This is a genomic window from Acinetobacter sp. F9, assembly GCF_019195275.1.
Classification (GTDB): domain Bacteria; phylum Pseudomonadota; class Gammaproteobacteria; order Pseudomonadales; family Moraxellaceae; genus Acinetobacter; species Acinetobacter pseudolwoffii.
On sequence record NZ_CP078068.1, the window covers coordinates 941,915 to 999,585 of the forward strand.

The 57,671-nt window shown below is 42.6% G+C and carries 53 protein-coding genes and 2 tRNA genes (2 of these 55 running past the window's edge); 24 read left to right on the forward strand and 31 right to left on the reverse strand.

Annotation, left to right across the window (positions count from 1 at the left end):
• From rlmH to KT990_RS04610, 3 genes are all read left to right on the forward strand, one after another.
• Positions 1-436, forward strand: the 3' portion of a protein-coding gene (rlmH, locus tag KT990_RS04600; protein ID WP_005096341.1) for a 23S rRNA (pseudouridine(1915)-N(3))-methyltransferase RlmH. 47 nt of this gene lie to the left of the window's left edge; 436 of the gene's 483 nt are visible here — the last part of the coding sequence; its start codon lies beyond the left edge, outside the window; it ends in the stop codon at positions 434-436.
• A 110-nt stretch (positions 437-546) separates the two neighbouring features.
• Positions 547-1,323: a DODA-type extradiol aromatic ring-opening family dioxygenase gene (locus KT990_RS04605; protein ID WP_005096339.1), complete on the forward strand. Its 777-nt coding sequence runs from the start codon at positions 547-549 to the stop codon at positions 1,321-1,323.
• 132 nt (positions 1,324-1,455) lie between these two features.
• Positions 1,456-2,229, forward strand: coding sequence for an META and DUF4377 domain-containing protein (locus KT990_RS04610; RefSeq protein ID WP_034609074.1), 774 nt, complete (start codon positions 1,456-1,458; stop codon positions 2,227-2,229).
• Positions 2,230-2,294: 65 nt separating this feature from the next.
• On the opposite strand, the gene gdhA is transcribed toward KT990_RS04610, so the two are convergent.
• Complete coding sequence (gene gdhA / locus KT990_RS04615; protein ID WP_074383062.1) at positions 2,295-3,638, reverse strand: NADP-specific glutamate dehydrogenase; 1,344 nt, start codon at positions 3,636-3,638, stop codon at positions 2,295-2,297.
• Between the two features lie 347 nt (positions 3,639-3,985).
• On the opposite strand from gdhA, the gene KT990_RS04620 reads away from it, so the two are divergent.
• Together KT990_RS04620 and nth are read left to right on the forward strand one after the other, a co-directional pair.
• Positions 3,986-4,777, forward strand: coding sequence for an RnfABCDGE type electron transport complex subunit B (locus KT990_RS04620; RefSeq protein WP_218209235.1), 792 nt, complete (start codon positions 3,986-3,988; stop codon positions 4,775-4,777).
• A gap of 4 nt (positions 4,778-4,781) precedes the next feature.
• Positions 4,782-5,495, forward strand: a complete 714-nt coding sequence (gene nth / locus KT990_RS04625; protein WP_100328794.1) for an endonuclease III — start codon at positions 4,782-4,784, stop codon at positions 5,493-5,495.
• Between the two features lie 117 nt (positions 5,496-5,612).
• On the opposite strand, the gene KT990_RS04630 is transcribed toward nth, so the two are convergent.
• From KT990_RS04630 to KT990_RS04645, 4 genes are all read right to left on the reverse strand, one after another.
• Positions 5,613-5,828 (reverse strand): hypothetical protein, encoded by a 216-nt coding sequence (locus KT990_RS04630; protein WP_100534398.1) that lies wholly within the window; start codon positions 5,826-5,828, stop codon positions 5,613-5,615.
• 86 nt (positions 5,829-5,914) lie between these two features.
• The gene (gene adk / locus KT990_RS04635; RefSeq protein WP_005096329.1) at positions 5,915-6,574 is read right to left on the reverse strand and encodes an adenylate kinase; all 660 of its coding nucleotides are present in this window, start codon (positions 6,572-6,574) and stop codon (positions 5,915-5,917) included.
• A gap of 75 nt (positions 6,575-6,649) precedes the next feature.
• Positions 6,650-7,966 (reverse strand): hypothetical protein, encoded by a 1,317-nt coding sequence (locus KT990_RS04640; protein ID WP_005096327.1) that lies wholly within the window; start codon positions 7,964-7,966, stop codon positions 6,650-6,652.
• Positions 7,967-8,031: 65 nt separating this feature from the next.
• Positions 8,032-8,550 carry a hypothetical protein gene (locus KT990_RS04645; RefSeq protein WP_005096326.1) on the reverse strand — a complete coding sequence of 173 codons (519 nt, stop codon included), beginning with the start codon at positions 8,548-8,550 and terminating at the stop codon, positions 8,032-8,034.
• A gap of 238 nt (positions 8,551-8,788) precedes the next feature.
• Between KT990_RS04645 and mrdA the strand changes: the two genes are divergently transcribed.
• On the forward strand, positions 8,789-10,840 hold the full coding sequence (mrdA, locus tag KT990_RS04650) for a penicillin-binding protein 2 (RefSeq protein WP_005171906.1): 2,052 nt from the start codon (positions 8,789-8,791) through the stop codon (positions 10,838-10,840).
• A gap of 1 nt (position 10,841) precedes the next feature.
• The gene (gene rsmD, locus KT990_RS04655) at positions 10,842-11,399 is read left to right on the forward strand and encodes a 16S rRNA (guanine(966)-N(2))-methyltransferase RsmD (RefSeq protein ID WP_005096323.1); all 558 of its coding nucleotides are present in this window, start codon (positions 10,842-10,844) and stop codon (positions 11,397-11,399) included.
• A gap of 92 nt (positions 11,400-11,491) precedes the next feature.
• Here rsmD and KT990_RS04660 read toward each other — a convergent pair whose 3' ends face one another.
• Positions 11,492-11,710: a hypothetical protein gene (locus KT990_RS04660; protein ID WP_005171910.1), complete on the reverse strand. Its 219-nt coding sequence runs from the start codon at positions 11,708-11,710 to the stop codon at positions 11,492-11,494.
• A 246-nt stretch (positions 11,711-11,956) separates the two neighbouring features.
• On the opposite strand from KT990_RS04660, the gene KT990_RS04665 reads away from it, so the two are divergent.
• From KT990_RS04665 to KT990_RS04675, 3 genes are all read left to right on the forward strand, one after another.
• Positions 11,957-12,691 carry a sulfite exporter TauE/SafE family protein gene (locus KT990_RS04665; RefSeq protein WP_100328797.1) on the forward strand — a complete coding sequence of 245 codons (735 nt, stop codon included), beginning with the start codon at positions 11,957-11,959 and terminating at the stop codon, positions 12,689-12,691.
• A gap of 105 nt (positions 12,692-12,796) precedes the next feature.
• The gene (locus KT990_RS04670) at positions 12,797-13,552 is read left to right on the forward strand and encodes a 3-oxoacyl-ACP reductase (RefSeq protein WP_416378414.1); all 756 of its coding nucleotides are present in this window, start codon (positions 12,797-12,799) and stop codon (positions 13,550-13,552) included.
• Between the two features lie 134 nt (positions 13,553-13,686).
• The gene (locus tag KT990_RS04675) at positions 13,687-14,007 is read left to right on the forward strand and encodes a hypothetical protein (protein WP_159516441.1); all 321 of its coding nucleotides are present in this window, start codon (positions 13,687-13,689) and stop codon (positions 14,005-14,007) included.
• 78 nt (positions 14,008-14,085) lie between these two features.
• Here KT990_RS04675 and KT990_RS04680 read toward each other — a convergent pair whose 3' ends face one another.
• Positions 14,086-14,634, reverse strand: a complete 549-nt coding sequence (locus KT990_RS04680; protein WP_171063359.1) for a 1-acyl-sn-glycerol-3-phosphate acyltransferase — start codon at positions 14,632-14,634, stop codon at positions 14,086-14,088.
• A gap of 362 nt (positions 14,635-14,996) precedes the next feature.
• Between KT990_RS04680 and KT990_RS04685 the strand changes: the two genes are divergently transcribed.
• A complete protein-coding gene (locus tag KT990_RS04685) occupies positions 14,997-16,163 on the forward strand; it encodes a hypothetical protein (protein WP_218209237.1) in 1,167 nt (388 codons plus the stop codon).
• 38 nt (positions 16,164-16,201) lie between these two features.
• Here the strand turns inward: KT990_RS04685 and KT990_RS04690 are convergent, their stop codons facing one another.
• On the reverse strand, positions 16,202-17,356 hold the full coding sequence (locus KT990_RS04690) for a LuxR C-terminal-related transcriptional regulator (protein ID WP_218209238.1): 1,155 nt from the start codon (positions 17,354-17,356) through the stop codon (positions 16,202-16,204).
• Positions 17,357-17,584: 228 nt separating this feature from the next.
• Here KT990_RS04690 and KT990_RS04695 point away from each other — a divergent pair, with 228 nt between their 5' ends.
• On the forward strand, positions 17,585-18,079 hold the full coding sequence (locus tag KT990_RS04695) for a copper resistance protein NlpE (protein WP_218209239.1): 495 nt from the start codon (positions 17,585-17,587) through the stop codon (positions 18,077-18,079).
• Between the two features lie 68 nt (positions 18,080-18,147).
• On the opposite strand, the gene KT990_RS04700 is transcribed toward KT990_RS04695, so the two are convergent.
• Entirely contained in the window at positions 18,148-20,340 is a 2,193-nt protein-coding gene (locus KT990_RS04700) for a YadA-like family protein (RefSeq protein ID WP_218209240.1), read from the reverse strand.
• Positions 20,341-20,862: 522 nt separating this feature from the next.
• Here KT990_RS04700 and KT990_RS04705 point away from each other — a divergent pair.
• Entirely contained in the window at positions 20,863-21,240 is a 378-nt protein-coding gene (locus KT990_RS04705) for a hypothetical protein (RefSeq protein WP_180077226.1), read from the forward strand.
• Between the two features lie 430 nt (positions 21,241-21,670).
• Here the strand turns inward: KT990_RS04705 and groL are convergent, their stop codons facing one another.
• The 4 genes from groL to KT990_RS04725 all read right to left on the reverse strand — a co-directional run bounded on the left by groL (position 21,671) and on the right by KT990_RS04725 (position 25,523).
• A complete protein-coding gene (groL, locus tag KT990_RS04710) occupies positions 21,671-23,305 on the reverse strand; it encodes a chaperonin GroEL (protein WP_005096312.1) in 1,635 nt (544 codons plus the stop codon).
• 66 nt (positions 23,306-23,371) lie between these two features.
• Complete coding sequence (locus KT990_RS04715) at positions 23,372-23,659, reverse strand: co-chaperone GroES (RefSeq protein WP_005096311.1); 288 nt, start codon at positions 23,657-23,659, stop codon at positions 23,372-23,374.
• Between the two features lie 168 nt (positions 23,660-23,827).
• Positions 23,828-24,604: a metallophosphoesterase family protein gene (locus KT990_RS04720; protein ID WP_005096310.1), complete on the reverse strand. Its 777-nt coding sequence runs from the start codon at positions 24,602-24,604 to the stop codon at positions 23,828-23,830.
• Complete coding sequence (locus KT990_RS04725) at positions 24,585-25,523, reverse strand: diacylglycerol/lipid kinase family protein (protein ID WP_159138047.1); 939 nt, start codon at positions 25,521-25,523, stop codon at positions 24,585-24,587. Before KT990_RS04725 ends, KT990_RS04720 begins: the two co-directional genes overlap by 20 nt.
• Positions 25,524-25,938: 415 nt before the next feature.
• On the opposite strand from KT990_RS04725, the gene KT990_RS04730 reads away from it, so the two are divergent.
• Both KT990_RS04730 and KT990_RS04735 read left to right on the forward strand, forming a co-directional pair.
• The gene (locus tag KT990_RS04730) at positions 25,939-27,768 is read left to right on the forward strand and encodes a phosphoenolpyruvate carboxykinase (GTP) (protein WP_005096308.1); all 1,830 of its coding nucleotides are present in this window, start codon (positions 25,939-25,941) and stop codon (positions 27,766-27,768) included.
• A 135-nt stretch (positions 27,769-27,903) separates the two neighbouring features.
• Complete coding sequence (locus KT990_RS04735) at positions 27,904-28,326, forward strand: hypothetical protein (protein WP_159138049.1); 423 nt, start codon at positions 27,904-27,906, stop codon at positions 28,324-28,326.
• Positions 28,327-28,387: 61 nt separating this feature from the next.
• On the opposite strand, the gene KT990_RS04740 is transcribed toward KT990_RS04735, so the two are convergent.
• Together KT990_RS04740 and folD are read right to left on the reverse strand one after the other, a co-directional pair.
• Complete coding sequence (locus KT990_RS04740) at positions 28,388-29,056, reverse strand: class I SAM-dependent methyltransferase (RefSeq protein ID WP_218209241.1); 669 nt, start codon at positions 29,054-29,056, stop codon at positions 28,388-28,390.
• Between the two features lie 135 nt (positions 29,057-29,191).
• Positions 29,192-30,040: a bifunctional methylenetetrahydrofolate dehydrogenase/methenyltetrahydrofolate cyclohydrolase FolD gene (gene folD / locus KT990_RS04745; protein ID WP_004646309.1), complete on the reverse strand. Its 849-nt coding sequence runs from the start codon at positions 30,038-30,040 to the stop codon at positions 29,192-29,194.
• A 153-nt stretch (positions 30,041-30,193) separates the two neighbouring features.
• On the opposite strand from folD, the gene KT990_RS04750 reads away from it, so the two are divergent.
• A tRNA-Cys gene (locus KT990_RS04750) sits at positions 30,194-30,267 on the forward strand.
• A gap of 10 nt (positions 30,268-30,277) precedes the next feature.
• Positions 30,278-30,363 (forward strand) — tRNA-Leu (locus KT990_RS04755).
• Positions 30,364-30,514: 151 nt separating this feature from the next.
• Here the strand turns inward: KT990_RS04755 and KT990_RS04760 are convergent.
• The 3 genes from KT990_RS04760 to KT990_RS04770 form a co-directional block, all read right to left on the reverse strand.
• On the reverse strand, positions 30,515-31,417 hold the full coding sequence (locus KT990_RS04760) for a helix-turn-helix transcriptional regulator (protein ID WP_071850596.1): 903 nt from the start codon (positions 31,415-31,417) through the stop codon (positions 30,515-30,517).
• A gap of 153 nt (positions 31,418-31,570) precedes the next feature.
• Entirely contained in the window at positions 31,571-31,774 is a 204-nt protein-coding gene (locus KT990_RS04765) for a hypothetical protein (protein ID WP_004646307.1), read from the reverse strand.
• A 215-nt stretch (positions 31,775-31,989) separates the two neighbouring features.
• Positions 31,990-32,982 carry an NAD(P)H-quinone oxidoreductase gene (locus KT990_RS04770; protein WP_218209242.1) on the reverse strand — a complete coding sequence of 331 codons (993 nt, stop codon included), beginning with the start codon at positions 32,980-32,982 and terminating at the stop codon, positions 31,990-31,992.
• A gap of 130 nt (positions 32,983-33,112) precedes the next feature.
• Between KT990_RS04770 and KT990_RS04775 the strand changes: the two genes are divergently transcribed.
• A complete protein-coding gene (locus KT990_RS04775) occupies positions 33,113-33,457 on the forward strand; it encodes a thioredoxin family protein (RefSeq protein ID WP_004646305.1) in 345 nt (114 codons plus the stop codon).
• A gap of 69 nt (positions 33,458-33,526) precedes the next feature.
• Here KT990_RS04775 and KT990_RS04780 read toward each other — a convergent pair whose 3' ends face one another.
• From KT990_RS04780 to cysD, 3 genes are all read right to left on the reverse strand, one after another.
• Positions 33,527-33,799, reverse strand: coding sequence for a hypothetical protein (locus KT990_RS04780; protein ID WP_004279462.1), 273 nt, complete (start codon positions 33,797-33,799; stop codon positions 33,527-33,529).
• Positions 33,800-33,944: 145 nt separating this feature from the next.
• A complete protein-coding gene (gene cysN, locus KT990_RS04785; protein ID WP_218209243.1) occupies positions 33,945-35,558 on the reverse strand; it encodes a sulfate adenylyltransferase subunit CysN in 1,614 nt (537 codons plus the stop codon).
• Positions 35,559-35,696: 138 nt separating this feature from the next.
• A complete protein-coding gene (gene cysD / locus KT990_RS04790) occupies positions 35,697-36,611 on the reverse strand; it encodes a sulfate adenylyltransferase subunit CysD (protein WP_005096294.1) in 915 nt (304 codons plus the stop codon).
• A gap of 311 nt (positions 36,612-36,922) precedes the next feature.
• On the opposite strand from cysD, the gene KT990_RS04795 reads away from it, so the two are divergent.
• The 3 genes from KT990_RS04795 (at position 36,923) to KT990_RS04805 (ending at position 40,153) form a co-directional block, all read left to right on the forward strand.
• Complete coding sequence (locus KT990_RS04795) at positions 36,923-37,465, forward strand: hypothetical protein (RefSeq protein WP_100357254.1); 543 nt, start codon at positions 36,923-36,925, stop codon at positions 37,463-37,465.
• A gap of 308 nt (positions 37,466-37,773) precedes the next feature.
• Complete coding sequence (locus tag KT990_RS04800) at positions 37,774-38,409, forward strand: YqiJ family protein (RefSeq protein ID WP_005096292.1); 636 nt, start codon at positions 37,774-37,776, stop codon at positions 38,407-38,409.
• Between the two features lie 37 nt (positions 38,410-38,446).
• Positions 38,447-40,153, forward strand: a complete 1,707-nt coding sequence (locus KT990_RS04805) for a flotillin family protein (protein WP_005096291.1) — start codon at positions 38,447-38,449, stop codon at positions 40,151-40,153.
• Between the two features lie 64 nt (positions 40,154-40,217).
• Here KT990_RS04805 and sucD read toward each other — a convergent pair whose 3' ends face one another.
• From sucD to sdhC, 9 genes are all read right to left on the reverse strand, one after another.
• A complete protein-coding gene (gene sucD / locus KT990_RS04810) occupies positions 40,218-41,108 on the reverse strand; it encodes a succinate--CoA ligase subunit alpha (protein ID WP_005096290.1) in 891 nt (296 codons plus the stop codon).
• Positions 41,109-41,120: 12 nt separating this feature from the next.
• On the reverse strand, positions 41,121-42,287 hold the full coding sequence (sucC, locus tag KT990_RS04815) for an ADP-forming succinate--CoA ligase subunit beta (RefSeq protein WP_218209244.1): 1,167 nt from the start codon (positions 42,285-42,287) through the stop codon (positions 41,121-41,123).
• A 172-nt stretch (positions 42,288-42,459) separates the two neighbouring features.
• Positions 42,460-43,890 (reverse strand): dihydrolipoyl dehydrogenase, encoded by a 1,431-nt coding sequence (lpdA, locus tag KT990_RS04820; protein ID WP_005096288.1) that lies wholly within the window; start codon positions 43,888-43,890, stop codon positions 42,460-42,462.
• Between the two features lie 95 nt (positions 43,891-43,985).
• Positions 43,986-45,200 carry a 2-oxoglutarate dehydrogenase complex dihydrolipoyllysine-residue succinyltransferase gene (odhB, locus tag KT990_RS04825; protein WP_005171964.1) on the reverse strand — a complete coding sequence of 405 codons (1,215 nt, stop codon included), beginning with the start codon at positions 45,198-45,200 and terminating at the stop codon, positions 43,986-43,988.
• A gap of 18 nt (positions 45,201-45,218) precedes the next feature.
• Positions 45,219-48,041 (reverse strand): 2-oxoglutarate dehydrogenase E1 component, encoded by a 2,823-nt coding sequence (locus tag KT990_RS04830; protein WP_005096285.1) that lies wholly within the window; start codon positions 48,039-48,041, stop codon positions 45,219-45,221.
• Between the two features lie 821 nt (positions 48,042-48,862).
• On the reverse strand, positions 48,863-49,573 hold the full coding sequence (locus tag KT990_RS04835; protein ID WP_005171970.1) for a succinate dehydrogenase iron-sulfur subunit: 711 nt from the start codon (positions 49,571-49,573) through the stop codon (positions 48,863-48,865).
• A gap of 14 nt (positions 49,574-49,587) precedes the next feature.
• Complete coding sequence (gene sdhA, locus KT990_RS04840) at positions 49,588-51,486, reverse strand: succinate dehydrogenase flavoprotein subunit (protein ID WP_005171973.1); 1,899 nt, start codon at positions 51,484-51,486, stop codon at positions 49,588-49,590.
• Positions 51,487-51,498: 12 nt separating this feature from the next.
• Positions 51,499-51,864 carry a succinate dehydrogenase, hydrophobic membrane anchor protein gene (gene sdhD / locus KT990_RS04845; RefSeq protein WP_005096282.1) on the reverse strand — a complete coding sequence of 122 codons (366 nt, stop codon included), beginning with the start codon at positions 51,862-51,864 and terminating at the stop codon, positions 51,499-51,501.
• Complete coding sequence (gene sdhC, locus KT990_RS04850; RefSeq protein WP_074383085.1) at positions 51,864-52,262, reverse strand: succinate dehydrogenase, cytochrome b556 subunit; 399 nt, start codon at positions 52,260-52,262, stop codon at positions 51,864-51,866. Before sdhC ends, sdhD begins: the two co-directional genes overlap by 1 nt.
• A gap of 1,008 nt (positions 52,263-53,270) precedes the next feature.
• Between sdhC and gltA the strand changes: the two genes are divergently transcribed.
• The 3 genes from gltA to KT990_RS04865 all read left to right on the forward strand — a co-directional run bounded on the left by gltA (position 53,271) and on the right by KT990_RS04865 (position 57,197).
• On the forward strand, positions 53,271-54,545 hold the full coding sequence (gene gltA, locus KT990_RS04855; protein WP_218209245.1) for a citrate synthase: 1,275 nt from the start codon (positions 53,271-53,273) through the stop codon (positions 54,543-54,545).
• A 150-nt stretch (positions 54,546-54,695) separates the two neighbouring features.
• Positions 54,696-55,199, forward strand: coding sequence for a hypothetical protein (locus tag KT990_RS04860; protein WP_218209246.1), 504 nt, complete (start codon positions 54,696-54,698; stop codon positions 55,197-55,199).
• 372 nt (positions 55,200-55,571) lie between these two features.
• The gene (locus KT990_RS04865; RefSeq protein ID WP_218209247.1) at positions 55,572-57,197 is read left to right on the forward strand and encodes an NAD+ synthase; all 1,626 of its coding nucleotides are present in this window, start codon (positions 55,572-55,574) and stop codon (positions 57,195-57,197) included.
• 184 nt (positions 57,198-57,381) lie between these two features.
• Here the strand turns inward: KT990_RS04865 and KT990_RS04870 are convergent, their stop codons facing one another.
• Positions 57,382-57,671: the final stretch of an IS30 family transposase gene (locus tag KT990_RS04870; protein ID WP_005095842.1), read on the reverse strand. Its footprint extends 673 nt past the window's final position; 290 of the gene's 963 nt are visible here — the last part of the coding sequence; its start codon lies off the right edge, out of view; the stop codon is at positions 57,382-57,384.

Sequence of the window (57,671 nt, forward strand, 5' to 3'; positions counted from 1 at the left end):
GCTGACTGGTTTTGAAGATTATTTCAAACGTATTCAGCCCTTTGTACAGACCCAGATTATTGAACTGCCCATGGCCAAGCGCGGCAAAAATGATTCTGAAGCGGATATCCTGAAATATCGAAATATTGAGGGTGACAGCATTTTAAATGCACTCAAGCAGAACGAAATCCTGATTGCGCTAGAAGTGGGTGGACGTGAGTTCAGTACCGAAAAACTGGCTGAAACCATGAAAGGCTGGATGCTGGAAGGCAATGATGTGGTACTGGCGATTGGCGGGCCAGATGGTCATTCGGAAGCAGTACGTAAAGCTGCTGCATGGCATTGGTCCCTGTCTAAGCTCACACTCCCCCATCCCATGGTTCGGGTGATGCTGATTGAACAACTGTACCGTGCAATGACCATTAACCATAATCATCCCTACCATCGTGCAGGTTAATGACGTTGCTGAAGCGTTCTGTTTATGCAACGTTTTGTTGAATAATTCCTCCTGCTTTTTTCGCTATTTTTAATGCATTATTGAGACATCTTCTAGATGTGGTTTGACTTATGAACTTACAAACGTTGCCCGGCTTATTTATTTCTCATGGCTCTCCTATGCTGGCGCTGAATCCTGAGCAAGTGGGTCCTGCCTTGCATCGTTTAAGCGAAAACCTGCCACGCCCGGAAGCGATTATTATCATGTCAGCGCACTGGGAAAGTGAGGCACTGGAAGTCAGTAGCGGTATTCGACCAGAGACCTGGCATGATTTCCGTGGTTTTCCGCCAGAGCTGTATCAATTACGCTATCCTGCACCAGGAAATCCTGAACTGGCCGAGCAGATCTTGGGTTTGCTGGCCAATGCCGGTTTTGCTGCACATGCCAATAGTACTCGTCCACGTGATCATGGCGTATGGATGCCGCTGCTGCATATGTATCCGGATGCGGATATTCCAGTGGTTGAAATTTCCTTGCCCATGTCGATGAGTGCCGATGAAATCTATAAAATTGGTCAAAGTCTGGCACCGCTACGTGAGCAGCAAATCTTGCTGATTGGTTCAGGCAGTATCACGCATAACCTACGTGAACTGTCTTGGGATGGAACGGCGGCTGATGTACCGGTATGGGCATCAGATTTCCGCAATTTTGTCGTCCATAAACTGGCCCATAGCGATTATGATGCGATACTGGACTGGTCCAATATTCCACACATGGCGCGTAATCATCCAACACTGGAGCATTTTGCCCCGATCTTCTTTGCGATGGGGACCGGAAGCCGCTTTAGTCTGGTGCATAGCAGTTTTAGCATGGGTTCTCTCGGCATGGATGTCTACCGCTTCGATTAATCTTGATTGAAAACTCAAAATTTTAACTTTTAAATTTGGATACATTTTGCAACCAAAATCTGCGATATGTATCCATATCTTTTAGAAATGCATCCGTTATCATTTCAATTCTTTGTTCTTTATTATAAATCCATGAAATTAAAATTTATTGTACTGGCATTATTACCTTTAACTTTTGCAGCCTGTCAGTCGGGTGATATCCAGCAGGCTGGAGATCGTACAGTGGCTACCCTACAACAAAAAAGTGCAAATCAGCTTCTTTCTGCCTACCACTGGCAACTAGATCGCGGGCTGGAACGGCCAATCGTGCTCAGTTTCGATGCTCAAGGCCGCCTGAGTGCCGTGACGGGCTGTAATGGACTCAGTACAAACTGGTCAGTGAAAGATAATATTATCAGCACCAGCGAAGTCATAGGAACCGAAATGGCCTGCGATACCGCACTGATGCAACAGGAACGCTTTGTCAGCCAGCTTTTACAAAAACGTGCAATTCCTTTTGCGCTCAATACCACGAACCTTGACCAGCCGACCCTAACGCTTTCCGCTGCCGATGGTCAAAAATATGAATTTACCGGGAAAATGACTCCGGAAACCAGATATCAGGGGCAAGCTGAAACAATTTTTCTGGAAATTTCCCCAGATACAAAATCATGTACCGGTGTGGCTCAGCAAAGCTGCTTGCAAGTTAAACAGGTTAAATATGATCAAAACGGTCTGAAGACCCAGGTCGATAAGGACTGGACATTATTCTATGACCAGATTGAAGGTTTTCAGCATTCACCGAATGAACGCCAGATTATTCGGCTAAAACGTTTTGAAATTAAGAACCCTGCGGCAGATCAATCTAAATATGCTTATATTTATGACATGGCAGTCGAGCGCGAAGCCGTGAAAGGTTCATTATAAAATATCTATCCATAAAAAAACCGAGGCTATGGCCTCGGTTTTTTTAAAGCGACACTCAATCAGACTTAGAATACGCCTTGAGCAAGCATTGCATCAGCCACTTTTACGAAGCCTGCAATGTTGGCACCGTCTACATAGTTCACAGTACCGTCTTCTTTGGTACCGAATTTTACGCAGTTACGGTGAATTTCTTTCATGATCGCATGTAAACGCTCATCAACTTCCTCAAAGGTCCAGCCTAAACGCAATGCATTTTGCGACATTTCCAAACCAGAAGTGGCAACACCACCTGCATTTGATGCTTTACCTGGCGCATAAAGCGTTTTCGCTTCAATGAATTTCTCTACAGCAGCCAAGGTTGAAGGCATGTTTGCACCTTCAGCGACACAGATCACGCCATTTGCGAGAAGCTTTTCAGCATCCTCCGCATCCAGTTCGTTTTGAGTCGCGCATGGCAGTGCGATATCACATGGAATACCCCAAGGACGTTGTCCTTCCAGATATTCAAAACCATGTTTAGAGGCAAATTCTGAAATACGACCCCGTTTTACGTTTTTAAGTTCCATCACTTCAGCAAGCAATGCTTCAGTGAAACCGTCTTTGACGTGAACCGTACCCGCAGAGTCAGAAAGTGAAACCACTTTCGCGCCCAGATACAACGCTTTGTCAGCAGCATATTGCGCAACGTTACCAGAACCTGAAATTGCGACAACTTTGTCTTTGAAGCTTTCGCCACGAGACTTGAGCATTTCCTCAGCGAAATACACAGTACCGTAACCCGTTGCTTCCGGACGCGCCAATGAACCACCGAAGGTTAAACCTTTACCGGTGAATACACATGCAGTGTCGTTACTTAATTTTTTCATCATGCCGGCCATATAGCCCACTTCACGACCGCCCACACCAATATCACCTGCAGGGATATCTGTGTTCGCACCCAGGTGACGATATAGCTCGATCATTAAAGCTTGGCAGAAACGCATGATTTCGCCTTCTGATTTGCCTTTAGGGTCAAAATCAGAACCGCCTTTACCACCACCCATAGGAAGTGTGGTTAAAGCATTTTTAAATGTTTGCTCAAAGCCTAAGAATTTTAGGATTGAAAGATTCACTGAAGGGTGGAAACGCATACCACCTTTAAATGGACCGATCGCTGAGTTGTATTGTACGCGGAACGCACGGTTTACCTGAGTTTGACCTTGGTCATCTACCCAAGAAACTCGGAACTGGATCGCACGTTCTGGCTCAACTAGACGTTCTAGCAAACCATGTGCTGCGTATTGTGGATTCTTTTGAATGAATGGCCACAAACTGGTCATCACTTCTTCGACAGCTTGAAGAAATTCTGGTTGGTGTGCATCACGTGATTTTACGTAATCTAGGAACTCATTAAGTGTGTTGTATTTCAACGCTTAATCCTCAGCAGAAAATGGATCAAAATTGGTCAAATTTACAATCAATGTTAAATTTTGGCGCAAAATATTAAATATCTTTTGTAACTAATCTACAATACTTTTTTTGAAAATACTTTAAAATTAATTTGATAACAAATATTTATATTGATTATGAATATTTTTTCTATGTCAGGAAATGCCAATTGAATCAAGGCTTAGATTCAGATTTATGCCTAGTAATAAGGCATAACTTGACCCTTAATTGCGCACGACTTAGGAGTTTAAAAATATGTTAAAATGCATAACTCGACATATTTTGTTTCACTTACTGCAAAGCTCAGCATGAGCAGCTCTGGTTATTCATGAATTCGCCAATTTCTCTGGTCCAATCGATTGATGCTTTACTCCCTCAAACCCAATGTGGACTCTGTGGTCATCGTGACGGATGTTTACCTTATGCCCAGTCGATTGCTGAGGGTGAAAATGCCAATAAATGTGTGCCAGGCGGACAGCCTGTTGCCGATGCTTTGGCTGCATTATTAAATCGTCCTGAACTTAGGGCTGAAAAAAGTGTCTGGCCAGTTCAAGCCGACGGTCGCCCGCAGCGCATCAAAGCCGTAATTCGTGAAGATGAATGTATAGGCTGTACCAAATGTATTAGCGCCTGCCCGGTCGATGCGATTATTGGCGCCGGCAAACTGATGCATACAATTCTGACCGATCTGTGTACTGGCTGCGAACTGTGCATTCCACCGTGTCCGGTTGACTGTATCGATCTGGTCGAAGACCCACAGCCTTTACCGACTGAAGCACAGCGTATTGCCGAACAGGACGATTTACGTCAGCGCTATTATGCGCATATCCAGCGTGAAGAAAAACGCCGTACTGACCGTAAGGGCCCAGTCGTCCGTGCAGAAATCAATACTGCCCTGTTTGCCCAGTTCTCTGCTTTAAATGAGCAGCTTCCTGTGATTGAAGTCGTGAATAAGCCAGCGGATACTCCGATTACGCTAGATTCTAAAACCACGATTGAACTGGCAAAACTACGCACCCAAATTAAAAAGCTGGAAAAACAGCTTTCGGTTCGTGAAGATGCCAGCAAACGCCTGCAACTGACAGAATTAGCTGAAAAATTACAGACCTTACAGGGATAAGTACATGACCACTGCGAGCACAAAACCTGTAAAAAACATGACCAAAAAACAGATTCAGACCTTTTTTGAACGCCTGCGTGAACAGCGCCCCAATCCGAAAACCGAGCTGAATTATGCCAATCCCTTTGAATTACTGGTCGCCGTGACTCTGTCTGCCCAAGCCACCGATGTCAGCGTGAATAAGGCCACGGACAAACTGTTTCCAGTCGCCAATACACCGGAAACGATTTATGCGCTTGGTGTGGATGGCTTGAAGGAATATATCAAGACCATTGGTTTATATAACTCAAAAGCAGTTAACGTAATTAAAGCCTGTGAGATGCTGATTCAGAAGCACAACAGCGTGGTACCGGATAATCGTGCGGATCTGGAAGCCTTGCCGGGTGTGGGACGGAAAACGGCCAATGTGGTGCTGAATACTGCCTTTGGTCAACCGACCATGGCGGTGGATACACATATTTTCCGGGTTGGTAACCGTACCGGATTGGCTACAGGTAAAAATGTGCTTGAAGTTGAGCATCGACTGGTCAAAGTGATTCCGAAAGAATTTATCATTGATTCTCATCACTGGCTGATTTTACATGGCCGTTATTGCTGTATTGCCCGTAAACCGAAATGTCATGAATGTGTGGTCGCCGATGTGTGTAACTGGCCTGATCGTTTTGAATTTGGTGCAGCGCGCGCAATTGCAGTGAAGAATATCGCTATTTCTGAATAGAATTGCAGAACTAAACTAAGACCGAAAAAAAGGTGATCAATACCTCACCTTTTCTACAATTTTCAACATACCGCTTTTATTTAAAACTGGACTCAGCTTCCACTAAAGCATGCCGAATTATTTATTCTGATCGTGTTCAGCCTGTTCCTGTTCTTTTTTGCGCTGTTCAAGCTCCGCCTGCAATTTCGGGTGCAACTGGCGTTGTGGATGCTTGGCTGCATTTTCTGCACGTTCTTCCTGACGTACTTTATTCAGTATTTTAAAACTCATATAGAACAGACCCACCAACACTGCCAGAAATATAATCATTAACACCAACACGCCAAATTTCATAGCCACAGCACCTGTTCAAATACGCAATAAAAAAGAGCCCTAATATGACTTAGGGCTCTTCGATTGTCAAAATCATCGTTAGCCGATTATTTTGCTTGATCCAGAATCGCGAAAAGCTCAGTCTGAACCTGATCGATTGGACGCAGACCGTTTAACTTGTTGTAAGTCGGTGCATTTTCACCTGATGCTGCACGGCCCTGATAGAAGCCCACCAGTTGCTCAGTTTCAGTATGGTAAGAACCTAAACGCTTACGAATTGTCGCTTCCAGATCATCTGGACGCTGAACCAGATCTTCACCCGTTTCGTCATCTTTACCTTCCACTTTTGGCGGGTTATAAACGATGTGATACACACGGCCAGATGCCGGGTGCTGACGACGGCCAGAAAGACGTTGTACGATCTCTTCATCTGGAACATCGATTTCAATCACGTGATCGATGTTGATACCTTCGTTTTCTAAAGCCTCTGCTTGAGGAATGGTACGCGGGAAACCATCAAAAATACAGCCATTTACACAATCAGGTTGCGCAATACGCTCTTTGACCAGACCAATGATCAACTCATCAGAAACCAAACCGCCATTGTCCATGACACTTTTAGCTTGTAGACCTAATTCAGTTCCTTCACGAATTGCAGCACGGAGCATATCACCGGTTGAAATTTGTGGGATATTGTAGCGCTTACAGATCAACTGAGCTTGTGTACCTTTACCTGCTCCAGGTGGTCCGAGTAAGATAATGCGCATATATAAACATCCTCATTTAAACAATATGTATGACGCCACGACCACAATCGCCCGATTGTGTCCCCCGGCATCTCATTATAAGAAAGCCACAAACAAATGGATTAAACCCGCGACAAAACCGGTTACCCCACCCAATAAAATCAGAATCCATTCATCTTCCTGAAATGCAGGACGTAACAGATTCTGAAACTCCTTCGGAGTCAACTCGCGTATGCGGTCTCTAAACATTTGATAGATTTTCTGTGCACGGCTCGCATTAAATGCTGGGTCGCATACAGGCACCATCGTAATTTCAATCGAGCGATCGATCAAGTCCGTCTTGAGTTTTGCATACTCTTTTGGCCCTAAAGACAGCTGTAAAGAGGTCCGAACCAGGGGTGTTTCCATAATTTCATTAATATGACGTTTGACAATGCGGCGGGTTTTGTCTTTTTTCCCGCCATACATCATCTCGGTCATGATCGATTTTAACGTAATCAGATCTTCTGTGACTACACTTGCGAAAACATCAGAGACTTCATCCTGACGTTTCATAAATGCGCCTTGTATGTTATAGGTGCCAATACGCGGAATTACAGGTTTAATCCATGGAAACTTGCGACTTGTGGTACGGCTAAAGAATTGCGGGTACTTTACCGGGTGCGGATAGAGCGGGTTGAATACCATCCAGATTGCAATCCAGTTGGTCAAAAAGCCCCAGATGGCAGCCCAGAACGGAACAGTCCAGTGCCAAGGCACCACGAACCAGACAATCATCTGGAAAATACCAAAGAACATGCCGATGAGTGCACTGATATGCCAAATAAAATTGATTTCTTTTTGGCCCACTTTCAGAAACATGCGCACCATTAACCGACGGTCACCTTCCATCTGGCTGACCACCATTTCACGCATATCGACAAGTGACTCGACGTTCATGGTCAGCTCGGTCACCAATTCACGCAAAATTGCCGGCATTTGTTTTTGTGCCTGTGCATAAATTCTGCGTTTGATGGCAAAAGGCAGGTTTTCCCAAAGGACTGCATTACGATCCATCATCACTTCATCAATCAGATGTTCCAGTTCGAAACCGACCTGTTCACCAATGATCCGTGCCATATCATCTGGATCCATGGCCTCTAAAAATTCGCGGATGGAACCTAGTTTAGACAAAGTGTTATCGGTAATAATGCCTGAAATACGGCCAGCTTTGCGTGGCACGATCCCCTGCCAGCCGACAGGTACAGGACCGAGATGGACACCCCAAAAATTGATCGGATAAAACACCATTTTCAGTGCCATCCAGACGTGAGCCCACGTTACAAATGCGGTCACCGGAATAATGCTGAGCACGGCCCAAAAATCCGGGCGATTCACAAAGGTTTGCCACAATTCGTTGACGTACTCAAGCATGCATAAGTTCCATATTTAATTTTTTGTTCACAGAATACACATATTTATAAGGTCAAATATTTTGTCTATAAACCGATACTTAAAGTATAGGAAAATTGTAGTCGCGGTTCAGTTTCGGCCACCACACGACCATTTCGATCTTCAAATTTCTCTCCGGCACCAATGCCGACACTAAAACTGCTGATTCGCTCTGAACTCAACAAAACATAGGCCAAATCAATTCCAGCACCTAAGCGAGCCTTGTATTCATTGTCGACGCGTTTGCTTTCAATATGACCCGCATAGCCTCCGACATAATACCCATTTTTATCCTTGCCGGTCAGATGCGCAGGATAACGAAAGCCTACTTGCCCCCCTATCGTTCGATCATCATCCAGAAAAACCCCACCTTTCACATAAGCAATCCCATAAGGATTAACCCATTCAGTATTTAAATGTACCAGCTTCCGGGTAAAACCAGCCCCAACATTAAAGGCTTTTGCCTGAGTCGCTTCTACTTTATCTGCAGTATTATTGATTTGATCATGTGCATAGGCCCCGTTCGCCCACAATGCAAACGCCAACAAAGGGTAAACCTTGTTCATTCCTTCACCATCTTCCTTAATTATAGTTTTTGGTATAGTCCTATTTTTATTCGATTTTACTGTATCAGAATTATCACAACTCTTATATACAGCACTTTACAATTTTCATGTCTGCAAAGTCAAAGCTTAAAGGAACTGATCGTAATGGCAGTTTTTCATTATCAAATCAAGTCCAGTTGCGTTAGAATATTCCACTTTGATTCTTTCCTCCTTTCCTCAGGTCTCAAGTCGATCGCGTATGAAGCAGCACTTTCCTTTAAAAAATGCACAACAAGAAAAGCGCATCTATCGTAGTCGAGTATGGATTTCTGTTGGAATCGTCATCTTTTTTATGCTGCTGCTGGTCAGCCGCTATGCTTATTTACAACTCTTTAATTTCGAGACCTTCAGTACCGCTTCTGACCAAAACCGGATTCGTCTGCAACCTCTGCCTCCAGCGCGCGGTTATATTTATGACCGTAACGGCGTATTGCTGGCCGATAACTACCCGGTTTTTACCGCAACTTTAAGCCGCGCCGATGTGCAGGATATTGACCAGACTTTGGAACGTCTGAAGCCTATTCTGGAGCTGACCGAAGAAGATATTGAACGCTTCCAAAGCCGGATCAAAACAGCACGTAGAACCGAACGGGTTTCGATCAAGCTCAACCTGAATGAAAATGATATTGCCCGTTTTAGCGAGGTCAAATATCAGTTTCCGGGCGTGAATATTGAAACCCAGATGACCCGCTATTATCCGCATGGCGACCTGTTTGCCCATGTGATTGGTTATGTGGGCCGGATTAATGACAAAGAACTCAAAGCCATTGACAAGGATCTTTATGCCGGGACTAACCTGATCGGGAAAATCGGGGTAGAAAAATCCTATGAAGAACTTCTGCATGGGGTGCCAGGAAATGAATCGGTAGAAGCGGATGCTTTTGGTAATGTGCTACGGCATTTGGGCCGTAAGGATCCGGTGCGCGGTAATGATCTGTTCTTGTCACTGGATTATGGTTTGCAGGTGGTGGCTTCAGAGCAACTGGCTGGACGCCGTGGTGCGATTGTGGCGATGAATCCGAAAACTGGGGAAATTCTGGCGCTGGTTTCCAGCCCAAGTTTCAATCCAAATCTGTTTGTGACCGGTATCAGTCATAAAGATTATAGTGATCTGCGTGATAATCTGGATCAACCTTTATATAACCGCGCCGTACAAGGGGTTTATCCTCCTGGTTCGACCATTAAACCGATGTTTGCATTGGGCGGCCTGCATTATGGTCTGGTGGACTGGGATACCACTATTTCTGATCCGGGTTATTTCAGTCTGCCGGGCGATAGTCACCGCTTCCGTGACCATAAAAAATCCGGGCATGGCGCAGTCAACATGCACAAAGCTCAGGTCGTTTCTTGTGATACTTATTTCTATGTCATGTCCTACCGCATGGGCATTGAGAAAATGAACACCTGGATGCGTCAGTTTGGCTTTGGTGAAAAAACCGGCGTGGACTTACCAAGTGAAAGCTCAGGACTGTACCCGAACCCGGAATGGAAGATGCGTACCCGTAACGCCAAATGGTTACGAGGTGAAACTATTTCGGTGAGTATCGGTCAGGGGGCTTTCACTTCAACGCCGTTACAACTGGCCATGGCAACGGCCATTACCGCCAACCATGGCAATAAAGTCATTCCGCATGTGTTACGTGAAAGTCGCGGTGCCAAAACGTTCAAGGTACATAATGGTACCCACGGCAAAATCGATTTTAATGGTCAGGAAGAAGACTGGATCAAGATGCGTGATGCCATGGTCGACGTGATTCAATCTGGTACAGGCCGAGGCATCAAAAGTGGCTTACAATATTCCATTGCAGGTAAAACTGGTACAGCTCAGGTGAAGAGTATTGCTCAAGGCAAGCGTTATAATGAATCCTTATTGACCGACCGTCAGCTGGATCATGGCCTGTTTGTCGGTTTTGCACCTGCTGAAAATCCTGAAATTGCGATTGCGGTCATTCTGGAAAATGGTCGTGGCGGTAGTGCAGCCACTGTGCTGGCTCGTCCGATTTTTGATTACTGGTTGCTGCATAAAGATAAGAAGCCGGTACGCCCGCAAGGTCATCAGCTCAGTGGTGGTCTGATGACAGCCGGAATCAAGCCTGCTGAATTGCCAAGTGGTGCAGGCATGTTGAGTCAAGATGCAGCAACTGTAGCTCCAGCCAATATTCAGCCACCAGATCCTGCCACCAATCCATCTGCAAATGCAGCTGCTCCAGCTGTAGCGCCTCCTGCTCCCACACCGGTAGAACGAGACTAAAATGAAAAACCAACTTCGAATTATTGGGGGTGACTGGAAACGTCGTCAACTACCTTTTGCCAGCATTGAGGGTTTACGCCCGACGCCTGATCGAGTACGCGAAACCCTGTTTAACTGGCTTATGTGGGACGTACAAAATGCACAGGTTTTGGACATTTGTGCAGGATCTGGTGCCTTGGCTTTTGAAGCCTTATCGCGTGGTGCGGCCTCAGTCGTCATGATTGAACCGGATCGTACTCAGGCACAATTCCTGACCCAGAATCTTGAACTATTACAAGTCACCAAAGCACGCGCCCAATTGAAAATAGCAACGGCGCAGCAAGCTTTAACCAGCCTGCAAACACAATTTGATCTGGTTTTTCTCGATCCACCGTATAGCCTGAACTTATGGGAAGAGCTGGCATTACAGGCGGATCATCTGGTGAAAAATAATGCTTATATTTATGTGGAAGCAGACCGTGATCTACAGTTGCTTAAATTACCAGCGTCATGGCGACTCATTAAAAATACCAAAGCCGGCACAGTGCGTGCAGGGCTTTATCAAAAAAGTGTTTCTTAAATAAAGTTACAATTAAGACCCATTAAAAAAGGATTCCGCGGTGGAATCCTTTTTTGTCAATAATAGTCAAACTGAAAGATGCGAGAATCATTTTAGTCACGATCACGGCGCCAATCACGGTTATCACCTCTGTCACGCTTCCAATCCCGATGATCTCTATGCTCCCGATTTTTCCAGTCACGATCCTTGTGGTCTCGATCATAATGTCCGTTGCGATCCCGGTGATCACGAGAACCATCATCCCATGGATCAACCACACAACCAGTTAATGACACTGCCAATACAGAAAGTAAAATCGCTTTTTTAATCATGTCCCTAATCTCTTTACTGCACCCTATCAGTATCAGGCGAGTTCATGGAGACTAAACGAACTCATTGTTGCTCTGTTGTAGTGATTTATGCATTTTTTATGCAGGAATAAAAAACTCATTCCTTATTTTCGTTTTAATATTTTACGCACATTTGAACTTTAATTTGCATAAATACAGCTAACTAAAAAGCTTGGCTTTTGCCCTGATCTTTAGAATACTGCTGCCTTTCCTTCTGACTTTACCTTTATGACCTGGCTGTTATTTATTCTTGGTGCAATGGTCGCTGGTTTCGTACAGGGGCTGACCGGTTTTGCCTTTGCCCTGATTGCCATGTCATTCTGGGTCTGGGTATTGGCTCCGCAACTGGCAGCGCCCTTGCTGGTATTTGCTTCCATCTGGAGTCATTTAATTTCACTGACGCAGGAACAGAAACCACCCATATTATCTAAACAGTGGCTACTGCCTTATTTAGTAGCGGGTCTGATTGGCGTACCGCTCGGCACTTACCTGCTGCACATCATCCAAGCTGATACATTTAAACTGGTTTTGGGCATTTTTCTGGTGCTCTGGTCTCCGCTGATGCTGCTCAATCCACACATCAAAACCATTCAGCGCTCGGGAAAGATAGCCGACAGTAGTATCGGATTGATGGGTGGAATATTAGGCGGACTTGGTGGTTTTTGTGGAGCCGTCCCTTCAGCATGGGTGATGTTGAAACAACTCCCGAAAGCCCAGCAACGCTATATCTTGAGGCATTTTAATTTTGCAGTTCAGGTCTTCGCACTCGGTACCTATCTATGGCAAGGTATGATCGATCAAAGTCATTTACCCTATATGGCAGTGTTAATAGTTTTTGTCAGTATTCCGGCCATTTTAGGGGCAAAACTCTTCTATAAAATTTCTGAACTGCTGTTTAAACGTATTATCCTAAGTTTGCTGTTCAGCGCCGGCTGTTTTCTTATAGCGTCCCAATTCATTTAAGCCCAATCTCATGCAGAGTTGGTTTACTTTGCCTCAGGCTTGAATCCGCTGACATAACTGCTATGTTAGGGCCAATATTTCGTAATATAGATCATCATTATGCAGATTCGTGATCAGATTGTTCTCGTTACCGGCGGAGCACGTGGCTTGGGTTTGGCGATTACTCAAGCCCTATTGGCAGAAGGTGCTCGCGTCGTCGTCAATTATCATAGCAGTCAGCAAACCGCCGAACAGCTTGCGCAGCAGTATCCCGAGCAGGTCTTTATTTATCAGGCCGATGTCACTCAGGCTGATCAGGTACGGACTTTATTTGCTGCTGCAAAAAAGCATTTCGGGGAAGCGATTCATACGGTCGTCAATAATGCGCTGATTCAGTTTGAATTTAATGGGGATGATCGTCCTAAGGTTGAAGATTTAACTTGGGAGACCATGTCGCGTCAATTCAGTGGTGCAGTACAGGCCGCCCTCAATACCACGCAAGCCGCACTGGACGATATGAAGCACACGGGTTTTGGCAGGATCATCAATATCGGCACAAACTTAGTGCAAAATCCGGTGGTTCCTTATCATGACTATACCGCAGCAAAAGCGGCTTTACTGGCCTTTACTCGCACTACGGCGCAGGATTTGGGACAATATGGTATTAATGTCAATATGCTCTCTGGCGGCCTGTTACAAACCACAGATGCCAGTAAAGCCACACCAGACTTTGTTTTTGATCTGATTGCTCAATCAACTCCTTTACGCCGCGTGATAACACCGGAGGAGTTTTCTGCTGCAATCCTGATGTTTTTATCGCCTTATTCACGTGCAGTAACCGGACAAAACCTGATTGTGGATGGTGGCCTGGTTAAAGGTTAACTGACCAGAGAATAGACCGGGATTTTTAGATTCTATTGTTCTATTTTTTGACCATCTGGTAGATTAAAAAGGTTTTGTGACCGGGTTTTACTTCTACAATACGGTGTTCCCATAAAACCTTTTGTCTATTTTCTATGAAATTTATCACGACATTGCTCAGTACCTTATTGCTGGCAAGTTGTATGTCTAGCGATCTGAAAAAATCGGAACAGCTGCTGCAAAATTTCCAGTGCTCCCAGATCGAGATGTCACAGATGTCGCATACCAGCATGACCGATTATTATCAGCATTCGCTCTATAGCACAAAATCCAAGGCCGAAGCGTATATCGAGCATTATCACCAAGGTGAAAAGTTATTTGATATTCCCTTATCGGAAGTTGTGCAACAGCAATATGAGCTGTATAAAAGTGCCTGTCAAAGCCTCGGTGGAATTTTACCCGCTTCTGAAAACTAAGTAGTATTTGTCTGATATTCTTAATTCTTAGGCAATAAAAAAGCAGGGAAAATACCCTGCTTTTTTTACAATGCAATTTTAATTCTGATAATAACGCTGATCGACACTGAAACATTTAGGGAATTTTGGCTGAATATCTGCATAAAATGCCATGATTTCCGCCATATCTTTTTCATAATCCCCTGTCGGATAAACAATTTTACCTACGCCAGTTTTTTTCTTGGCATAGTCCATATAAGCCAAAGCAATCGGCACACCCGCATTGATCGCAACATGATAAAAACCGGTTTTCCACTGTTCCTGTTTGGCACGTGTTGCTTCTGGTGTGACCAGCATGACCAGTTTGGGATGGGTCTTAAATAAATCCGTCATCACCTGCACCATGCTCGGACGAGGCTCACCCGGCTGTTTAGGACGGCGGTCAATCCCGATTCCGCCCATCGCCCGTACAAAAGGCCCCAATGGAAATTTCATATAACTGTCTTTAATGGTTAAGCGAACATTCACACCTAACGCTTTCAAAGCCAGACGCGCATAGAGTGCATCCCAGTTACTGGTATGAGGAGCAGCAATCATGACACATTGCTCTAAATCTAGTGGCCAGTGATTATCAATTTCCCAACCCATCAGGTTCAGGCTTTGTTCTGCTAACTTCTCAAACACGTCACGCACCAATTCTATTCAAAATTGCGCGAATTTTAGCAACCTCGGCAAATATAGATAGTGCTCCATGAGCAAAAAATAAACAGTTAATCTATATTTGTATAATTAGAATTTTTAAATGAATAGTTGATTATTTTTGACACCTTCAACTTATCTCATACATCAATTTACGGATAGTTCAGATTGCTCCCCAATATAAATAGGAATTCCTTTCTGATTTAAAGGATTCATGCATTAAAAAGCTCTTAACCTCCTAATTTTGGGATATGGCAAATATGAGGGTCTTTTTATACTGAATCCACATTATAAATTTCAGGAAGATTCTAATGAAAAAAACTTTACTTTGTATTGCTTTAGCGGGGTTACTTAGTGCCTGCGGCGGTTCGGATGATAACTCAAGTACACCTCCTGCAAGTAATATTGGAACCCAGACAGGGGTGCTGACGGATGCTGTGATTTCTGGAGTACGCTATGTCACAAGTAGTGGTGCTACAGGTTTTACCAATGACAATGGTGAATTCAACTTCAATGAAGGAGAAACCGTTAAATTTTATATTGGTGATGTTCAACTCGGTGATGAAATTGAAGCCAAAGAACGTGTTACCCCTTTGGATTTAGCTGAGACTGAAAATGCGCGTATCAACCTTATGGTTTTTTTACAATCCTTAGATGGAGAAGGTGATCATAGCGATGGCATTCAGATTAGTGATGACACTAAAACAGCCTTCACTGCTGTAAAGCTTAATTTTAACCAAAGTACCACCGACTTCGTAAATGAAGCTATTGTCAAAACAGTAATTCCTGAAGAAAAGTTAGTGAATGAAGAGGATGCTAAAGCACACTTTCAAGCGACCTTCTACAAAGATATTGCCGGTACGTGGGAGATTAACCGTACCGATAACACTGCTGTGTTGATTCACATTCTGGAAGATGGACGCTATGCACTAGGTGAAGCAGAAGCCAAAGATGAGAGTGGTCAAGCAGGCATTGAAATGGGCCGCTTAAAATGGAATGCAACAACAACCGTGATTGAACCGGAAATCCTGCATGACACCAATGGTGAATGGGGACTTTCACATCCTGCCGAGAATAAACCTTATTCTTTAAACTTTAATGGAACTCAATTAATTCTTACTGAACCAGGCGTTAATACTGAATACCGTTTAAATCGAGTTAAGCAGTCTAATAGTCTCGTCGGCACGTGGCGACTCAATGAAACGCACCTATTTGCTTTCTTTGATAATAACTATTATTTCTTCCTAGACACTGAAGGCGGAGATGATTGTGGTTGGCCAGGGATTGAATATGGCAAATATACATTGTCAGCAAATACTCTCACCACAACCGAGGTATTATTCGATACCAACGAGTGTGGTGGATTACAAGATAGTTCAAATGGCAGCAAGACAATTGCAAGCATCAATATATCTAACAACAATCTTATCTTACATCCGCAAGGTGAAGATCCTGTAACTTTACAACGTGTTAAATAACCCACATAAACCGGCTTGAATATGAAATTCAGGCCGGTTTAATCAATATGTTCAAATTGAATGGTACAGCCCATCAATAAATGCATCAGTTCGATTTGCGAACAACATTGGGTTTTTTCATAAATATTTTTAAAATACGTCCGTACCGAACTCAGCGTAATGCCACACTGTTCTGCAATATCTTCTATTTTATAACCATTAATTAACAACTCGCATAAATCAAACTCTCGTTTGGAAAGCTGGTAACACTGTTGTAGGTAAGCTCTTGACAGGGAATAATGCTGGTTTTTATCTGTCATAAATAAGGCAATCTGATGCTGAGCAGACTGTAAATGTTGCATATTTCTTAATTTTTTAAATGGCACCACCGTCAGCATGAATTGTGAGCCTGCCCCATCACTCAACGCCAAGACTCCACCCACTTCAGTCTGAATGGTCGTATCTTCCAGCAAAGCACTTTCTAATAGCTGATCAAAACGTATCTGCTGAGCATAATTGGTTTTTAGACGGTTATGTATATCCAGATCCAGACATGAACTTTGATCAAGCATCTTTTGCGCAACAGGATTGGAATAACTTAAACACAGGTTTTGATCGAGCAGTACAATCCCGGTTTTTAAACTATCCAATACGGTATACAAGCTTAAATTATCTTGTTGAATCAAGTTGATTTGCCGATGAATTTGCAAAGCCCGGCGTAAATGAATACTGATGCGTCGGAGAAAATCCAGCTCTGCCTGTTCAAAAGGCTGCACCTCAGGCGCACGATGGATACCGAGTACAGCCCAGCGATAATGACCTCGATCGAGCAACACGCCTGCCAGATAGCAGACACCTGTTGGCTTTAAACATTTTTCATAAAATACATAATGATCCGTACCGGGCCGCTCTGCATAATGCTGACAATTCTGATTTAGCGCATCCCCCATCTCAATATCATTCCATAAGGGCATATGAAGTTTCATATCAATCACTCTGATACGTTCATCCTGATAGGCAGCCAAACTTTCATTCGGGATATTATACGTGTGAACAAAATCATAGCCTGGATTAAGCTGATCCAGACCGGTAAAAATGGCGCTCTTACTTTGGGTATAGCTTACGATATCTTGAATCACCTCAAGCCACAGAGCCGGTAATAATGCAGCATCATAAATTTTTGCAATAAGATTATTTTCTTGTTCTAATTTCATTACTGCCTCATTTTTTATCATTCTTTCTGCATCATAGCGCCAAGCACAGTCCGCTGAAACGACATAAAATGACTTTAATATTTTACAAAAACTCTTTAAGCCTACTGATTGATGAATAAATTTGGTCTGATTCACCTAATGAATCAAACTTTAACAAGACTGCCCTATTTATCCATACAGACTACTTTTAATGTAATGTCTAATAAAGAAATCTACAGGGTCAGAACAATGAAGAAAGTGATACTCTCTGCTGCAATGGCAGTTGCTCTTGCAGCAACGTTGACAGCATGTTCGAAACAGAATGACAATGAGCCAATGAATAATAATGCACAATCCAGTCCGGCAATGATGGAGCAAAATAATGCAAACAGCAGCCTGACTGGTGCTGACAACGCAGAAACCTCACTAGATTGGGCGGGTGAATATGAAGGTGTGTTTCCTTGTGCGGACTGTGAAGGCATCAAAGTCGAGTTACAGCTTCATTCAGATAAAACCTATGAGCTGAACGAAGAATATTTGGGGAAAGCCAATAACAATGAATCTGAGCTCAAGGGCAGTTTTAGTTTTGACCCGCAAGATCCGTCAATTATCACATTAGATAACAAAGCTGAAAACCGTAAATTCTTTGTTGGCGAAAATTTTATTGAAGCGCGTGATGTAGAGTCAGGTAAGAAAATCGAGAGTAATTTAAATTACAAATTAGTTAAAAAGTCTTCATCATAATTTTGTAAAGACATAAAAAATCCCCGCATATTGCGGGGATTTTTTTTATAGGTCAGTATAAGGAGTAATTATTTACCGCCAAATACGTATGATACACCTACACGGCCACCAACTTCGTTACCGCCAGCGAAACCAAGAGCAGCACTTACAGAAGTACGGCCATCAGCAAACACGCTTGCAACACCTAGGGCACCAGCAGACTCACCTTCATAGTGACCTACACCGCCAAATACAGCGAATTGACCAGCACCGATGTTAGGAATTTGTTGTTGAGCCGCTAATGCAATAGCGATACCACGGTAAGCAGTTTTTTCTACGTCATCAACACGTGAATTCAACTGGTTCATACGTGAATTTACGTTAGCTACTTGTGTATTTGTATAAGCATTTGCAGATGCTAAAGTCGCAGCATCACCGTCAACAATTGCTGTATTTACACGAGCAGATTCAGCAGCAGCTTCAGTACGTAAAGTTTGTGCAGTTGAAGCAGTAGTTGCATTTGCAGCAGCTAAGGTAACCGCATCACCATCAACGATTGCTGTATTTACACGAGCAGATTCAGCAGCAGCTTCACCACGTAAAGTTGCAGCAGTTGAAGCAGTAGTTGCATTTGCAGCAGCTAAGGTAGCCGTATCACCATCAACAATTGCTGTATTTACACGAGCAGATTCAGCAGCAGCTTCGTCACGTAAAGTTGCAGCAGTTGTATCTGTGTAATCGTTAGCATCTGTTACACCAGCAACGATTGCAGTATCTAAACGAGCAGATTCAGTAGCAGCTTCGTCACGTAAAGTTTGTGCAGTTGAATCTGTATATGCAGTTGCAGCAGCATTTGCATTTGCAATATCGCTATCTAAACGAGCTACTTCTGTATCAACTTTTGAATCCAGTGCTGTTACAGATGATTCAACTGTATCTACACGACCGTCTAAACGATTAACTTCTGTGTCAACTTTTGAGTCAAGTGCTGTTACAGATGCTTCTACTGTATCTACACGACCATCTAGACGTGCAACTTCTGTGTCAACTTTTGAATCAAGTGCTGTTACAGATGCTTCTACTGTATCTACACGACTATCTAGACGTGCAACTTCTGTGTCAACTTTTGAATCAAGTGCTGTTACAGATGATTCAACTGCATCAACACGATCATCTAAACGAGCAGATTCTGTAGCAGCTTGATCACGTAAAGTCGCAGCAGTTGTATCTGTGTAATCTTTAGCGTCAGCAACACCATCAACGATTGCTTGATCTAAACGAGCAGATTCATCAGCAAGAGTAGTTGCTAAATCTTCACCAGCAAGTGTAATGGCATCTGTTGAAATACCTGTTGCTGTTACTTTAGTCTCAGTAGTCTGCGGTTGATTATTAGCATCTAGAGTTGTTGAGCGAATCGTTAAGGCATTGAGATCTCCAGCATTTTCACGACCTACAATGATTTTATCTTGAGATAGAAGTTTACCTTCATCTACATTTTGATAACCTGTATCATCTTCAGTAGTGACATTATTAACACCGACAAATTCACCATTTTCATCATAAACTGCTTGAGCAGTTTTATTAACCTTACGTTCTTGATCAACACGTATAGTTTGTGAGTTAAATTCTAGTTTTTCAGAAGTGTAAACTTGTGTAGTTTCAGATTGTTCAACCCCACGTGTATAACTATCTGTATAAGCAATTGGTAATGTACTATCTGGTTCACCTAAAGTATCAACTTGGAAAGTGGAACCTTGTTGTGTTGGTGTAACTTGTAATTCTTCACTGTTAACAGCATTAACATTAAAGTTGCCATTAACAATATTAAAATTAACATCACTTTCAGTTGTATTAACATTTACTGGACCATTTACTTCTAGTGAACCTGTTGTTATACCCGCCGCAATTTCATCACGGATAGCGGTGTCACCATCTTCACGAGCTGAAATTTCATCATTAAGTGCAGCTGTAATAGCGTTGTCACCCTGTGTACGAGCCAAAATTTCATTATTAAGTGCAGCTGTACTAGCTTTAGCAACAATTGCATCAATTACATTTGTACCACTAACCGTCAAACTACCAGTAACATTAGTATTACCATTAACATTAGTATTACCATTCAATGTAATTCCACTGCTGCCAAAATTTGTGGTAACTGCTGCACCAGGACCACCACCACCAGATGTAGCATTACCATTAATCTGTACTGCGGCCATTACAGGTACTGAAACACTTAGCGCAGCTGCTAAAGCCGAAAGTTTAAATGCTGTTTGAAGCTTCATACGAGTTTCCTTCAATTTTTATAAAAAGACTGGTTTACCCTAGGATTGATGTAAACCAGCAAAACTGAGTTGAATGTCTGGTTGTTCTGGAGATTGCCATCCACCCCCTACCGCTGCTAGAGCGGTCCTGAGGCAATAATATACAAAACGAAACAAATATATCAATCAATATTTGATTTATTTTTAAATTTAAAATTGATTTTAGTTCAAAAAAGTTAGAAAAAAAAGCTTAAACTTATGTTTTAAATAGAGATTTAAAAATAAAAAAGTGATAAAGTAACCTTGATTAATTAACAGATTGATTACCTGATATTTGTATTAAGCTAAACTCAACATAAAATATAGAAACAAATAATAATTACAAATAATTACAACAAGATAGGCTAAAAAACTTTGTTACAATTGAAATATGAGTCGAGTTTTCTTAAAATTATGCTCTTAAAATCATTGTAGTATTTTAAATACATTTTTAAGATAAAACTTATAAAGTGTATGATGAGATAGAAAGAGAGAACTTAATTTATGAGCAATCAACAAGAAAAAAAATTATTTGCTGAACGATTGAAACAAGCTTTACTGGATGCTGCACACCCTATTAGCCCTACTTTTTTATCTAGGGAATTCAATCACCGTTATGACGGCAGCCCAATTTCAGTACAATCTGCAAATAACTGGTTATTAGGTAAGGCCATCCCTAGCCAAGATAAACTTTCTATTTTAGCAATCTGGCTAAATGTATCTAATCAATGGCTAAGATTTGGAGACCAGGATATTAGTCCGAGTGCTCAGATTTCAGAACATGATATTGGAGATCTAGACTATTATCTGAAGTTTCGCGCTTTAAAAAATCATCATAAAGATATCATTAAAAAGTTGATTGATGAGTTAAATCAATTGTAATTTTTATACGTGAAATAAGCTAAAATTTTTTTATGCTCATGCTCATACCTCCGTAAACGATCTTCATATTCCTTTAATTTTCGGTATAAAGACTTTAATTCACATTTACTAATCAATACCAGTTCAGAATGATCCTCTGAACTTTTCCCCTCATTATTTATAACTGTACTGTTCATATAGCCGCACATCAATTATATTTTGATTAAATCATAAATCAAAAATTTATATATTCCAAGATCAAATGTTACAAAAATAAACATTAATCAATTTTTTAATAAAAAATGATACCCTGTTTGCATTTTTTAATCTAGATCAAACTTATGTCTCAAATTTTACTCTATTTTTTATTGAAATCGTACTTTTTTATCAAGAAATAAAAAAAATCCCTACCTGAGGTAGGGATTTTTCAAGATCAAATGATCAACATGAATTACATCATGCCGCCCATTCCACCCATGCCGCCCATATCAGGCATTGCAGGTTTGTCTTCCGGGATATCAGTGATCATGCATTCAGTTGTCAGCATTAAAGCAGCAACAGAAGCAGCATGCTCAAGTGCTGAACGCGTTACTTTTGCTGGGTCAAGAATACCCATTTCGAGCATATCGCCATAAACACCTGTTGCCGCGTTATAACCGAAGTTGCCTTCGCCATTTTTCACAGCATTGATCACCACTGAAGGCTCATCACCCGCATTCGATACGATTTGACGAAGCGGCGCTTCAATCGCACGACGTAGAATGTTGATACCTACGTTTTGGTCATCATTCGCGCCAGTTACGTTATCCAATACTTTCGCTGCACGTACCAGTGCAACACCACCACCTGCAACCACACCTTCTTCAACCGCAGCACGCGTTGCATGAAGGGCATCGTCTACACGGTCTTTCTTCTCTTTCATTTCAACTTCAGTCGCAGCACCGATTTTGATCACTGCAACACCGCCTGCCAATTTAGCAACACGTTCTTGAAGTTTTTCTTTGTCATATTCAGACGTAGATTCTTCAATTTGCGCACGGATTTGCTGAACACGTTCAGAAATTTGACCTGCATTACCCGCACCATCCACAATCACTGTGTTTTCTTTAGATACAGTCACTTTATGTGCAGTACCTAAATGTTCAAGTGCAGTTTGATCTAGCTGCATGCCAATTTCTTCAGAAATCACCGTACCGCCAGTCAAGATCGCGATGTCTTGCAGCATCGCTTTACGACGATCACCAAAACCAGGCGCTTTTACTGCACATACTTTGATGATGCCGCGCATGTTGTTGACAACCAAAGTTGCCAACGCTTCGCCTTCAACATCTTCAGCGATGATCAAAAGCGGTTTACCAGTTTTTGCAACAGCTTCAAGCACTGTGATCAACTCACGAATGTTGCTGATTTTTTTGTCAACCAGAAGAATGAACGGATTTTCAAGCTCCGCAGTTAGCGTGTCTTGCTTGTTTGCGAAGTATGGCGAGATGTAACCGCGGTCAAACTGCATACCCTCTACCACATCTAGAGAATCTTCAAAGCCTGAACCTTCTTCTACAGTAATGACACCTTCTTTGCCCACTTTTTCCATTGCTTGCGCAATCAGTTTACCTACAGTGGTGTCAGAGTTTGCAGAGATCGAACCGACTTGTTCAATCGCTTTAGAATCAGACGCAGGTTGAGCAGTTGCTTTAATTTCAGCAACCAAAGATTTAACAGCGATATCGATACCGCGTTTCAAGTCCATTGGGTTCATACCCGCTGTAACGGACTTGATGCCTTCGTTCAAAATTGCTTGAGCCAATACAGTTGCAGTGGTTGTACCGTCACCTGCGATGTCATTGGTTTTTGAAGAAACTTCTCGAACCAGCTGAGCACCCATATTTTCGAATTTATCTTTTAGGGTGATTTCTTTGGCAACCGTTACACCATCTTTGGTGATGTGTGGCGCACCGAAAGAACGGTCGATCACAACGTTACGGCCTTTAGGACCTAGTGTTACTTTCACTGCATCTGCAAGGATATTCACACCAGCAATCATTTTGCTGCGCGCTGAATCACCAAATTTTACGTCTTTAGCTGACATTTTTGACTCCAAATACTTTTAATATCTTTTAAATTCTGATGAACATAAGACGACTTTAAACGGAAATTAAGCAAATACCGCTAAAATGTCAGATTCTTTCATAATAAGAAGTTCTTCGCCGTCAACTTTCACAGTTGTACCCGCATACGTACCGAACAATACTTTATCGCCAACTTTTACATCTAGCGCACGTACACCATTGTCAGTGATTTGACCATTACCTACAGCAATGATTTCACCTTGAGCTGGTTTTTCTGCAGCAGAACCAGGAAGTAAAATACCGCCAGCTGTTTTAGTTTCTTCTTCAACACGACGAATAACAACGCGGTCATGTAATGGACGAATGTTGCTCATATTTAACTCCATCAGACTAAGTCTTTTTTAGGTCACTGATGACGACTTAATTATTCCATGGGTCATCATCAAAAATTTTTGATGTCACTTTTATGGAGATGGAATAAAACGCTTCAAGGGCAAAAATGAAAAAAAATTGCTTTTTTTTAACGAATACTGATTTTTCGTCTATTTATTCAACATATCAGGCTTTAACAGAAAGGACTGGGTCACATCATCGAATAAATACTGGGAAATTTTTCCTGATGCATCAATCAGATTAAAACTATTTGGCTCTTTTTTATGTAGCCGATGCGAGGCTGAAGTACCTGCATGTACATCATAAACAGGATGATCTGCCCCCAACTCAAAGATCAGGTTCAAATCATAAACCGCAGGTTGATGCAGATGTCCATGCAAGACTGCAAACAGGCCATGTGCTGCCCAAGCCTCTAAAGCAATTTTGGCCATCAATGGACTATCCTTAAAACCGCGCTTATTTTGAAAAGGCACATAGAACGGTTGATGGCTGACAATAATTTTTAATTTGGAAGAAGGCGCTTGGCCTAATTTCCGATCAATACGCTGAATCTGCTCAAGCGATAAATGCCCTTTGGTGTGATAGCGGCGCCGGATTGAGTTCACCCCCACCAGATAAAAGTTGTCTGTTTCAAGTGTGGGTTCAAGTTCACCAAAAAAAAGCTGATAACGGGTAAATGGATTGAACAGCCGATTCCATAAATGATAGAGCGGAATATCATGATTACCCGGAATTACCAGATAAGGTGTCTCAAGCTGATCTAAAAACCGTTTACAGGCCAAAAACTGGCTTAAACGTGCGCGTTGGGTCAGATCACCACTGACGACGACCGCTTCCAGAGGATGAGTCTGACAGAACTGTCGAATTGCCTCTAAACACTCGGGTTTTTCTGTCCCAAAATGCAGATCAGACAGATGCAGGATCATGCGGCACCCTTACACTCAGGCTGTTTTTTAAAACAGAAATATTGAGGGGCGGCGCCATTTCTACGATTTCGCCATCAATCGCCACCATCAATTTCTTGGATCTAGATTCGATACGGACTTGATCGGCAGCAAAACTGTAAACATCCGAAGCCTGATCAATCTTGCCACGAACCAACTGATACACAAGCTTAAATAAAGTTAGCTTATCACTTTTAGAAACCACCACTCCTGCGACTTTACCCTGCTCTGCTGCTTTGGCAATCTGCATTTTCATATCTGCCAGTTGCAAGGGATTGTTGCCAAAAAAGATCAGCGGTGTTTTTACCGGATATTTCTTGTGATCTACCCAGATTTCCAGTTTCAGTTCCTTACGGTCGCGAATCAGCACATCCAGTGCGGAAGTATAGGCATGTAACGGCAATCGACCAAACCGCCGGTTATAATCTTCACGTTTTTTGATAAATAAGGGATACAGACCCAAACTGGCATTATTCAGATAAATATCCTGATTAATTTGGGCTACATTGATACGTTTAGATTGTCCCGTGGCAATCACTTTAGCGGCTTCAATTAAATCCAAGGGAATATCTAATAATCTGGCTACATAATTAAAAGTACCCAAGGGTAAAATTCCAACAGAAATTTGCGTATTCAATAAATGTTTGGCGACTGTATTTAAAGTACCATCCCCACCTGCTGCCACCACGATACCTGCTTCATCCGACGCTAAATGTCGTGTCAACACCTCCGCCATAACGTGATCAAATTGCTGTGAATCATTGATTTCATAAGCTTTAGTCTGATAACCTTGCGCTGAAAATATTTCAGTCAGTTGTTCATAGATCCCTTCTGGCCCTTGTATGCGAAAACCAGCATTATGATTATAAATAAGCGATAAGGGTTTAGATTGATTAGACATTTTTCGCACAACTTTATGAAGCCTATTGGCATTTTGTCCAATTCATAGACAATTAACAGTAGCTTTATGTAAAATTCAAATGGCAACCATTTATTTAATCAATAACGAATATGAGACGTGCTATAAAATTAATAAACTGATTTTATTAATAATTTTTAAAATAAATACTATTCATAATTAAAATAAATAACCAAGACAATTCAAATATTTAGTTTTATCTTATTGTTTTCATTATATTTACAAATAAAATAGCATTATATGCCAAAAGAAATCTAGTGCTTCTTTGGTCTTATTTTTTTTATCATTTTATGCTTTAATACAGCCACTTTTTTTCATATATCATCCGGGCAACATTTTTATTGCTCGGATTGTACTTTGTACATCCTTTTTGTACACATTTGAGATAGGCCTCACCATGACCCAAGTGAACGCACCAGAATTCGTTCGTCACCCTAAGCTTATTGCTTGGGTGGAAGAGATTGCTAAATTAACAAAACCAGCAAAAATTGAATGGTGTGACGGTAGCGCAGAAGAATATCAACGTTATATCGACTTGATGATCGCTAACGGCACAATGCAAGCACTGAATCAAGAAACTCATCCTGGTTCTTATCTTGCGAATTCTGATCCTTCTGACGTTGCTCGTGTTGAAGGTCGTACTTACATTTGCTCTGAAAACAAAGAAGACGCTGGCGCAACCAACAACTGGGAAGCACCTGCTGAAATGCGTGCTCGCCTCAACGGTTTGTTTGACGGTTCTATGAAAGGTCGTACTTTGTACGTTGTGCCTTTCTCTATGGGTCCTTTAGGTTCTCATATTGCACACATCGGTATCGAATTAACAGATTCTCCTTACGTTGCTGTAAGCATGTCTAAAATGGCTCGCATGGGTAAAGCTGTTTATGACGTTCTAGGTACTGATGGCGAATACGTTCCATGTGTACATACTGTGGGCGCTCCGCTAGAACAAGGCGAAAAAGACGTTGCATGGCCTTGCAACCCTGAAAAATACATCGTGCATTATCCAGAAACTCGTGAGATCTGGTCTTACGGTTCTGGTTACGGCGGTAACGCATTGCTTGGTAAAAAATGCCTGGCTTTACGTATTGCATCATTTATGGGTCGTCAACAAGGCTGGTTAGCTGAACACATGCTGATCCTTGGCGTGACCAATCCACAAGGCGAAAAACACTATATCGCAGCGGCATTCCCATCTGCATGTGGTAAAACCAACTTCGCGATGTTGATTCCACCAGCGGGCTACGAAGGCTGGAAAATTGAAACTGTAGGTGACGATATTGCTTGGATCAAACCAGGTGAAGATGGTCGCTTATATGCCATCAACCCTGAAGCTGGTTTCTTCGGTGTAGCGCCGGGTACAAATACCAAGACCAACCCGAACTGTATGGCAACATTAACTAAAGATGTGATCTATACCAACGTTGCTGTAACTGACAACGGCGAAGTATGGTGGGAAGGTCTTTCTAAAGAAGTACCTGCTAACCTGACCAACTGGAAAGGTCAACCTCACACTGGCGAAGAAAAAGCTGCGCATCCAAATGCTCGCTTCACTGTTGCTGCTGGTCAATGCCCTTCGATTGACGCTGACTGGGAAAATCCAGCAGGTGTTCCAATTTCTGCGTTCATCTTCGGTGGTCGCCGCGCGGACACAGTGCCTCTAATTTCAGAAGCATTTGACTGGGTTGATGGTGTTTACAAAGCTGCAACCATGGGCTCTGAAACCACTGCTGCTGCTGTTGGTCAACAAGGTATTGTTCGTCGTGACCCGTTCGCGATGCTTCCTTTCGCTGGCTACAACATGGCGGATTACTTCACGCACTGGTTAGAAATGGGCGAGCAAGTTGCTGAGAAAGCTGAAGCTGCTGGCAACAAACTTCCTGGGATCTATAACGTGAACTGGTTCCGTCGTGACGCTGAAGGCAACTTCGTATGGCCTGGTTTCGGTCAAAACATGCGCGTTCTTGAGTGGATCATTGACCGCTGTGAAGGTCGTGCAACTGCTGTTGACACACCAATTGGCCGCGTTCCAACTTATGAACAGTTGAACTGGACTGGTTCTGACTTTACTAAAGAACAATTTGACCTTGTGACTGCTCAAGATAAAGATCAATGGATCAAAGAACTTGAAAGCCACACTGAATTGTTCGACAAACTTGGTGGTCGTTTGCCAGAAGCGTTAAAACAACGTCAAGCAGAATTAATTGCTGCGGTTAAATCTGCTTAATTGCTGATTTGATTCAAAAAAGGTCGCGTAAGCGGCCTTTTTTATTAAATGGATAAACAATTGATCACAATTGACCAGAGCAGCAGTTGAAGCAAACTATGGCATAATTAGCGCAAGACTTTAGGAAATATAAATATGAAAAGAACAACAGTCATTTTAGCTCTGGCTGCAAGCAGCTTCATGTTGAGTGCGTGTCAGACTGCACCACATCAGTTCAACGGAAAAAGTGGCTATGAAATTCTGGAACGTTCAGGCAATACAGCAACCTTGAGCTATACGCTTTCAGGACGGCCTAATCAGGATGAAAGAAAATTGCAGGCAGCCTGTCAACAGACTTTGGGCGGTTCAAAAACCTATAATATTCAGATTTTAAGCACTAATGAAATTTCTAATCCACTTGCGGAGCAGGAACAATATGGCCGCCAATTAGGTAATAGCCGCACGCAAATCAGCTTAAGCAATACCCCAGATCTATATAATAGCGAGAATCTCGGTGCACGCGAAGCCTTAGACGCCCGCCCAACCACGATGCGTGTCATTCGTTATACTTGTTCTTAATATCCGATATATTCAAAGCAACACAATAAAAAGGGCTTATTGCCCTTTTTATTTTTCAAATTCAAAGTGTTTTATAAAAACTGACATTACGAAATTCTGGTGATTCATCCAGGTCTGGCCAGGTCGTCGCGCTACGTTCATCCAGCTTTATATACTTTGGATGACTAAAATTTTTGACTCGACTGTCTGCTACCCATACTTCAGGTGCGAATTTTAAAAATTCATCCAGGAAGAAACGGTTGCATTGATCATAGAGCACATCTGCGGCTAACAGAATATCTAGCTGCTCTGCCTTATACAGATCATCCAGATATTCAAGCTCGACACTATTCAGCTCTGCATTGGCACGACATGCATCCAGACTGATCTGGTCGATATCACAGCAAATCACCCGTTTTGCGCCTGCCATTTTCGCTGCGATCGCCACTACACCCGAACCCGCACCAAAATCCAGTACCACCTTGTCTTTGACATGCTGTGGTTCAGCCAATAGCCATTGAGCCATAGACAAGCCTGAGGCCCAGCAAAAGATCCAGTATGGTGTATCATTCCAAATGCGACGAATCACCTCATCATCCAGCTTATCTGTTGGGAATACTGGCGGAATCAGCCACAGGGAAATGGGTGTATCCGGCAATTGCTGTGCATGTAGCTCACAGTGTGGAATCACATCATGCAAGGCTTTTAGTAGATGTTCTGGGGCTTGAGGGAGTCGGAAGGTGCAGCTCATTAGATTTCTTTTAATTAGTATTAATGTCTTTGAAGAATCTCCCCTAGCCCCTCTTTAAAAAAGAGGGGGAAACTCCATCCAAAAATAGTGATCAGAGTTCCCTCCTTTGAAAAAGGAGGGTTAGGGAGGATTTGATTAACCTAAAGCTTTTTCAGCAGCTTCAACCGTTTGACGGATTAAAGTGGTAATCGTCATTGGACCTACACCACCCGGAACTGGTGTGTAAGCAGAAGCAATTTCTTCAATGCCAACAAGTTGGATATCACCTACCCCACCGCCATCACGTGGATGGAAACCAGCATCAACAACCACTGCACCTTGTTTGATCCAGTCTTTTTGAATTAATTCTGCTTTACCTACCGCACCGACAATGATATCTGCTTGCTTAACAAAGCTTGCAAGATCTTGAGTACGTGAATGGCAAATGGTTACGGTTGCATTCGCTTCTAGCAGCATCGCAGCCATTGGTTTACCCAAAATTGCAGAACGACCTACAACTACCGCATGTTTACCCGCGATTTCAATGTTGTTCTCTTTCAGAATCGTCATGATCCCGGCAGGCGTCGCTGAACCATAGGCTGCCTCACCCATTGCCATACGACCATAGCCCAGGCAAGTGACACCATCTACGTCTTTTTCAAGCGAGATTGCATCGAAACAGGCACGCTCATCAATTTGCGCAGGAACCGGGTGCTGAAGCAGAATACCGTGCACATCAGGATTGGCATTTAATTTTTCAATTTCAGCCAATAATTCTTCAGTTGTGGTTTCTTTAGGAAGTTCCACTTTGAGTGAATCCATACCAACACGGCGGCAGGCATTGCCTTTCATGCGAACATAAGTTGCAGATGCACCATCGTCACCTACCAAAATCGTCGCAAGAATTGGAGTACGACCTGATTTTGCTTTCAGCGCTTCTACGCGAGTAAACAAGTCAGCTTCAATTTGCTTCGCCAATGCACGACCGTCTAGAACTAATGCCACGGCACTTCTCCCAAGTGTTGATATGAATCAATTTTGCACATTCTACATGAATAATTTAAATATTTTCCGCCAGATGATGTTTTTATGCGCATACAGATGAATACACTATTGTTTTTTTTTCTGAGCTTGCTAATATACGCATCAACAAGACGCGGCGGGGTGGCAGAGTGGTCATGCAGCGGACTGCAACTCCGTGGACGCCGGTTCGATTCCGACCTCCGCCTCCATCTTGTTAAAGCCCGAGTGGTGAAATCGGTAGACACAGGGGATTTAAAATCCCCCGCCCACAAAGCGTGCCAGTTCGAGTCTGGCCTCGGGCACCATTCTTCTACTATAGAAAGATGGTGCAAATAAAGAACCCAGCGAAAGCTGGTTTTTTTATGTCTGTAATTTAGTTAGTCAAAAAATAAGTAAATTAAATTCCCATTTAAAGTGTCATCATTAATCAGGCCCTCCTGCTCTGCTTTCTCAATATCATCCAGCAGAACGTAAATATCCTTGCAAATCCTGTTCCAGTTTCTGCTGAAAATGAATCGGCTCAATAATTTTCACATAGGGCAACCAGTAACGCACCAAAGGCAACAACTGCATTTCGTGACGAATCTGGCAACTGATCACTAACTCTCCAGTCTCGGCTTCCTGCTCGATCTGCTGTTCTGGAAATAAACGGCGCTCTTTAAAAAAGACCGTGACTTCAGGTTGTACCCTGATTAAGACTTGCTGCTTTTGCTGCCCAAACCAGATGCTGTCTTCATCTGCCAGCATTTTCAGTATTTCAGGATCATGCGCAAAGCTCTCCGCCTTAGAAACCAGCTTGAGCTGTTGCACCTGACTTAAGCGATAAGTGCGCAACTTGTCCTGATCTACGCCCACCAGATACCAGATACCATGATGGTGAATCAAGCGATAAGGCTTAATGATTCGCAATTGATCTGAATATTGCAACTCAACCTGCTGACGTTTATAGATTGCGCTTGCAAGCAACTTGAAATGTTCGGCAAACTGTTTGGCATCTTCAAAATAATAGCCTTTTGCCGAAAATACCTGATTTGCCCGCTCATCCAGCAGTTCACGCATAAAAGACATATCCAACGCCGGATACAACTCACTGATCCCCGAAAGCTGGGCAAAAGTCTGGATATCCTGCAATTTAAACCGCCCTAAATAAGAGGGTTCCAGATAATATCGTTTCTGTTCATCTTGAAGTAAGGGTAAGTAAGAGCCTAGACGATCAAAATCACGCTCAATGGTGCGGGTGCTGACCTGAAATTCTGCAGCTAGCTCTGCAGCCCGGAGTTGATATCCGACGTTTAATTTGGTCAAAATTCTGGCTAAACGCTCTGCAAGACGCTCATGTGTTGAAGCTGGGCGCTTCATAAATCCCCACTTAATACATTCTCATGTACTTATTTATCGCTAGATGTTGAATGATTATACTGAATGCCGATCAATGAATAATATTAGGACAAAGTCTAAGATATTTTTTTGCATCAGATCTTGACCCTTTATTCACCCTAAACATACAAGATCTTATTTGGATTTTCTGGATGCTTTCTTGCTTGAATGACGATTTTGTATTGTTAATCTTTCTATATAACGCTCCAGATGCAGCATCGCCCGATACATTTTATGTAACTCTACCCAGCTGATGGTTCCGCGAATAATCATTTTATGAATACGTCGTAATGCTCTTAAACTATGTTTTGAACTATATGCTGTTGAAATAATTTTCATCTTATTTTCCCTCTCACATTCATGTGAATGTTTAACCATTTGGTCGGAATTATCTATACATGCAATTTACGTGTCATAATTGACAGGTTGTGTCGAACAGTTAACATTTTTTAATTTTTATTCAAGATTTTATATATTTATTTGTAATAATATTTTACTTAAAATTAAAAAAAGCCAGTAAAATTACTGGCTTTTTTTGAATCACTTATCTCGTATTAAATAATTTCAACTACAACTTTACCCACATGCTCTCCAGTATCCATTGTGGCATGGGCATCCTGAATCTGATCGAACTTAAACGTTTTATAGATCATCGGGAGACATTCGCCTTTTGCCCACAATGGTACAATCTGCTCTTTCAGGCCTTGTGCAATTTCCGCTTTTTCAGCCGTGCTGCGTGCACGCATGGTCGAACCGGTAATGGTCAGACGTTTCATCATGATTTGACCCAGTTTGACTTCTTTGGCCTTGGCACCACCCAAGAAAGCGATATAGACCAGACGTCCATCACGGCGCAACAAATTCAAATTACGCTCTAAATATGGTGCACCGACCATATCTAAAATGACATCGACACCACCATTGTCAGTGGCTTCATTAATAACTTGCTCAAAGTCCTGAGTTTTATAATTAATAGCCGTGGTTAAATCAGAAATAGCCGCAACTTTTTCATCTGAACCGACAGTTGCAAAAGTTTTGATTCCGAGTGATTTACATAACATTAAAGCAGTCGTACCAATCCCGCTCGTTCCACCATGTACCAGTACAGTTTCCCCTGCTTTGGCCTTACCCATCTGGAACACGTTCGCCCATACAGTAAAGAAAGTTTCAGGAATGGCCGCTGCCTGTACAAAACTTACGCCTTCAGGAATATTCAAGGTCTGGCTTTCAGGTATGACGCAATATTCAGCATAACCGCCACCATTGGTCAAACCACAGACTTGATCACCAACTTTAAACTGACTTACATCACTACCAATCGCAACCACCTCACCTGCCACTTCCAGGCCAGGAACTGGCGTTACCCCTTTCGGCATCGGATATAAGCCTTGACGCTGCAGGATATCTGGACGGTTAATACCAAAGGCATGAACTTTCACCAGAACTTCATCTGCTTTAGGTTCAGGTAAAGTCACCGTTTCATAAGCGAGTTTATCGACACCACCTGGTTCTGTAATAATGACTTGCTGCATGGTTTGTTGCGACATGATTTCTTTCCCTAATCTATGCATTTCATATATCTTGGACTTATTTGAACATAGTTAACATGAGGAATGAAGCTACATCGGACTTATGTATAATCGGGGGACTATTCAGGAAATTGATAATAGGCCAACCATGACCCAAGTGATCGAATATAACGAAAACAATTACAGTGATTTTGAGTGGTTTGAAGGTTTTGCCGTGATTCGCTTTTATGCAGACTGGTGCAAGCCCTGTGTTCAGAATTTTCCGGTCTTTGCCGAACTGGCGACATACTATGCTGAGGTAAATCCTGAAGTTAAATTTGGCAAGATCAATGTGGATCAGTCTCCGATTTTAACCTTGCGCTATAATGCCTATGGTTTGCCTTCTACGCTTATTTTTAGAAATGGAGAAATTATTAAAAGGATTGCAGGCGTGAAAAGTTTAACCGAAATGAAAGCAATTCTGGCCTTAGTCCTCAATGATTCTTATGAATAATTACCCATGTGAAGCCAAATCTAACAAAAATATTTCTTTTAGCTCACTATCTAAATACGGAGCCTTTAATTAACTACGCCCTTTATATTCCTTTACCATTCGATCACTCACATCTTCCGGATAACACAGCGGCGCATATCCGCCTGCACGATTATAAGCACTACGCTTACCACAACGACTACCATTACTTGCAGTATTGTAAGGACACGGACAATTTCCCGGATAATTCTCAATCGACTGCTGGATTATTTTTTGCTTGATTGCTTCAACGCTTTGGCTGCTCTGTTTGGCTTCAGCTCCAAAAGCCACACACAAGCCAGCCAGCAATATTAATTTTTTCATATATTCCCCAAATCTAGGGAGTATTGTATTAATTGACTAGTAAATTGAAAGATCACATTTTGACTAATCGAATGATTTTCATGCAATCAAAATTTAGGCAATAAAAAACCCGCTTTTCAGCGGGTTTCTTCAAATCAGCCCAGTCTTATAGACGAACCAATTCCACAATCTTCTCAGCAAGCTCTTCAACTGCTTCAGCAGTTAAAGTCGTGTCTGTACCTGCAGCATCGGTAATCACAACCACACCTGTTTCACGAACCAGTGCAACCTGCTCCGCATTCAAACCTGCTTTAGCAATAGCAACGATCCCTTGCTGAATCAGCAAGCTTTCTAGCGCCTGAGCATTTTCTAAAGCTTTTGCCGAGACAGTCAGCGCAGCAGGTTTTTGACCCAAACGCGCAGCACGCACTTCAGCAGTCACAGGCTCATCATGTGCAGACCATTCAACTGATTCTTCCACCATACCTGCACCAATCGTCACGTTATTTAAACGATCAATAAAGATAAATGAACCGGTATAACGGCTGTCTTGATAACGATCAAAGACCACGGGCGCATCAAATTCAACAGTCACATTGGCAATCGCATTCAGCTCAAGATTTTCGACCTGAACTTTCTCCAGTGTGTTGACGTTGGTACGGTAATGAATCGCTGTCACTTTTGCAGGAACAGTCTGTGTACCAATCTTAATGTTGTACAGCTTGCCAATCACCAGCGCTTGATCCGCCATCCACACCACAGTCGCTTGAACTGAACGAGAAATATTTGGAACCGCTTGATCGGCACGAATTAATACGTTACCACGTGAAATATCAATTTCATCGTTGAGTGTTAAAGTCACCGCTTGACCTGCAACAGCATGCTCAAGATTGCCATCAAAAGTAACGATTTCTTTTACTGTTGATGATTTACCTGATGGTAAAGCCGTTACGGTATCGCCAACGTTGATATCACCAAGTGCAATCGTGCCGCAGAAACCACGGAAATCGAGGTTTGGACGGTTGACATATTGCACAGGAAAACGAAAATCTGCTTTTGCCGAAGTACGGTTAATTTCTACCGACTCAAGCGTACCCATCAATGTTTCACCGGTGTACCACGGTGTATTGGCGGACTTGTTCACCACGTTATCGCCATTCAATGCAGAAATTGGCGTAAAGATGATGTTCGATGGTTTACGATCACCCAACTGCGCAACGAATGCTGCATATTCTGCCTGAATTTCATTGAAGCGGGCTTCAGAGAAGTCCACCAGGTCCATCTTGTTGATCGCAACAACAATATTTTTAATACCAAGTAAGCTTGCAATAAAGGTATGACGACGGGTTTGAGTTTGCACACCATAACGCGCATCAATCAAGATAATCGCAAGGTCGCAGGTCGATGCACCTGTTGCCATGTTACGGGTGTACTGCTCATGTCCCGGAGTATCGGCAATGATGAACTTACGCTTTTCAGTCGAGAAATAACGATAGGCGACATCAATGGTAATGCCCTGCTCACGTTCTGCCTGCAGACCATCTACCAGAAGTGCCAAGTCAGGTGCATCGCCTGTGGTACCGACTTTTTTCGAGTCACGGGTGACGGCTTGCAATTGATCTTCATAAATCAATTTTGAATCGTAAAGCAGTCGACCAATTAGAGTCGATTTACCATCATCTACGTTACCGCAAGTCAGGAAACGCAACAGGTCTTTATTTTCATGTTGTTTCAAATAGCCCAAAATATCTTGGCTAATCAGTTCTGATTGATGAGACATTGCCCAAAGCTCCACATATTCTTTAGAAATCGGTTTTGAATCCCTCTAAATCTCCCTTTATAAAAGGGAGACTTCCTCCACTTTTAAGCCCCTCTTTCTCAAAGAGGGGTTTGGGGAGATTTTTAGGGGGAGATTAAATTAGAAGTAGCCTTCCTGCTTCTTCTTCTCCATCGAGCCTGCTTCATCATGGTCAATCATACGACCCTGACGCTCAGAGCTGGTTGCCAAGAGCATTTCTTGGATAATTTCCGGCAAGGTATCTGCAGTTGATTCAACTGCACCTGTTAATGGATAACAACCTAAAGTACGGAAACGTACCGATTTCATTTGTGGAACTTCACCTTCTTTTAAAGGCATACGTTCGTCATCAACCATAATAAGTGTACCGCTACGCTCAACCACAGGACGTTCTGCAGCCAGGTAAAGTGGCACAAGTGGAATACTTTCCAAATAGATGTATTGCCAGATATCCAACTCGGTCCAGTTTGATAACGGGAATACACGAATACTTTCACCTTGATTCACTTTACCGTTGTAAAGGTTCCAAAGTTCAGGGCGTTGGTTTTTGGGATCCCAACGATGTTTATCATCACGGAATGAATAGACACGCTCTTTGGCACGAGATTTTTCTTCATCACGGCGCGCACCACCAAAAGCAGCATCAAACTTGTATTTATTTAAGGCTTGTTTTAAACCTTGGGTCTTCATGATGTCAGTATATTTTGAACTACCATGATCGAAAGGATTGATGCCTGCCTCGACTCCTTCTTTGTTTTGATGCACGATCAAATCAAAACCATGTTTTTTTGCCATGTTGTCACGGAAAGCAATCATGTCTTTAAATTTCCAACCCGTGTCTACATGCAGTAGCGGGAATGGAAGTTTGGCTGGATAAAACGCTTTCAGTGCAAGATGCAGCATGACTGCTGAATCTTTACCAATGGAATAAAGCATGACTGGATTTTCAAATTCAGCTGCTACTTCACGGATAATATGAATACTCTCAGCTTCAAGCTGTTTGAGATGAGTAAGTCTTTCCTCATTTAACGACATGGACAACACCAGCTTAGAAAAACGTGTACTTATGACACTTTTGAAAATTTATATTCATTATAGTGATTTACTTATCTTAGCCATTGCTTGTTTTATGATATTGATATATCAAAAGCTCATATAAAAATTCACTAATAACAAATATCAGTTTTTATGAATCAATAATGAACGTCACCACATCTGACTATTTTTGCTGTATTAATTTTTAAAATCACCCATAAAAGTATAGATAAATAATCTAAAGTAGTGGTTTCCAAGATGCTGAAAAATTAATAGAGTAGGCTAAATTCTCCCTTTGATATATTTTGCTTATGGCTTATAGCGCTTTTGATCTCTCCACTCTAAAAACTCGCCTGGAACAAGCAGAGCTTGCAGGTTACATTTATCAGCATCAGCAACACATTTTAGTCTTACAAGAACCTTTCAGTGAAGACGGCAAGCCTTTAAATATCTATTTGCAACATGAATTGACTGCCGACCAGATCGGATTACAGTTTGGTCTGCGTTTGCAAGAAGGTCATTGGGAATTCTTATTGGGTGTGACGTATAGCAACCAGAATGCAGCTTATGAAATCGGTGCGGGTAATCTTAAAGGTGATCAAAAAGCCTTTAACTTACTCTATGCATTTTACAATTACCCTAAAGCATTCTATCTGGTGGCATTGCCTTTAACCAGCAATAGCCAGATGCTGGAGCAGACTTTGGAACAGCAACTTTTCAGTCAGCCAGATTTAAAGTTTCTGGATACTGCGATCAAGGTGAACCCGATGGGTGAACAGATCACATGGATAAAAAACTATATTCTGCAACAGACTCTGGATATGAAAGTCCGGATTCAGACTGCCTTACTCTAAGTCTTTAAGAAAGAAATATAGAGATACTAAGGCACAGTATTTCTATATTTCTCAGAAAAACCAATCCACACAACCTTAAAATTCACACAACATATTGAAAATAATTAATTTTTTAGCAGATCCTAAATAAACTTATAGTTTACTATTAACTTTAATAGTTCAATAATTATTAAATACATAATATATTCAATCCTTGTTTATAAGGTTTTTTGTTATTTTTTTGCATACAAAATTAATAATTACTGCTATCGTTATAGCATCAGAGGCTTCCTTACACTTTTCCTAAAACATAATTATAGAGATAAAAAATGTGGGAACTGTTTACTCATCCGTCAAATATCGTATTTAGTATCAGCCTGAGTCTGATGCTGATGTTTGCTGCACTGGAATGCATATTACTGCTGCTCGGTGGCGGCTCGCAGAATATGTTAGAACAGTTTTTGCCTGAAGACCCCCTGCAACCAGAAATTAATCCAGATCAACATCCCGGCTTTTTCACCAAAGTATTTGACTGGTTATATCTGGGACGTCTGCCTTTATTTATCTGGCTCATCATTTTTCTGACCAGTTATGGCCTGAGTGGCTTATTGATTCAGGGAATATTTGAACGCCTGACCAGCCAGCTCTTCAATGTATGGCTAATTTCCCCAGCCTGTCTGTTTCTGTGTATGCCGATAGTGCGCTGGCTTGCCATGGCTGCCAGCAAGCTTATGCCTCAAGATGAAACTTCTGCCATTTATAGTGACGAGCTTATTGGGCGTACCGCAATCATTATTCTGGGTGATGCCAAAGTCAACTCTCCTGCACAAGCCAAAGTCCGGGATCAGCATGGCCAGACCCATTATGTTTTAGTCGAACCAGAAACCAATCAAATTTTAAATCAAGGTCAGAATGTCGTACTGACCCATAAAACCAAAAATGGCTTTCAAGCCACTGCACTCTAATTTTATTCAGCCAGAACCAAACTGAGACTTTATAACAATGTTAACTTTTGATTTATATAATATTTTAATTATTTCTGGAATTATTTTTGCAGCACTGGTGACCTTCGGTCTCATCATTGCGCGTCTATACCGCCGGTCCAGTAAAGAAATCTCCTTTGTGCGTACCGGTTGGGGTGGTGAAAAAGTGATTTTGGGCGGAGGCGCAATCGTGCTCCCAGTCTTGCATGAAATTATTCAAGTCAATATGAACACTCTGCGTCTTGAAGTGCGCCGTGCAGATGATCAGGCACTGATTACCCGTGACCGTATGCGCGTGGACGTCATGGCCGAATTCTATGTGCGGGTCAAACCTACTGCTGATTCAATTGCAACAGCCGCACAAACGCTCGGGCAAAAGACCATGTCACCGAATGAATTAAAAAATCTGGTCGAAGGCAAATTTGTCGATTCACTGCGTGCAGTAGCAGCAGAAATGGCCATGGAAGAACTGCATGAAAAACGGGTCGACTTTGTACAAAAAGTACAGCAAGTGGTTTCAGAAGATTTGCATAAAAATGGTCTGGAACTGGAAACCGTTTCCCTGACTGGCCTGGATCAAACTGGATTTAAATATTTCAATCCACAAAATGCCTTTGATGCTGAAGGCCTGACCAAGCTCACTGAAACCATTGAAGATCGTCGTCGCAAGCGAAATCATATCGAGCAGGATACCGACCTGGCGATCAAAACTAAAAATCTGGAAGCAGAACAGGCGCGCCTGCAAATCATTCGTGAAGAAGAATATGCCAAGCTGCAACAGGAACGCGAAATTGCCATTCGCCGTGCCGAGCAACTGGCTGAAATTTCTGCTCAGGAAGCCGGTAAAAAACGTGAAGCAGAAGAAGCACAAATTGCTGCTGAACGAGAAGTCGACCTCAAGCGTATTTTAGCGGCCCGTGATGTAGAAAATGAGAATATCCAAAAAGCGCAGCTGATTCAAAAAGCCCAAGTCGAACAAAAGAAAACTATTGAGCTGGCCGAACAGGATCGTGCCATTGCCATTGCAGAAAAATCTCGCGCCGAATCTGAAGCCAAAGCGCAAGCCGATCAGGCACGTGCTCAAGCGGTAAAAGCGGAAGAAGAAGTCATTACCGTACGCCAAATCCAGCAGGCAGAGCGTCAAAAAGCGGTTGAGCTGGTCGCAGCCAAAGAACACGCGGAAAAAGATGCAATTGCGATTACGGTTGCCGCTGAAGCCGGAAAACAAGCCGCAGCAGATGATGCCGAAGCAGTACGTATTGCTGCTGAAGCTGAAGCCGAAAAGGTTCGTCTTAAGGCCAAAGGTGAAGCGGACGCAAAAATTCTACTGGCTCAGGCGATGGAAAAACAGTATCAGGTCGATGCAGAAGGTACCCGTGCAGTCAACGAAGCCAATAATGTGCTGTCACCTGAACAGGTCGAAATGCAGATTCGCCTAGCCATGTTGAAATACTTGCCTGAAATTATCCGGGAAAGTGTTAAACCGATGGAAAATATTGATGACATCAAGATTCTTCAGGTCAATGGCCTGCATGGCAGTCATGCCGGTTCCTGTCAGACAGATGCACATCATGAAAATGGCAATGTTGCCCTGTCAGATCAGGTGGTAAATAGCGCCCTGCGTTATCGCAGCCAAGCACCCTTAATTGACAGCCTAATGAATGAACTTGGTATTCAGGGTGGTGATATTAATGGTATGACCCAGAGTCTGAAGGCTAAAACTTAAAAATAGAATGAGATATAAAAAAGCTCCCAACTGGGAGCTTTTTAGTGCATGTTTAATCTATAAATCAAACCAAACCTTTATCTTTCAATACTTGCAACATGGTTGAACCAAGTTCCGCAGGACTGCGGGTATATGCCATACCCGCACGCTCAAAGGCAGCAAATTTTTCTTCAGCAGTTCCTTTACCACCTGAAATAATTGCACCCGCATGCCCCATACGCTTGCCTTTAGGTGCGGTAACACCTGCAATATAACCGACCACAGGCTTGGTGACATGAGCCTGAATATATTCCGCTGCCTCTTCTTCTGCGGTACCACCAATTTCACCAATCATAATAATGGCTTCAGTCTGAGGATCGTCCTGGAACAGTTTCAAGCAGTCAATCTGGTTCATGCCCGGAATCGGATCTCCCCCGATCCCGATACAAGTAGACTGACCCAGTCCAAGCTTGGTGGTCTGCGCTACGGCTTCATAGGTCAAAGTCCCTGAGCGCGAGATAATTCCAATTTTACCCGGCTGATGAATATGACCCGGCATGATCCCGATCTTACATTCACCCGGCGTAATAATGCCCGGACAGTTTGGCCCGATTAAACGCGTGCCATTACCATTGGTTTCCAGATAACGCTTGGCTTTAAGCATGTCGATGGTCGGTACACCTTCAGTGATCACCACAATTAACTCAATGCCCGAATCAACCGCTTCAACAATAGAATCCAGCACAAATGGTGCAGGAACATAAATCACCGAAGCATCTGCGCCAGTTTCTTTCACCGCTTCGCGCATGGTATTGAATACTGGTAATTCCAGATGGGTTTGACCACCCTTACCCGGTGTTACACCACCGACAACTTTGGTGCCGTAAGCCAAAGCCTGCTCAGAATGAAATGTACCGTTTTTTCCTGTAAAGCCCTGTACCAATACTTTGGTGTCTTTATTCACTAATACGCTCATGATTGATACTCCTTAAGCTTTTACAGCAGCAACGATTTTTTCTGCAGCGTCAGCAAGACCATTTGCAGAAATCAATTTCAAACCTGATTCATCCAGTAATTTTGCACCCAGTTCCGCATTGTTGCCTTCGAGGCGAACAACCACAGGAACGGTCACATTTACTTCCTGAACCGCCGCAATAATTGCTTCTGCAATCATGTCACAACGTACAATTCCACCAAAAATATTAATCAACACACCCTGCACAGAATGATCTGCCAGAATAATTTTAAAAGCTTCAATCACGCGCTCTTTGGTCGCACCACCACCGACATCAAGGAAGTTAGCAGGTTGACCACCATAAAGCTTGATAATATCCATGGTTGCCATCGCAAGACCGGCACCATTCACCATACAGCCAATGTTCCCTTCCAATGCCACATAGTTCAGATCGAATTCAGATGCTTTGAGTTCACGTTCATTTTCCTGAGACTTATCACGTAGCGCAACCACTTCAGGCAAACGGTACAGTGCATTCGAATCAATCCCGATTTTGGCATCCACACACAGAATATCGCCATTTTCACGTACCGACAGCGGATTGATTTCAAAAAGTGCAAAATCATTGTCTACAAATGCCTGATAAGCAGCAGTCATGACTTTAACAAATTGATTAATTTGGCCATCTTTGAGTTTTAGGGCAAAAGCCACTTCGCGAGCCTGAAATGGCATGAGCCCCACTAAAGGATCAACTTCAACTTTAATAATTTTTTCAGGGGTTTCTTCGGCCACTTTCTCAATTTCAACACCGCCTTCAGTCGATGCCATAAAAGTAATGCGGCGGGTTGAACGATCGACCACCGCACCCAAATAAAGTTCGCGCTCAACAGGATAAACATCCTCAGAGACTAAAATGCTATTTACCGGCTGACCATTGGCATCGGTCTGATAAGTTACCAGGTTTGAACCGATGATCTGGTTGGCATATTCAGCAGCCTCGGTAGCCGATTTAACGACTTTTACACCACCGGCCTTCCCACGACCACCCGCATGCACCTGAGCTTTCAGTACTGCGAACTTTCCACCTAACTGCTCGAAAGCATGTACCGTTTCATCGGCATTGGTGGCAAGTATCCCTTCCTGTACCGGCATACCATATTTTTTTAATAGCGCTTTTGCTTGATACTCATGTAAATTCATTCAATAACCTTTTATTACTTCTTTGCCTTGTTATAAACCCACCAGTACCCAGACGTCCGTCAAAGCAGTACCAGCATTTCTTAAAATCGTTATCTTTATTTTTAGATGATTGTTCCCATAAAAACAACCATGAAATGTAAAAAGAGCGACCTAAGCCGCTCTTTTTTTAATTTTATTTACGTTTGCGTTGAATCGCATGAATCGCACGACCATCGACCGCAAGTGCAGCTTCGTGTACCACTTCAGAGAAAGTTGGATGACCAAAAGTCATCAACTGTAGATCTTCAACTGAAGATACAAACTCAAGTGCAATCATACCTTGGTGTACGATGTCAGACGCAGCAGGTCCAATCACGTGCATACCCAATAGACGATCTGTTTTCGCATCAGCAACAAACTTCACAAAACCAGCATTTTCGCCAGCAGCCATCGCACGGCCGTTTGCAGCAAAACCGAATTGACCAGTTTTCACTTCGTGACCTTTGTCTTTGGCTTGCTGTTCTGTTAAACCAACCCACGCCGCTTCCGGATGGGTATAGATGACAGAAATAATCGTGTCATAGTTCACTTGCGCAGCATGACCGTGAATACGTTCAACTGCCATTACGCCTTCTTCCATGGCTTTATGCGCAAGCATAGGACCACGAACCAAGTCACCAATTGCGTATACGCCGTCCACAGATGTTGCACACCAATCGTTCACTTCAACCAGACCACGCTCAGTCAGTTTAATGCCGCAATCATCCGCCAATAAACCTTCAGCATAAGCACGACGGCCTACACATACGATTAACTTGTCGAAAGTTTGAGTCTTGTCTTCACCGCCCTGAGTGTACTTCACAGTCACTTCAGAACCGTTCACTTCAGTACCAGAAACTTTCGCACCAACGCGAATATCAAGACCTTGCTTAGTCAACAGTTTTTGGTAGTCTTTTGCCAAGGCTTTATCAGCCATTGGTAAGAATGCATCCATTGCTTCAAATACAACAACTTCAGCACCCAGACGACGCCAAACTGAACCTAATTCAAGACCGATAACGCCCGCACCAATTACGCCTAATCGTTTAGGTACTTCTTGGAATTCAAGTGCGCCAGTTGAGTCAACAATAATGTTTTGATCAACAGGTGCAGATGGGATATTGATTGGCACAGAACCAGTCGCAAGAATCACGTATTTTGGTTCTAAAATTTGAGTTTCGCCTTCATGAGAAACGAACTCAACTTTTTTACCGGCAAGTAATTTACCTGTACCTTTTAACCATTCGATGCCGTTGCCTTTCAGCAAGCCATCAATACCCATGGTCAATTGGTCAACGATTTTGTCTTTACGCGCTAAAAGTTTAGCAAGATCAAATTTCACTTCACCCGTGGTAATACCGTGATCATCTAGATGCTGCACTGTATCTTCGTAACGGTGAGAAGAATCAAGCAAAGCTTTAGACGGGATACAACCCACGTTTAAGCAGGTGCCACCTAAAGATGGCTTGCCTTTATGAATACGTTTTTCGATACACGCAACTTTGAAACCAAGTTGAGCTGCACGAATTGCTGCTTCGTAGCCGCCCGGGCCACCACCAATTACGACTAAATCGAATTGAGACATGTTTATCTCCAAATAATCCCCTTTAATCTCCCTTCAAAAGGGAGACCTAAGCCCTCTTTTTAAAAAGGGATTAGGGAAGATTCTTAATAAATAAATTACAGATCAAGGATAAGACGCGCTGGCTCTTCTAACAATTCTTTGATTGTTACAAGGAAACCGACTGCTTCTTTACCATCGATTAGACGGTGGTCATAAGACAATGCAAGGTACATCATAGGCAAGATTTCTACTTGACCATTCACTGCCATCGGACGTTCCTGGATTTTATGCATACCCAGAATCGCAGTTTGTGGCGTGTTCAAGATCGGAGTAGATAACAATGAACCGAAAGTACCACCATTGGTAATCGTGAATGTACCGCCAGTCATGTCTTCGATGCCTAATTTGCCATCACGCGCTTTCGCAGCGTATGCACGAATACCGTTTTCAACTTCGGCATAGTTCATGCGGTCTGTATCACGAAGTACAGGAACCACCAGACCACGCTCAGATGAAACTGCAACACCAATGTCATAGTAACCGTGATAAACAATGTCATCGCCATCGATTGATGCGTTCACTGCCGGATAGCGTTTTAGCGCTTCAGTTGCTGCTTTAACAAAGAATGACATGAAGCCAAGACGTGCACCATGACGTTTTTCAAACGCATCTTTGTATTGAGCACGCATTTCCATGATTGGTTTCATGTTCACTTCGTTGAACGTGGTCAACATTGCAGTTTCTTGAGTCGCTGCAAGTAAACGTTCAGCAACACGCTTACGAAGACGTGTCATTGGAACACGTTTTTCGATACGTTCGCCCACAGCAACGCTTAATGGCGCAGCAGCAGGAGCAGCTGGTTTCGCTTGGTGGTTTGCCACATCTTCTTTGGTGATGCGACCGCCACGACCTGTACCCGCAACATCAGCTGCTGCAACACCAGATTCAGTCAATGCTTTACGCACTGCTGGCGCTTGGTCTTGTACTTGCTGACGTTCAACGATTGGTGAATTACCTGCTTCAGTATTCGCCGCAGCTTGTTCAACTTTCTCTTCAGACTGAACTGCTTGAGTTTGAGCAGCGCCAGAAACAGCACCTTCTTCAAACTGTGCAATGACTTCAGCTGAAAGTACAGTGTCGCCTTCATTTTTAATGATAGAGGCAATTGTACCGTCTGCAGGAGCAACAACTTCTAAAACAACTTTATCAGTCTCAATATCACAGATCACTTCATCACGTGATACTGCTTCACCTGGTTGTTTGTGCCAAGTTGCGATCGTACCGTCCGCAACTGACTCTGGGAATACCGGTGCTTTAATTTCGGTTGCCATTACTTAGAATCTCCTGGATTATTCAGCGTCGATCGCAAGCGCGTCGTTGATGAGCTGAGCTTGTTGTTTTGCATGCAAATATGGTGAACCACAAGCCGGTGCAGCAGATGCTTCACGGCCAGCGTAGCTAATACGGACTTGTTTACCCGCTTTCATCACATCGTCATATAGACGCGGAGCGATGAACAACCAAGCACCTTGGTTTTTAGGCTCTTCTTGTGCCCAAACCAGTTCTTTCACATTTGGATATTGTGCAAGGACTTCTGTCAGGCGTTTTTCTGGGTATGGATATAATTGTTCAATACGCACAATCGCAGTATTGTTCAATTCTTTTTCACGACGTTTTTCAATCAGGTCGTAATACACCTTACCACCACACAGAACCAGACGGGTTACATCTGACTTGTTGATGTTGTCCACTTCATCAATCACGGTCTGGAAGCTACCGTTTGCAAGTTCTTCTAGCGTAGACGTTGCAAGTTTGTGACGAAGAAGAGACTTCGGTGAAGTCACGATCAATGGCTTACGGATTGGACGAATCGCTTGACGACGTAAAGCATGATAAATCTGTGCAGGTGTGGTCGGTGTGATCACTTGCATGTTGTCTTCAGCACATAGCTGTAAGAAACGCTCTAAACGTGCAGATGAATGTTCCGGACCCTGACCTTCAAAACCGTGTGGAAGAAGCATGGTCAAACCACAGACACGTTCCCATTTGGTTTCACCAGACGAGATGAACTGGTCAATCACAACCTGTGCACAGTTCGCGAAGTCACCGAATTGCGCTTCCCAAATGATCAAGCTCTTAGGAAGAGTCGTCGCATAACCATATTCAAATGCCAATACCGCCATTTCTGACAACAATGAGTCATAGATTGCAGTACGCGGCTGGTTTTCTTTCAGGTTACACAGCGGAAGATAAGTTGAACCATCGACCTGGTTATGCAGTTTTGCATGACGGTGCGAGAAGGTACCACGACCTACGTCTTCACCGGTTAAACGAAGCAAGTAACCATCATCTAGTACAGTTGCATACGCCAGAGTTTCAGCAGCACCCCAGTTCAGTGGCATTTCACCCGTTTGCATTTTCAGACGGTCATCGATCACTTTCGCAACCTGACGCTGCATCACGAAGCCTTCAGGAAGTTCGCGCATTTTCGCGCCAAGTTCTTTTAGACGCTCGATCGGGAAAGTCGTATCCCATTCGTCTGTGTAGTCATGACCCAAGTAAGGCGTCCAGTCCACAAACATTTTCTTGTTCGGTTCAAGTACCAGCGCATTGGCAACGTGATTACCCGCTTCCAGATCTGCACGGTAATTTTCAACCATTTGATCTGCATTTGCACGATCAAGAACACCCTGTTGTACCAGTTGATCCGCATAAAGCGTACGCGTGGTCGCTTTCTTGCTAATCACTTGATACATCATTGGTTGAGTTGCAGCCGGCTCATCCGCTTCGTTATGACCACGACGACGGTAGCAGAACATGTCAATCACAACGTCTTTACGGAAAGTATGACGGAAGTCATGAGCCAATTGTGAAATGAATACCACAGCCTCAGGATCATCACCATTGACATGGAAGATCGGTGCCTGGATCATTTTCGCGATATCAGTACAGTATTCTGTAGAACGCGCATCACGTGGATCAGAAGTGGTGAAACCCACCTGGTTATTAATCACAATGTGCACTGTACCACCCACGGTATAACCGCGAGTTTGTGACATCTGGAAAGTTTCCTGGTTGACGCCCTGACCTGCAAATGCAGCATCACCATGTACGATTAATGGCAATACGTCATCGCCGCCAATGTCTTTACGACGTACTTGACGTGCACGTACCGAACCTTCAACTACAGGGCCAACGATTTCCAAATGTGACGGGTTAAACGCCAATGCCAAGTGAACTTCACCACCTTGGGTCATCACGTTTGAAGAGAAGCCTTGATGGTACTTAACGTCACCAGAACCTTTCTTGTGAATCGATTTACCTTCAAACTCACCAAACAGGTCAGCCGGGTTTTTACCCATGATGTTAACCAGAAGGTTTAAACGGCCACGGTGAGGCATACCGATTACAACTTCTTTACAGCCAACAGAACCTGCACGCTGAATAATTTCGTTAACCATCGGGATGAATGATTCACCCCCTTCAACGCCAAAACGTTTTGCACCAACAAACTTATTACCTAGATATTTTTCCAGGCCTTCAGCTGCGGTTAAACGTTCAAGGACATGTTTCTTTTGTTCAGCATTAAAACCATATTGACCACGTGCACTTTCCAGACGTTGTTGAATCCAACGTTTCTCTTTGGTGTCCACGATGTGCATGTATTCAGCACCGATTGAACCACAGTAAGTGGCTTCCATTGCCTGAACCATCTCAGCCAAAGTCGCTTCTTCTTTACCGATCGCCAGGTTGCCAGTATTGAATACCGTATCTAGGTCCGACTGAGTTAAACCATGCGCAGCAAGATCTAGATCAGGCACAACTTCACGTTTCGCCAAACCCAATGGATCCAGTTTTGCTTTCTGGTGACCACGATTACGGTATGCAGCAATCAGCTGCAACACGCCAATTTGGCGACGTTCATGCTCTGAGCTGACAGTTGATTGAACAACAGGCTGAATACGGCTTGAATTACGACCTAAAAGTAGGAATTGCTCACGTACATTACTGTGTGGTTGATCACCTTTTGGGAATTTACCGAAGTATTCTTGCCAGTCAGCACCTACTGAATCCGGAGCCGTCAAATACTGCTCATAAAGTTCTTCAATATACGCTGCACTATCAGCGCTAAGTTCAGTGTCAAGACGCAGAGCGTCAGCAACTTCTTGCATTTGTGGACCCATTTCCTATTGCAAAAACATTTTCAGGATGCTTTTTAAGCAAAACCCAGGATTATTAGTGTCAGATTGGTAATATGACACTAGTCCCCCATAAGGCATAAGCCATGAGGCGTTATCACCACACCAAGAAAATCTTGATATGTTTAATGAACAATAACACCCCTCAGCGGTATCATTACTCATTGAATACCCGATCGAAACCGGGCAATTTTTTGCAAATCGACTTAGAAAAAACAAGTAGGAACAAAGATTTTTTCTAAAGCGACTCAAGCCTACCTTTATATACCAGTCCCTGGTTATGCAATGTTTAAAAAATGTACCTAAAATGGCATTTTCTAAAGATAGTCATAGGCTAAATGCTAACATGTTCTCAAGTTTTCAATTGATTTTTTTGACACATACCTTTCATAAATTGGCTAAATACAGTTCAGATATTTTACTCTAACCTATGGTGCTTTATCTCAAAAATAGATTCAATGTAGACTTAAGTCCTAAGCATTTCCGATAAATAAAAAGAGAGCAAACCTTTCAATCCACTCCCTCCTTAAATTTCCGTTATATAATAACATCGTTCTTGTTATTTTTCAGGTCAGTTTTACAGCTAAAAATCATAAATACCCCAAATAATTACATGTTCTTGTTCTATGGCACTTAACATCACCCGTCATTTCCTGACTACCTGACTCAACTTTATACATTTTAAGTATAGTATCTTTATTTTTATCCGATGATTTTTTATTTTGCTTCAATGGTTTGCACAAAAAAAGCACACCTTGTGGTGTGCTTTTTTCCAAACTGCTATCAGCAGCCTACTAACCTGCCATATCTAAAAGCATATTACGGATGTGACCGATTGCTTTAGTTGGGTTCAAACCTTTAGGACACACAGATACACAGTTCATGATGCCTTTACAACGGAACAATGAGAATGGATCGTCAAGACGGGCCAAACGCTCTTGTGTTCCAGTATCACGCGAGTCAATGATGAAGCGGTAAGCGTTCAACAATGCTGAAGGACCTAGGAACTTGTCCGGATTCCACCAGAATGACGGGCATGAGGTTGAACAACATGCACATAGAATACATTCATACAGACCATCAAGATGCTCACGCTCTTCAGGAGACTGTAAACGTTCCTTTGGAGGCGCAGGCTGGTTGTTGATCAAGAATGGATGGATCTTGTTGTACTGATCGTAGAACTGGTTCATGTCAACCACCAGATCTTTCACTACAGGAAGACCAGGCAATGGACGAACAGTAATTTCATTTGGTAAATCGTTCAGGTTCCAAAGACACGCCAAACCATTTTTACCATTGATGTTTACACCATCAGAACCACAAATACCTTCACGACATGAACGACGGAACGTTAAAGATTCGTCTTGTACTTTTAATGCTAGAAGTGCATCAAGCAACATACGGTGCTTGTCAGTCAATTCCAATTTAAAAGTCTGCATGTACGGTGCTTTATCCTTGTCAGGATCATAGCGGTAGATATGAAATGTACGAGTACCTCTACTCATCTGAATTCTCCTGATTAGAATGTACGTGGTTTAGGTGGAATCGCGTCAACCGACAATGGACGGTAACGAACTGGCTTGTACTCAAGACGATTGTCCACAGAGAACCATAATGTGTGCTTCATCCACTCATCATCACGACGACCATATGGATAATCCGCATGATCCGGTGACAATTCGAAATCTACCACAGTATGCGCACCACGACATTCTTTACGCGCAGCAGCTGAAATTAAGGTCGCTTTTGCAACTTCATACAAGTTTTCAACTTCTAATGCTTCAACACGTGCAGTATTAAATACTTTAGATTTGTCTTTCAAATGAATATTACGAACACGTGGCTCAATTGCAAGAATCTGTTTTACACCTTCTTCAAGTAGTGCTGATGTACGGAATACACCTGCATGATCTTGAACAATGTCACGAATCGCATCTGCAACTTCCTGAGCATTCTCACCTGTTGTGGATTCGTCAAGTTTACGAATACGCGCAACCGTTTGCTCAAGTACAGTTGTTGGTAGTGGCTCGTACTCATCACCGTGATGTTTAGTCACATAATCGATGATGTGTTTACCCGCAGCCTTACCAAATACCACCAAGTCAAGCAGTGAGTTGGTACCTAAACGGTTTGCACCATGTACAGATACACATGAACACTCACCAATTGCATAGAAACCTTTCACTGGCTTAGTGAAATCACGTTCGGCTGCATTGGTCGAATAAACATCGGTATCCTTGTTGTAATGTGCCGCCAGCGCTTCAGTTTCGCGTGACTCAGGCACAACAACCTGACCATGAATATTGGTTGGAATACCACCCATTTGGTAATGGATTGTTGGTACTACTGGAATTGGTTCTTTGGTGATATCCACGTTCGCGAATTTCTTGCCAATTTCGAATACCGATGGCAGACGCTTCATGATCGTATCCGCACCTAAATGCGTCATATCAAGCAGGATATAGTCACCTTTAGGACCACAACCACGACCTTCTTTGATTTCCTGGTCCATAGAACGTGACACGAAGTCACGTGGAGCCAAGTCTTTCAAAGTTGGAGCATAACGCTCCATGAACGGTTCGCCATCTTTGTTACGAAGGATTGCACCTTCACCACGACAGCCTTCAGTCAGCAATACGCCTGCACCCGCAACACCTGTAGGGTGGAACTGCCAGAATTCCATATCTTGCAATGGAATACCTGCACGCGCCGCCATGCCAAGACCGTCACCAGTATTGATATAAGCATTGGTAGATGCACGGTAAACACGACCCGCACCACCGGTAGCAAACAATGTAGCTTTACCTTGGAATACGGCAATTTTACCAGTTTCCTGGTCAATTGCAGTGACACCAAGTACGTCACCTGCTTCGTTACGGATCAAATCAAGTGCGATCCATTCTACGAAGAATTGCGTACCCATTTTCACGTTGCTTTGATAAAGCGTGTGAAGAAGTGCGTGACCTGTACGGTCGGCAGCAGCACATGCACGTGGCACCGCTTTTTCACCGTAGTTCGCAGAGTGACCACCGAATGGACGCTGGTAAATTGTACCATCAGCGTTACGGTCAAATGGCATACCCAAGTGTTCTAATTCGTATACCACTTGAGGTGCTTCACGCGTCATAAATTCGATTGCGTCTTGGTCACCTAACCAGTCCGAACCTTTTACTGTGTCGTAGAAATGGTAGTGCCAGTTATCTTCTTGCATATTACCAAGAGATGCACCAATACCACCCTGCGCTGCCACAGTGTGAGAACGGGTTGGGAAAACTTTGGTCAGTACCGCAACTTTCAAACCAGCTTGAGCAAGTTGGTAAGACGCACGCATACCTGAACCACCACCACCCACGATGACTGCATCGAAGGTTTCGTGTGGAATATTTGTGTAATCTTCTTTAGGGTTTATAGCGCCCATGATTGTTTCCTATCAATTCGCCCAAAAAATCTGGATCGCCCAGATTGCATATGCCAACACAGCAATAATCACTGCTGAAGTCAGTACAATACGCAAACCATTCGCCGAAGGACCCATTTGACGAGTCGTCACATAGTCTGTGAAAACCTGCCACATACCAATCCAAGCGTGTGCAACAAGAGATAAGACTGACAATAAAGATAGAATCTTCATTGGAGTTGTCATCATGAAGCCATACCATTGTTCATAGCTGAATCCACTGTTACACAGGATCCAACCCAAAATAACAACGGTATAAACAGCCAAAATAACAGCACTAACACGTTGGAGAAACCAATCGCGAGAACCTGAACCTGTTAAACCAGTAGCGCTTTTCATTAGAGTACGATCCATACAAATGCTGCAACGATACCGATTGCAGACAAGATTAATGCGATAGTAGATGCGACACGGCCACTTTCTAATTCTTCAGCAACGCCAATGTCAGCAAGTAAATGCTTAACACCCGCAATAAAGTGAAAAATCAAGCCGGCGACAAATACCCATACAATGAAGCGAACAATGAAACCATTCATGATTTCTTGAACTTGCGCAAAACCTTCAGGTGAAGACAGTGATTTGTCTAAAATCCAGAGAAGGACCGGTACGAGTAAGAATACGATAACACCTGAAAGACGGTGTAGAATTGATGCAATAGCCACGGGCGATTTTAAGTTTACTTCTAAAACTTGACCCATGGACAAATTGACAGGTCTGTTGCTTTTCACAGCGGGCATCCTGTAAGTAAAAACTCCATCCGGAGTTTGTTGGAATTAATTCGAAGGAAAGCTGGCATTCTTAGGCAAATACATGCCTAAAATCAAAACGACACTGAATTATAAAACGTCAACTATTAAAACACAAACAGATGGATTTGGCTTTTTCAAGAAAAACCCTTTAAATAAGAATCATTAACAACAACATATGAGGTTCTTTAGCGACTAAGAATCCACTAACTTTCATCTATATAATTGTTTTTAAATAATTAACTTGATCAATTTACTCTGTTATTCTTTTTAAAGCCAATTCCCGCTATTTAGACTAAAGATGCACAGTTGCAGCACAAATCTTATTTAAAATCTCGATTTAATTTAAATGGAAATCAAGCTCATACAGGTAGTGCAGCAGTTATTAAGATGGGTCTGCTTTCAGGTATAATTATAACCTGAGCTTAAAGAGTCACTTAGACTGCACTCGATGATGGATTTTTTGATCGCTTTAGAGGATTTGGATTCGAAAAATCACTCATTTATTTTTAGACTGGGGACCTTTGCTGCAAAGTTGGCCATTTATTAAGCTATTTTTTAATCAATTGAATCAAGTCAAAAATTTAATTAATTGCTTTTATTTATAATTCTGCATGTGCAAAGGAAATGAGTAAAAACCATGTAAGTTATGAGATTTATATAGTTTTAACAACTCCCAATAAGATCAGCGATACTTTTTCGCAGCATTTCTTAGTCTGAAAAAACGCTTACAAATAATTCAGGCCCTCTATTTTTTTCTGCACCTCTGTTTAAATTTGACTTATTATAGAGGTTTGATGCTGTGATTTTACTGAACTTTTTATACCAAGATGGTGTGACTAAGCCGCTGTGCAAGCGTCATTTTTTCATCCATAAGTATAATTGACAAAATTTCAGTACTCACTAATCTTATAGCAAATTTTTGATCCATCCGTTTTGTGCATTAAAAGATTGATAGACAACTCGGATATACATTCACCAGGACAGGAGATCTATTGAATGTCTGAAGCAACTGGCAAGAAAGCCGTTTTACAGCTTGATGGCAAAGAAATTGAACTACCAATTTACAGCGGCACATTGGGCCCAGATGTAATCGACGTTAAAGATGTGTTGGCTGCAGGTCACTTTACTTTTGATCCTGGTTTTATGGCAACAGCGGCGTGCGAGTCTAAAATCACCTTTATCGACGGTAACAAAGGTGTACTTTTACACCGTGGCTACCCGATTGATCAATTGGCGACTAAAGCTGATTACCTAGAAACTTGCTACTTACTTCTTAATGGCGAACTTCCGACTGCTGAGCAAAAAGAAGAATTCGACGCTAAAGTACGTAACCACACAATGGTTCACGACCAAGTTAGCCGCTTCTATAACGGTTTCCGTCGTGATGCGCATCCTATGGCGATCATGGTGGGTGTTGTTGGTGCGTTATCTGCGTTCTACCACAACAATCTGGACATCGAAAATGTTGATCACCGTGAAATCACAGCGATCCGTTTAATTGCGAAGATCCCTACTTTAGCGGCTTGGAGCTACAAGTACACAATCGGTCAACCGTTTGTTTACCCACGTAACGACTTGAACTACGCTGAAAACTTCCTTCACATGATGTTCGCGACTCCTGCAGACCGTGATTACAAAGTTGATCCGATCCTTGCAAAAGCAATGGACCGTATCTTCACGCTTCATGCTGACCACGAACAAAATGCCTCTACGTCTACAGTACGTTTAGCTGGTTCTACTGGTGCTAACCCGTATGCATGTATTGCTGCTGGTATCTCGGCACTTTGGGGCCCTGCTCATGGCGGCGCGAACGAAGCTGTTCTTAAGATGCTTGATGAAATCGGCTCTGTAGAAAACGTTGCTGGCTTCATGGAAAAAGTGAAGACAAAAGAAGTTAAACTGATGGGCTTCGGTCACCGAGTTTACAAAAACTTCGATCCACGCGCGAAAGTCATGAAAGAAACTTGTGACGAAGTTCTTGGTGCGCTTGGCATCAACGATCCACAACTTGCTTTGGCTATGGAACTTGAACGTATTGCACTTTCTGACGAATACTTCATCAAACGTAACCTATACCCGAACGTAGACTTCTACTCAGGTATCATCCTTAAAGCGATTGGTATCCCGACAGAAATGTTTACTGTGATCTTCGCGCTTGCACGTACTGTTGGCTGGATCAGCCACTGGTTAGAAATGCACAGCGGTCCTTACAAGATCGGTCGTCCTCGTCAGCTTTATACTGGTGAAATTCAACGCGATATCGCTCGTTAATTCGAACGGCGTTGCAAGACAGAAAACCACCCTTTGAGGTGGTTTTTTTAGTGCTGACAAAATCCTACATATAGCCTCTTTAATTCCTTTTAAAATGCATGAACCTCGACCATATTCATAGATTGAAAACTTGAACAGGATCTGTACTTGATGTTGTTGTATGCCCTACCGTTTATTTTAAGATTCATCCGTTTTGAACAGTTCAAGTGCCGCAGCCTAACGCCCGGTGAAATCAGAATCTGTCAGCAGGTATTTGGCAATCTGATTGACTATTCGGCAGTCAGGATCATGAATCACCCATATTTACCCTGGCAATCCAGACATGTGATTATGGCACCCAGTGGTTATATCCATGCACGAAATTTAAATTATCGGGAAGACTATTCATGTGAAAGCTTGGCCTATCAGGCACTGTTTATTCATGAGATGACCCATATTTATCAATACCAACAGCAGATTAATGTGGTTTTAAAGGGCGCATTTCTACAAAGTGCTTATTTTTTAAGCTTAGGGAAATATAATCCTTACAAATATCAATTTAATCCCAACAAATCATTTTCACAGTATAATATTGAACAACAAGGTGATATTGCCCGAGATATTTTTCTTAAAAAAATACCGAATATTATTTTAGATAGTCAAACAATCAATTGATATATAATCATTTTTATTCAAAATATCATCTTGATTTGGCATTTTGAAAATCAAGACCATGAATAAATGATTTAAATCCTGAGATTTATTCATGTGCAGAAAATCTACATATTCTTTATTTTTGGATAATAACTTTTCATTTCAACATTCATTCTCGCAAAACAGCTCTAGCTTCTGGATTAAATTTCGATAAAATAACCCAAGTATGATATTTTAGCTCGCAGATCAAGATTTAACGATCATGTGATAAAGACGTTTTTTCTTTTGCCATTTGGCATTTTTTTAAGTATCAAAATGCACTCAGCTGGATAATTAGAATTATAAAAATCAGTGATTTAGTGTATTAACCTATAGGAATAGGATTTAATTGGAATGAAAAGTTTTAAAATTACGCTTGCTCAGTTCTCTCCACATGTGGGCAATTTGGATGCAAATACTCAAAAAATGATTGATCAGGCCAATCAGGCTAAAAAAGATAAGGCTGATCTGATTATCTTCCCTGAGCTTGCAATCTTGGGCTACCCTGCAGAAGATCTATTAATTCGTCCAAGTCTGGCCAAACGCACCAAAGCTGCTTTTGAAAAACTGACTGAAGTCAAAGATATTGTGATGGTCTTCGGTTTTGTAAATCAAACTGAAGATGGCCAGCGTTATAACTCAGCAGCCGTCATGAAAGATGGTGAGGTGCTGGGTATTTATAACAAACAGGTGTTGCCAAACTATGGTGTATTTGATGAAAAGCGTTATTTCAGTGAAGGTCATCAACATCTGGTATTTGAATATCTCGGACACAAATTTGGTGTGCTGATTTGTGAAGACGCATGGTCTTTAGCTACTGTACAGCAGCTGGCAAAACTCAATATCGAAACTGCTTTGGTACTGAATGCCTCTCCATATGAAGTGGGTAAACCACAACACCGTATCGAGACCATGGCAGCTCTGGTAAAACAGCTGAATATCAATCTGGTCTATTGTAACCAGGTCGGTGGTCAGGATGATCTGATCTTTGACGGTACCAGCTTTGTGTTAAATAAATCTGGCGAAGTCGCGCTACAGGCCCCAAGTTTCCAGGAAAGCCTTTCTATCGCAGAATATGATGCTGAACAGCTTCAATTTAGCAAAGGTACAATTACACCTGCGCTGGACACCATGGCTGAGATCTATCAGAGCCTGGTGATGGCAACCCGTGATTATGTACAGCGTTCTGGCTTCCCCGGCGTGATTCTGGGCCTATCGGGTGGGATCGATTCTGCCCTGACCCTTGCGATTGCTGCAGATGCCATTGGTGCAGACAAAGTTCAGGCGGTCATGATGCCTTATACCTATACCGCGCAAATCAGCGTAGAAGATGCGGCTGAACAAGCAAAAAATATGGGTGTAACTTTTGGTATTGCCGAAATCAATCCGGTAGTAAACGGCTTTATGCAGGTACTCTTCCCGTTCTTTGGAAGCGCCCCGGCAGATGCGACTGAGGAAAACCTGCAAGCACGTTCGCGTGGCACCTTATTAATGGCGCTTTCCAACAAGTTCGGCAATCTGGTGCTTGCGACCGGAAATAAATCTGAACTGGCTGTAGGTTATTGCACACTGTATGGTGACATGGTCGGTGGCTATGCCGTCTTGAAAGATGTGTACAAAACCATTGTGTTTGAACTGGCGAAATATCGTAACAGTATTTCAGAAACACCCGTGATTCCAGAACGTGTCATTACTCGCCCACCATCAGCAGAATTGCGTCCAGATCAGGTCGATCAAGACTCTTTACCTTCGTATGACATTCTGGATGCCATCCTGTATTCATACATCGAAGAAGACATGAGTCAAGACGATATTATTGACAAAGGTTTTGATGCCGAGGTGGTGAAAAAAGTCATCCGTCTGGTCGACATGAATGAATACAAGCGCCGCCAAGGTGCAATTGGACCACGAATCAGTTCACGTTCTTATGGGCGCGAACGTCGTTATCCAATCGTCAATGGCTGGAAAGCAGGTAACTAAGCCCTTTTCTTAGTTATTTAAATCGAATCGCCTGAGTGAATACTGGGGCGATTTTTTTTATATCGACGCTAAAAGTAGAAAATTAATCAACAATCATAGAAAAATAATTTTGGAAATATCTGAAATTTTACTGGATGCTTCAAATAATTTTTATCATGCGCCATACTTTTTAAAAGAGGCGGATTCAAGCGGCAAGTGCAACAGTATAAAAACCAGCCATAACTTCACTAGGCGTATACCAACCTAGTGTTTTTCTAGGACGATGGTTGAGTGCAAATTCTATCTGCTCTATTTGTTCGTTTGACACGTCATCAAACGATGATGATTTTGGCAGATATTGCCGGATTAAACCATTCGTATTTTCATTCCTTGCTCGTTGAATAGACTTGTAAGGATCAGCAAAATACGTATCTATGCCGGCATCAGTGATTCTTTTGTGTTCGGCAAATTCCTTACCATTATCAAAAGTAACAC

What these genes read in the sequence shown, in the direction of transcription:
- KT990_RS04685 (WP_218209237.1), top strand. Translation starts at nt 14,997, where the DNA reads ATGAAAAAAACTTTACTTTGTATTGCTTTAGCGGGGTTACTTAGTGCC.
- KT990_RS04610 (WP_034609074.1), top strand. Translation starts at nt 1,456, where the DNA reads ATGAAATTAAAATTTATTGTACTGGCATTATTACCTTTAACTTTTGCA.
- KT990_RS04835 (WP_005171970.1), bottom strand. Translation starts at nt 49,573, where the DNA reads ATGAGTAGAGGTACTCGTACATTTCATATCTACCGCTATGATCCTGAC.
- KT990_RS04675 (WP_159516441.1), top strand. Translation starts at nt 13,687, where the DNA reads ATGAAATTTATCACGACATTGCTCAGTACCTTATTGCTGGCAAGTTGT.
- KT990_RS04695 (WP_218209239.1), top strand. Translation starts at nt 17,585, where the DNA reads ATGAAGAAAGTGATACTCTCTGCTGCAATGGCAGTTGCTCTTGCAGCA.
- KT990_RS04760 (WP_071850596.1), bottom strand. Translation starts at nt 31,417, where the DNA reads ATGAAGCGCCCAGCTTCAACACATGAGCGTCTTGCAGAGCGTTTAGCC.
- sdhD (WP_005096282.1), bottom strand. Translation starts at nt 51,864, where the DNA reads ATGAAAAGCGCTACTGGTTTAACAGGTTCAGGTTCTCGCGATTGGTTT.
- sucD (WP_005096290.1), bottom strand. Translation starts at nt 41,108, where the DNA reads ATGAGCGTATTAGTGAATAAAGACACCAAAGTATTGGTACAGGGCTTT.
- KT990_RS04680 (WP_171063359.1), bottom strand. Translation starts at nt 14,634, where the DNA reads ATGGGTTGGGAAATTGATAATCACTGGCCACTAGATTTAGAGCAATGT.
- KT990_RS04780 (WP_004279462.1), bottom strand. Translation starts at nt 33,799, where the DNA reads ATGAAAAAATTAATATTGCTGGCTGGCTTGTGTGTGGCTTTTGGAGCT.
- sucC (WP_218209244.1), bottom strand. Translation starts at nt 42,287, where the DNA reads ATGAATTTACATGAGTATCAAGCAAAAGCGCTATTAAAAAAATATGGT.
- cysD (WP_005096294.1), bottom strand. Translation starts at nt 36,611, where the DNA reads ATGTCGTTAAATGAGGAAAGACTTACTCATCTCAAACAGCTTGAAGCT.
- KT990_RS04640 (WP_005096327.1), bottom strand. Translation starts at nt 7,966, where the DNA reads ATGCTTGAGTACGTCAACGAATTGTGGCAAACCTTTGTGAATCGCCCG.
- KT990_RS04660 (WP_005171910.1), bottom strand. Translation starts at nt 11,710, where the DNA reads ATGATTAAAAAAGCGATTTTACTTTCTGTATTGGCAGTGTCATTAACT.
- KT990_RS04645 (WP_005096326.1), bottom strand. Translation starts at nt 8,550, where the DNA reads ATGAACAAGGTTTACCCTTTGTTGGCGTTTGCATTGTGGGCGAACGGG.
- KT990_RS04735 (WP_159138049.1), top strand. Translation starts at nt 27,904, where the DNA reads ATGAAAAGAACAACAGTCATTTTAGCTCTGGCTGCAAGCAGCTTCATG.
- KT990_RS04795 (WP_100357254.1), top strand. Translation starts at nt 36,923, where the DNA reads ATGGCTTATAGCGCTTTTGATCTCTCCACTCTAAAAACTCGCCTGGAA.
- odhB (WP_005171964.1), bottom strand. Translation starts at nt 45,200, where the DNA reads ATGGCAACCGAAATTAAAGCACCGGTATTCCCAGAGTCAGTTGCGGAC.
- cysN (WP_218209243.1), bottom strand. Translation starts at nt 35,558, where the DNA reads ATGTCTCATCAATCAGAACTGATTAGCCAAGATATTTTGGGCTATTTG.
- KT990_RS04805 (WP_005096291.1), top strand. Translation starts at nt 38,447, where the DNA reads ATGTTAACTTTTGATTTATATAATATTTTAATTATTTCTGGAATTATT.
- KT990_RS04830 (WP_005096285.1), bottom strand. Translation starts at nt 48,041, where the DNA reads ATGCAAGAAGTTGCTGACGCTCTGCGTCTTGACACTGAACTTAGCGCT.
- KT990_RS04720 (WP_005096310.1), bottom strand. Translation starts at nt 24,604, where the DNA reads ATGATCCTGCATCTGTCTGATCTGCATTTTGGGACAGAAAAACCCGAG.
- sdhA (WP_005171973.1), bottom strand. Translation starts at nt 51,486, where the DNA reads ATGGGCGCTATAAACCCTAAAGAAGATTACACAAATATTCCACACGAA.
- KT990_RS04775 (WP_004646305.1), top strand. Translation starts at nt 33,113, where the DNA reads ATGACCCAAGTGATCGAATATAACGAAAACAATTACAGTGATTTTGAG.
- KT990_RS04630 (WP_100534398.1), bottom strand. Translation starts at nt 5,828, where the DNA reads ATGAAATTTGGCGTGTTGGTGTTAATGATTATATTTCTGGCAGTGTTG.
- gltA (WP_218209245.1), top strand. Translation starts at nt 53,271, where the DNA reads ATGTCTGAAGCAACTGGCAAGAAAGCCGTTTTACAGCTTGATGGCAAA.
- KT990_RS04725 (WP_159138047.1), bottom strand. Translation starts at nt 25,523, where the DNA reads ATGTCTAATCAATCTAAACCCTTATCGCTTATTTATAATCATAATGCT.
- KT990_RS04715 (WP_005096311.1), bottom strand. Translation starts at nt 23,659, where the DNA reads ATGAGCAACATTCGTCCATTACATGACCGCGTTGTTATTCGTCGTGTT.
- KT990_RS04860 (WP_218209246.1), top strand. Translation starts at nt 54,696, where the DNA reads ATGTTGTTGTATGCCCTACCGTTTATTTTAAGATTCATCCGTTTTGAA.
- KT990_RS04665 (WP_100328797.1), top strand. Translation starts at nt 11,957, where the DNA reads ATGACCTGGCTGTTATTTATTCTTGGTGCAATGGTCGCTGGTTTCGTA.
- KT990_RS04740 (WP_218209241.1), bottom strand. Translation starts at nt 29,056, where the DNA reads ATGAGCTGCACCTTCCGACTCCCTCAAGCCCCAGAACATCTACTAAAA.
- KT990_RS04700 (WP_218209240.1), bottom strand. Translation starts at nt 20,340, where the DNA reads ATGAAGCTTCAAACAGCATTTAAACTTTCGGCTTTAGCAGCTGCGCTA.
- KT990_RS04865 (WP_218209247.1), top strand. Translation starts at nt 55,572, where the DNA reads ATGAAAAGTTTTAAAATTACGCTTGCTCAGTTCTCTCCACATGTGGGC.
- KT990_RS04800 (WP_005096292.1), top strand. Translation starts at nt 37,774, where the DNA reads ATGTGGGAACTGTTTACTCATCCGTCAAATATCGTATTTAGTATCAGC.
- KT990_RS04765 (WP_004646307.1), bottom strand. Translation starts at nt 31,774, where the DNA reads ATGAAAATTATTTCAACAGCATATAGTTCAAAACATAGTTTAAGAGCA.
- lpdA (WP_005096288.1), bottom strand. Translation starts at nt 43,890, where the DNA reads ATGTCTCAATTCGATTTAGTCGTAATTGGTGGTGGCCCGGGCGGCTAC.
- KT990_RS04605 (WP_005096339.1), top strand. Translation starts at nt 547, where the DNA reads ATGAACTTACAAACGTTGCCCGGCTTATTTATTTCTCATGGCTCTCCT.
- sdhC (WP_074383085.1), bottom strand. Translation starts at nt 52,262, where the DNA reads ATGCCCGCTGTGAAAAGCAACAGACCTGTCAATTTGTCCATGGGTCAA.
- KT990_RS04620 (WP_218209235.1), top strand. Translation starts at nt 3,986, where the DNA reads ATGAATTCGCCAATTTCTCTGGTCCAATCGATTGATGCTTTACTCCCT.
- mrdA (WP_005171906.1), top strand. Translation starts at nt 8,789, where the DNA reads ATGAAGCAGCACTTTCCTTTAAAAAATGCACAACAAGAAAAGCGCATC.
- KT990_RS04770 (WP_218209242.1), bottom strand. Translation starts at nt 32,982, where the DNA reads ATGTCGCAACAAACCATGCAGCAAGTCATTATTACAGAACCAGGTGGT.
- KT990_RS04730 (WP_005096308.1), top strand. Translation starts at nt 25,939, where the DNA reads ATGACCCAAGTGAACGCACCAGAATTCGTTCGTCACCCTAAGCTTATT.
- KT990_RS04705 (WP_180077226.1), top strand. Translation starts at nt 20,863, where the DNA reads ATGAGCAATCAACAAGAAAAAAAATTATTTGCTGAACGATTGAAACAA.
- rsmD (WP_005096323.1), top strand. Translation starts at nt 10,842, where the DNA reads ATGAAAAACCAACTTCGAATTATTGGGGGTGACTGGAAACGTCGTCAA.
- groL (WP_005096312.1), bottom strand. Translation starts at nt 23,305, where the DNA reads ATGTCAGCTAAAGACGTAAAATTTGGTGATTCAGCGCGCAGCAAAATG.
- nth (WP_100328794.1), top strand. Translation starts at nt 4,782, where the DNA reads ATGACCACTGCGAGCACAAAACCTGTAAAAAACATGACCAAAAAACAG.
- KT990_RS04690 (WP_218209238.1), bottom strand. Translation starts at nt 17,356, where the DNA reads ATGAAATTAGAACAAGAAAATAATCTTATTGCAAAAATTTATGATGCT.
- adk (WP_005096329.1), bottom strand. Translation starts at nt 6,574, where the DNA reads ATGCGCATTATCTTACTCGGACCACCTGGAGCAGGTAAAGGTACACAA.